We start from the raw sequence: 56,000 nt of genomic DNA, 5'->3' as shown, positions 1-56,000 counted from the left end.
GGTTTCGCGGCGCTGGCCACCACCAGCAGCGGGTTCGCCGCCACCGCAGGCCTCGTCGACGGTGCGATGGGTGCGGTGGACACGCTCGAGCACGCCGCCGCGGTGGCGGTGTGCGTGGACATCCCGGTGAACGCCGACCTCGAGGACGGGTGGGGCGACGACCCGGGGGAGGTTGCCACCACCGTCGCGGAGGCCGTCGAGGCGGGCCTGGCCGGCTGCTCGATCGAGGACTACAGCGCGGGCGCCGACCCCGAGATCCACGACATCGGTCTCGCCGCCGAGCGGATCGCGGCCGCGGCGGAGGCCGCGAAGGAGGGCCGCGGGCTGGTGCTCACGGCCCGGTCCGAGAACTTCATCCGCGGCAACCCGGACCTCGGGGACACGATCGAACGCCTGCAGGCCTACCAGGAGGCGGGCGCCGAGGTGCTGTACGCGCCGGGCCTGGTGGAGCTGGCCGACATCCGCAGCGTGGTCTCGTCGGTGGACCGGCCGGTGAACGTGCTCCTGATGCCGGGGATGGCACCGATCGAGGAGCTGGCAGCCGCCGGCGTGGCCCGCATCTCGGTGGGGGGCACGTTCAGCTGGGTCGCGTTCGGTGCGCTCGCCAGGGCCGCCCGCGAGCTGAAGGAACAGGGCACGTACGGGTTCTTCGAGCTCGCGCGGGAAGGCCGGGAGTTGACCACTCGAGCATTCCGTCTGCACTAGAACGCGTTAGAGGTTGCTAGATCCACCCGGCCGGATCGGCGCGTCAGGGTGACGCGCATCACTCTCGGGTGACATCGCGTTGTGGGTCCGTCGCCGCTCGCTCCGCCCCGCTTACGCTGACCGTCGCCTCGGCGATCTTGCTCGATCGGTCGCCGGGGCCGACCCGTCCCTCCCGCAGAACGGATGACGCCTGTGCGACTCGCGCCGCTCCTGACCGTCGTCGCCGCAGTGGTCGGGTTGACCGGGGCGCTGGCGCCGCCGGCCGCAGCCGCCGGACCGGCGCTCCCGGCGCAGGCCGAGCAGCCGTGGCGGCTCTCCGGCGACCTCACCGCCCACGACCCGGCGTTGGTCGCGGGGGGCGGAGGGGACGACTGGTACGTCTTCGCCACCGGTGAGGAGAACAAGGGCGCCGGCAACATCCAGATCCGCTCGTCGCCCGACGGGCACAAGTGGACCTACGAGGGCACGGTCTGGGACGAGATCCCGAAGTGGGTCAAGGACGCGGTGCCGGGCGTGAAGAACCTCTGGGCTCCGGAGGTCTACCAGGCCAACGGCATGTACTACATGTACTACGCGGCTTCCACCTGGGGACACAACCGTTCGGCGATCGGACTCGCCACGAACGAGACGCTCGACCCGTCCGACCCGGCCTACGAGTGGGTGGACCGCGGCGAGGTCATCAGCTCCCAGCCGGACGACGACTACAACGCGATCGACCCCGGGATCATCGAGGACGGGTCGGGCACGCCGTGGATGGCGTTCGGCTCCTACTGGAGCGGCATCCGGATGGTGAAGCTGGACTGGCCGTCCGGCAAGCTCGCCGACCCCGACGCGAAGCCGCTGCACATCGCCGACCGCAAGGCGGCGCCCAACGCCATCGAGGCCCCGTACTTCGTCAAGAACGACGGCTACTACTACCTGTTCACGTCCTGGGGGCAGTGCTGCCAGGGCTCCGACAGCGACTACAAGATCATGGTCGGGCGGTCGAAGAAGGTGACCGGCCCCTACGTCGACCGGGACGGTCGCAAGCTCCTCGAAGGCGGCGGCACCACCGTGCTCACCGCGGCGGGCAACCGGGTGGGCCCGGGCGGGCAGTCCGCGTCCGACGACATCATGGCCTACCACTACTACGACAAGTCGGCGAACGGGGCGACGAAGCTCGCCCTGCAGCCGATCGTGTGGGACGACGACGGCTGGCCGCTGCTCACCGACCCCACCTGATCGACTCGCCGGGCTGCTCGGCCTTCGCCGACCCCGCCACCCCGCTCGTCTCCCGACGGCGAACCCGCCGTATCCGTGGCGCTGCTCGCGTCTCCTAACTCGGTGACCGCCACTGATCCGCAGGATCGTCGCGTCCGGGACGGGTGGCGCAGGGCAAGGGGGCGCGGAGGGGGCCGATGGCAATCGGGGTGCACGGCCTGCTGGAACGCGAACCCGCTCTCGCCGCGCTCGACGAGCTCGGCGCGACCCCGGGGCACGCCGGCGGCTGCGCGAGCTCGGGGTGCGCACCATCCCCCGCGGTCCGCAGGCGGCCACCCGCGCCCACCCGGCGGGGCTCACCAGCCGCCAGGCCGACGTGCTCGACCTGCTCGCAGAAGGCCTCACCAACGCCGAGATCGCGGAACGGCTGGTGGTCTCGGTCCGCACCGTCGACCACCACGTCTCGACGATCCTCGGCAACCTCGGTGTCCCGTCGCGCCGGCACGCGTCGCGGCTGGCCCGAACCCTCGCCAGCGCCTGACCGGACGGGCCCGGCATCGGGTCTACTGGTGGCGTGACGACCGTCCTGCGGTGCCCGGTGGTCGTGGGCCGGGCGGGCGAGCTGGCGCAGGTGCGCCGCCTCGTGGCCGCCGCCGCGTCCGGTCGCGGGGGCGCGCTGGCCGTCGTCGGCGAGGCGGGCGTCGGCAAGACCCGCCTGCTCGACGACGCGGCGTCCGCGGCGACCGGCGCCGGGATGCTGGTGCTCAGCGGCCGCGCGGTGCAGGGCGGGGGCAGCTACCGGGCGATCGCGGAGGCCGTCGTCGGGCGGCTGGACGCGCAGGCGGTCCGCGAGTCCGCGGCCGTCCGCCCCTACCGGGCCGCGCTGGACGCACTCGTCACCGGCCGGGCAGGGGTGGCCGACGGCGCCGATCCCGCGGTCGTGCTCGGCGAGGGGGTGCTGCGGGCCGTGTGCGCCCTCGCCGCCGGGCACGCCGGCTGCCTGTTGCGGCTCGAGGACCTGCACTGGGCCGACGAGGACACGCTCGCCGTCGTCGAGTACCTCGCGGCGGCCGTCCGCGACCGCCCCGTGCTCGTCGCCGTGTCGAGCCGGGACGAGCCGGCGGAAGCAGCGGCCACCGCGCGGCTGCGTGCCGCACCCGGGATCACCGCCGTGCACCTGCGCCGGTTGGACGAGCCCGACGTCGCGGCGCTCGCCGCCGCGTGCCGGGGCGGGCGGCCGCTGCCGCCGGAGACGGTGCGGGACCTGCTCGCGCGGTCGGACGGCCTGCCGTTCCTCGTGGAGGAGCTGCTCGCCGAGCCCGGGCGGGAGGTGCCACCGAGCCTCGCGGCGCTGGTCGCCGCCCGCCTCGACGCCCTCGCCGCCCCGGGCCGGGTGGTCGTGCAGGCCGCGGCCGTTCTCGGCCCCGACCCGGACTGGCGGCTGCTCGACGAGGTGACCGGCATCGCGGACGCCGACGTCGTGACCGCGCTGCGCCGGGCCGTCGACGTCGGGCTGGTGGTGCGGGCTGCCGGCGGCGGCCTGCGCTGGCCGCACGCGCTCGCCCGTGACGCCGTCCTCGGCACGCTGCTTCCCCCGGAGCGGGCAGCGCTCGCGGCCCGGGCCGCGCAGCTGCTCGCCGAGCGCGCGGGCCCGGACGACGAGCCCCGCGCCGCGGAGCTGTTCGCCGAGGCGGGCCGACCCCATGAGGCCGCGCGCGTGCTGCTGCAGCTGGCCCGCCGGGCCGCCGGCCGCGGCGCGCTGCACTCGGCGGACGCGCTGCTCGCGAGGGCCGCGGCGGCCTCCGGGCTCGGCGCGGAGATCATCCGGGAACGGGTGAGCGTGCTGACCCTGATGGGGCGCGCCGACGAGGCGCTCGCGCTGGGCGACGCCCACCTCGACGAGCTGACCGGCGACGAGCACGCCGAGCTGTGCCTGCGGCTCGCCCGCACGGCGGTGACGGCCGCTCGCTGGGCCGCCGCGCGGGACTACGTCGAGCGGGCCGGTCGGCCGGACGACCCCCGCTCCGCGGTGCTTCGTGCCGACGCCGCGTTCGGAGCCGGTGCGGGGGAGGAGGCCGCCGCGCTCGCGGCCGAGGCCGTGTCCCGCGCCGAGCGGGCCGGCGCGCCGGCGGCGCTCTGCGAGGCGCTGGGGGTCGCGGCGCGCACCACCTGGCAGACCGATCTCGCCGCCAGCCGGGCGGCCTACCGGCGGGCCGCGCAGGTGGCCGCGGAGCACGGGCTCACGCCGTGGCGGGTCACCGCGCTCTTCGGCGTCGGCATGCTCGAAGTACTGGAGGACGACGACGCCCCGACGCTGCGGCGGGCCCGTGAGCTCGCCACCGAGACGGGCATGCTCGCCCAGCTCGCGTCGATCGACATCATCGAGTCCGACCTGGTGCTGCACACCCGCGGCCCGGTCGCCGCCGGGGAGCTCGCACGTCGCGCCGCGGACGCCGCAGGCCGGCTGCGCCTTCCCCAGCTGCGGGCGCAGGCGCTGGAGCAGGTGGCGGCGTATCTGGCCGCGGCGGGCGATGCCGCCGGGGCGGTCGGCGTCCTCGCGTCGATCGACCCGGCGCACCACGGGACGAACCCGCACTGGACGAACCCGTTCCGCGGGTTCGCGACCGCGATGGGCGCCCTGCTGGAGCACGACCTCCCGCGGGCCGCCGCGGCCATGGACCCGACGGTGCCGCTGGTGCGCAAGGACCGCGGGATCGTGCTGCTCGCCCCGGTCGGGTTCTGGGTCCTGCTGCGCACCGCGGCGGGCGACCGCGACGCCGAGGCGCGCGCCCAGCTCGTCGCGGAGCCGGGCGGCTTGTCGCGCACCATCCGGGCGGGCCTGGAGTACGCCGAGGCCGTGGTGGCGGGCCGGTCCGGCCGCCCGGAGGACGCGGTCGCGCACCTGCGGGCCGCCGACGCGGCCCTCGCCGCCCGGCCGTGGTGGCGCAGGCTGCTGCGGCTCGTTGTCATGGGCTGCGCGGTCGCCGACGGCTGGGGCGACCCGGTCGCGGAGCTGCGCGCCGACCTCGCGGCACACCGGCAGGCAGGCGACGCCCACCTCGAACGGGCCTGCCAGGACCTGCTCCGTCGCGCCGGCGCGCCCACCCGCCGCCGCGGCCACACCGCCGTCCCGCCCCGCCTCGCCGCCCTCGGCGTGACGGGCCGCGAGGCCGAGGTTCTCGCACTGGTCGCGCGGGGGCTCACCAACGCCGAGGTCGCGCAGCGGCTCGTCCTGTCCCGCCGCACCGTCGAGACCCACGTCGCCAGCCTGCTCGCGAAGACCGGCGCGGCGACCCGTCGCGGCCTGCGGGGGTGGGCCGACCCCGCGTCGTGAGGATCAGCGCCAGTCACGCAACGTGCTTGCCGGCGAGCGACGTCCCCACCCCGCGGTGCCCCAGAGTCGTCTCCACCGCTCCCGCGAGTGCGGCGCCGCGGTCGCGGCACCGGCCGTCGTGGCGCCAGGCGACGATCCCGTCGGGCCGCACCAGCACGGCCGAGTGCGGCTCCAGCCGGTACGCGGCGCGCAGGGCGCGGTTCGGGTCGGGCAGGTCCTGCCCGGCCACGAGCACGTCGATCGGGACGCCCCGCGGCGTGGCGTGGCGCCACCCTTCCCCGCGGTGGCCGGTGAGCACCGTCAGCCGGTCCTCGAAGAGGTCGAGCACGCTCACCCGGCGTCCGCGCCACCGCACCCACACGTGCGGCGCCCGCTCGCCGGGCCGCGCCGTGCGGGAGTGGCCTTGCGCGGGTGCGGCGCCGTCGTCGGCGACGACGGGGGAGCGGTAGGTGCGTCCGAGGTCGGTCGGCAGGCCGTCGTCCGGCTCCCGCTCCTCGCGGAGCGATCGCGCGGCGAGGGCCCTGCCGAGCGGCTCGCGTTCGGCCGCGTAGCTGTCGAGGAGGGCGTCAGCGGCCAGGCCGCGGACGACCCACGCGAGGCGCCAGCCGAGCTCGTGGCCGTCGTGGATCGCGGTGTTCATGCCGATCCCGCCCTGGGGCGTCATCCGGTGCGCGGCGTCGCCGACGAGGAACGCGGGTCCGGACCGGACCGTTGCCGCCACGTCCGCGGCCATCGCGAACGCGCCGGTCGCGAGGAGCTCCGGCTGCAAGCCGGGCAGGCCAGTTGCGGTCCGCAGCAGTTCCGTCCAGCGGGCGGGGGTGTAGTCGGCGGCGCTCTCCCCGTGCTCGGGGAACCACCGGCGGGTGGCGGTCCAGCGGCCGGCGCCGACCGGGAGCAGCACGCACTCCGCGTCGGGGTGCTTCACGAACGAGATGCCGGGCAGCCGCCGCCCGAGCAGCGCGGCCAGGTCGGGGCGGAAGAGCACGTTGACGAACTCGCCGAGCGACCCGAGGTGCTCCCATCCGATGCCCAGCGCGGTGCGCACGGCGCTGCGGGCGCCGTCCGCGCCGACGACGAACCGCGCGCGGACGGACCCTGCGGGTCCGAGCTCGGCGTGCACCCCGTCCGGGGTGGTACGCAGCTCCGCCAGCTCGGTGCCGAACCGGACCTCGCCGCCCAGCCTGCGGATCTCGGCGGCGAGGACGGGCTCGATGTGGTCCTGCGAGCAGAGCGCCGGGTAGGTGGGGCTGACCGCGAGCGCCTCGCGCATCGACGGGTAGCTGAACGGGAACAGCTCGTCGGGCTCGGCGGAGAGGGTGCGCGTGATGGCGACGCGGGGGTCGCAGTCGATGGCGCCTTCGCGGACCGCGCGGGCGACACCCCAGAACCGGAAGAGCTCCATCGTCCGCGTGCTGACCCCGGTGGCGCGGGGGACGGTGGAGGTGCCGCCCCGCCGTTCGACGACGAGAACGCGGGCGCCGTGGCGCAGGGCGGTGATCGCGGTCGCGAGACCGGCCGGGCCGGCGCCGACGACGAGCACGTCGGTGGTGGTGGGCATGCCGAGAAGGGTGCGGCCCACGGGCGGTCCGCAAATCGGTAGCGGCTACCGAGGTTTCGGTATCCGCTACCGATCCGGCCCGTCCCTTCCGGGCGGAGGCTGCGTCCCATGACTTCCACCATCTCCATCGACCCGTCGAACGCCGCGCAGCTGCAGGCGTGGGACGGCACCGAGGGCGACTACTGGGCCGCCAACGCCGCCCGCTTCGAGCGGTCGCTCGCCGGCTACGACGACCCGCTGTTCGCCGCGGCGGCCGTCCGGCCGGGCCACCACGTGCTCGACGTCGGCTGCGGCACCGGCTCCACCACCCGGGAGGCCGCGCGGCGGGCGCATCCCGGCACCGCGACCGGCATCGACCTGTCCACCGCCATGATCGCGGTCGCCCGCGCCCGCGCCGGGGGCGCCCGCTACCTGCAGGGCGACGCGCAGGTGTTCCCGTGGCCGGCTGCCGCCTTCGACGTGGTGATCAGCCGTACCGGCGCGATGTTCTTCGGCGACCCGGACGCCGCGTTCGCGAACCTGGCCCGCGCGACCCGTCCCGGTGGCCGTTTGGTGCTGCTCGTCTGGCAGGCCCTCGAGCACAACCCGTGGCTGGTCACGATCATGACCGCGCTCGCGGCCGGACGTGATCTGCCCCGGCCGCCGGACGGCGCCCCGGGCCCGTTCGCGCTGGCCGACCCGGACCGGGTGCGCCGCCTCCTGACCGGTGCCGGGTACTCCCGCGTCGAGCTCGCGGACGTGCGGGCACCCCTGAACTTCGGCCCCGACCCGGACGCGGCCGCCGCCCTGCTCGCCGGGCTCATGGACTGGCTGATCGCCGAGCTCGACCCGCCCGCTCGCGCCCGTGCGCTCACCACCCTGCGCACGGCGTTGGCCGCGCGGCGGACCGAGCGCGGTGTGGAGCTGGGCTCGGCGGCCTGGCTGGTGACGGCGACCCGGCCGTGACCCCGGACCAGCCGGTAGCGTGACGGGCCCCCGAAGACGGGAGATCCGTGGTGCTCGTGCTCACCGGCGCCCAGGTGGAGGAGCTGCTCGACCTCGACGAGCTGATCGACGCCCTCGCCGCGGCCATGGCCGACCTCAGTGCCGGGCGGGCGTCGGCACCGGACCGCATCGCGGCCGTCGTCCCCGAGCGCGACGGCATCCTCGCGACGATGCCGGGCTACGTGCCGTCGGCCGGGGCGCTGACGGCCAAGCTGGTGACGCTCTACCCCCGCAACGCGGGCACGGACCTGCCCACCCACCAGGCCGTGATCCTCGCCTGCGACCCCGACACCGGCCGCCCGGCCGCGCTGCTGGACGGCACCGTGATCACCGCGGCCCGCACCGGAGCGGCCTCGGCGCTGTCGGCGCGGCTGCTCGCCCGTCCCGGCGCCGAGGTGCTCGCGATCCTCGGTACCGGCGTGCAGGCGCGGTCGCACGCGCGGGCGATGTGCCGGGTCCGGCCGATCCGCGAGATCCGGGTGGCCGGGCGCGAGCCGGCCAGGTCGGCCGCCCTGGCCGCCGAGCTCGCCGAGGAGCTCGCGGTGCCCGCCGTCGGGGCCGCGTCCTACGCCGAGGCGCTCGACGGCGCCGACATCGCCTGCGCCACCACGCACCCGGCGCAGCCTGCGGAACCGGTGGTCCGGTGGGAGTGGCTCACGCCGGGCGTGCACGTCACATCGGTCGGGTTCGGCGGCCGCGAGGTCGACGACGAGACGGTGGCCGGCGCGCTGGTCTGCGTCGAGTCCCGGCGCGCCGCGCTGGCCCCGTACCCCTCGGAGGCCGCCGACCTGCACGAACCGATCCGCGCCGGCCTCATCACGGCCGACCACCTGCACGCCGAGCTCGGTGAGCTGGTCGCCGGCACGCGGCCCGGCCGCACCGCCGACGACCAGGTCACCCTCTACAAGTCCGTCGGCGTCGCCGTGCAGGACGCCGCAGCGACGGCTCTGGTGCTGCGGGCCGCCCGCGCCCGCGGGATCGGGACGGACGTTCCGCTGTGAGACCGGTCATCCTCCGGCCTCGGCCAGCATGCGTCGACGGAGGCCCCTTGAGGTATCGGCAAGAGCATCCGGAACACCCGCGGGATCGGCTTCGTTGCACCGCCCATGGCAACAATCGAGCTGACCACCGAGAACTTCAACGACGTGGTGGGTGCCGACGGCACCGTGCTCGTCGACTTCTGGGCGTCCTGGTGCGGGCCGTGCCGCCAGTTCGCTCCGGTGTTCGAGCAGGCGTCGGAGACCCACAAGGACATCACCTTCGGCAAGGTCGACACCGAGGCGCAGGTCCCGCTCGCGGAGGCGTTCGGGATCTCGTCGATCCCGACGCTGATGGCGGTGCGGGACGGGGTCGTGCTCTACGCGCAGCCCGGGGCGCTGCCCGCCGCGGCGCTGGAGGACCTCATCGGCCAGGTCCGCGCCGTCGACATGGACGAGGTGCGGCGCGAGGTCGCCCAGCAGGATGCGGCCCAGCAGGAAACGGCCCAGCAGGACTGACGCGTCACGCCGGCACGTGCAGCAGGTAGCTGCTCGTGTCCTCGTCCCACTCCATGCCGATCAGGTTGCGGGCGCGGGCGGCCTTGGCGAAGGACAGGAACGTGTTGAAGCCGTAGCGCTTCTCGCTGAAGTCCGGTCGCCGCTTGCGCAGCTGGTCCTTGAGCCCGCTGAGCTGGGGCCGCGACCCGGACGCCTGGAGCTGCCGGACGACGTCGACGAGCAGTGCGAACGCCTCGTCGACCTCAGAGCCGTCCTCGGGGAAGCTCACCTCGGGGTCGCCCTGCGCCGACCCGGCCCGTAGCTGGAGGACGTGCTCGCTCTCCAGGTGGCGCAGTAGCTCGCCGAACCCGCGGAAGCCGTGGTCGGCCTCGTCGAACGTGGGGTCCTTGCGCAGGACGGCGCGCTTGAGCCGGGAGGCGAGCACCGGTCCGTCGGCGTGGCGCTGCAGGCCGGCGAGGGTGCGGGTGACGAGCTGTGCCGGGTCCCCGTCATCGGTCTGCGCCGACTCCTCGGCCGCCGTGGGCCCTTCGGCGGGAGCGGCCTCCTCGACCAGCGGCTCGAGGGCCGCCACCTGCGGACGGGACCGGGCGCGGCCGCGGCGGACCGGCTGCCCCGGCTCGACACCGGGCAGGCGGTCGTAGAACAGGAACTCGTCGCAGGCGGGCGGCAGCAGCGCCGACGTCGAGGACTGCACGCCGATCCCGATCACCCGCTTGTCCAGCTCGCGCAGCTTGTGGACCAGCGGCGTGAAGTCGGAGTCGCCGGTGCCGATCGCGAACGTGGTGATGAACCCGCGTGCGAAGGCGAGCTCGATCGCGTCGACCGCCATCTTGATGTCGGCGGCGTTCTTGCGGGAGCCACCGACGCGCTGCGGGATCTCGATCAGCTCCACCTGCGCCCTGGTCAGCAGCCTGCGGTCCTCGTCGAAGGCGGACCAGTCGGCGTAGGCCCGCCGCGCGACCACCCGCCCGCGTTCGGCGAGCGCGTCGGCCACCGGGCCGAAGTCGAACGGGACCACCCCGAGCCCGTCGCGCGCCCCGATCGCCAGGTTCTCGTAGTCGAGGAACAGGGCGATGCGTTCGTCGTCGTTGATCACCGTGGCGGCTCCGGGGCTCGGGGTGGCGTGCTCGGTCAGCTTGGCAGGAGCAGGTCCGCCGCGCGCTCACCGGCCGCGAGCGCGTGCGGGTTGCCCCGGTCGTGCGACTCGCGCGCCACCTCTACGAACTTGATCGCGTGCTCGTCGCGGGTGGCGACGGCCCGGTCGACGACCTCGTCGACGTCGAGCGGGGTGGGCTCGGCGACGCCCGCGTCCCGCGGACGGTACGCGCTGGTGATCGCGGCCGAGACCGCCCACGCCGTCTCGTACGTCGCGCGCCACAGCTGCACCGGGAGCGCGGGGAGCACGAGGGCGGCGGCGCGGGGTGCGGTGGCCGCGTGCACGAGCATCACCGGGTTGCCGTGCGCCCAGCGGCCGTAGCCGGTGACGGCCGCGTCGACCAGCGCGTCGAGCGCCTCGGGAACGGCCGCCGCCTCCTGCACGGGGCGGAGCCTGCCGAGCGAGACCGGCCACGCGGGCGTCTCGCCGAGCCGCGCGATCCGGGTGCGCGCGCCTCCTGCGGCGTCCACCGCGGGCAGCGCGGCGAGCGCGCTCGCGACGTCGGCCGTGCCGGCGGGCGGCCGCTGGCCGGGCAGCGGCTGCCAGCGCGCGGCCCAGTAGCCAAGGGCCGCCGCGAGCTCGTCGAGCCGCTGCGGCGTCTCCCGCTCTCGCAGCGCGCGCACCGCGTGCCCGGTGCGGATCAACCCGTGCGTCGAGGCGGCGACCGCCCCCGGGAGCAGCCGCGGCCACCAGCGGGTCAGCACGTCGGTCCACGGTTCCCGGTGCACCTGGGCGGTGAACAGGGCGCACCAGTCACCGAGGCGCACCGGGTCGCCGAGCGGTTCGCGCCACTCCTCCTCGCGGATCGGCCAGCGGGCCGCTGGCTCGGCGTCCAGCCGCTGCGCGTACTCCTCGACCCAGCGCTCGACCTCCGCGCCGCGGCCGAGGCGGATCAGGGCGTCCGCCGCCATCGGGCCGTGGTTGCTCAGCCATCCGACGAACTCCGGGCCGGTGCGGTGCAGCCGCTGGTAGGTCTCGTCCAACACATCGCTCATCCGAGCAGTGAGCACGTTGAAGCCGGGTGGAGGTCAAGCCTCCCGTTTGCGCTGGTCCTTGAGCCGCTGCAGCTTGCCAACCGATCGTTCGAGCGTCTCGGGGTCCACGACCTCGCAGCCGACGCTCACCCCGACCGTGTCCTTGACGGCGGTGACGAGGCTCTCGGCCGCGGCCGTGCGCCGCTCCGGCGGGCAGTCCGGCCGGGCCTCGACGCGCACGGTGAGGGCGTCGAGGCGGCCCTCGGTGGTGAGGACGAGCTGGAAGTGCGGCGCGAGCCCCTGCGTGCGCAGGACGATCTCCTCGATCTGGGTGGGGAAGACGTTCACCCCGCGCAGGATGATCATGTCGTCGCTGCGGCCGGTGATCTTCTGCATCCGCCGCATCGCAGGCCGCGCGGTGCCCGGCAGCAGCCGGGTGAGGTCGCGGGTGCGGTAGCGGATGATCGGCAGCGCCTCCTTGGTGAGCGAGGTGAACAGCAGCTCGCCCTCCTCGCCCTCCCGCATCGGCACGCCGTCGATGGGGTCGATCACCTCGGGGTAGAAGGCGTCCTCCCAGATGTGCAGCCCGTCCTTGGTCTCCACGCACTCCTGGGAGACGCCGGGGCCCATCACCTCCGACAACCCGTAGATGTCGACGGCGTGCATGTCCGTGCGGTTCTCGATCTCGACGCGCATCTGCTCGGTCCACGGCTCCGCGCCGAAGATCCCGACCCGCAGCGAGGAGGAGGCCGGGTCGATGCCCTGCTTCTCGAACTCGTCGATGATCGTGAGCATGTACGAGGGCGTGACCATGATGATCTCGGGCCGGAAGTCCTGGATCAGCTGGACCTGCCGCGGGGTCATGCCGCCGGACACCGGGATGACCGTGGCCCCCAGCTTCTCCGCCCCGTAGTGCGCGCCGAGGCCGCCGGTGAACAGGCCGTACCCGTACGCCACGTGCACCTTGTGGCCGGGCCGCCCGCCCGCCGCGCGGATCGAGCGGGCCATGAGGGTGGCCCAGTTGTCGATGTCGCGCTCGGTGTAGCCCACCACGGTGGGCTTGCCGGTGGTGCCCGAAGAGGCGTGGATGCGGCGCACCTGGTCCTGGGGCACCGCGAACATCCCGAACGGGTAGTTGTCGCGCAGGTCGGCCTTCGACGTGGTGGGGAACTTCGCGAGGTCGCCGAGCTCCTTGCAGTCGTCGGGGTGCACCCCGGCCGCGTCGAACTTCGCCCGGTAGAACGGCACGTTGTCGTAGGCGTGCCGCAGCGTCCAGTGCAGCCGTTCCAGCTGCAGGGCCCGCAGCTCGTCCACGGACATGCGCTCGGCGGGGTCCAGCAGCTCCGTCGGAGGTGCCTCTCCGAGACGCCGTTCGATCGTCGTCACCGCTACGCCTCCTTCTGTGCCGACTTCTTCGCCACCAGCGTCAGCACGTCGTACCGCGCCACCGACTCGCCGTCCTGGCGCGTGACGTCGGCGTCCCACCGCACCTCGCCGTACGCGGCCGTGTCGCGCGGCGTGAGCTGCTTGCAGGTCATGGTGACCGTCAGCTCGTCGCCGAACTTGACGGGCGTGAGGAAGCGCAGGCCGTCGACGCCGAAGTTGGCCAGCACCGGGCCCGGGTCGGGGTCCACGAACAGGCCTGCTGCGAGCGACACCACGAGGTAGCCGTGCGCCACCCGCTCGCCGAAGAGCGGGTTGGCCGCTGCGGCCTCCGCGTCCATGTGCGCGTAGAAGTTGTCGCCGGTGAACTCGGCGAAGTGCTCCACGTCCTCCTGCGTCACCCGGCGCGGGCCGCCGACGACCGTGTCGCCCACCCGCAGCTCCTCCAGGTGCTTGCGGAACGGGTGGACGTCGGTGACGGTCCGCTGCGAGCCGGCGACCCAGCGGCCGGTGATCGCGGTGAGCGTGTCCGGGTCGGCCTGCACCGCCGTGCGCTGCATGTGGTGCAGCACGCCGCGGATGCCGCCCATCTCCTCGCCGCCGCCCGCGCGGCCGGGGCCGCCGTGCACCAGCGCCGGGAGCGGGGAGCCGTGCCCGGTGGACTCCTTCGCGTCCTTCTCGTTCAGCACCAGCAGGCGCCCGTGCCAGGGGGCGACGCCGAGCACCACCTGCCGCGCGAACGCGGGATCGGCGGTGACCACCGAGCCGACGAGGCTGCCCTGCCCGCGCGCCGCGTAGTCGATGAGCTGCTCGGTGCTGGTGTAGGGCAGCACCGTCGAGACCGGTCCGAACGCCTCGACCTCGTGCGGCTCGGCCCGGTCGGGGTCGCCCACCAGCAGGATGGGGGAGACGAACGCGCCGCGCTCCGCGTCGGCGTCGACCACGTCGACCTCCTCCGGGTCGCCGAAGACGATCCGCCCGGCGTCGGCGAGTGCCTTGACGCTGCGGCGCACCTCCTCCCGCTGCTCGAGGCTTGCCAGCGCACCCATGCGCACGCCCTCGCTCGCCGGGTTGCCGATCGTGGTGCGGGCCAGCCGCGCCGACACCGCCTCGACCACGGCGTCCACGTGCTGTTCCGGCACGAACGCGCGGCGGATCGCGGTGCACTTCTGGCCCGCCTTGACCGTCATCTCGCCGACGACGGCCTTCACGTACAGGTCGAACTCCGGTGTGCCGGGCGTGGCGTCGGGGCCGAGCACGGAGAGGTTGAGCGAGTCGGCCTCGGCGGTGAACCGCACGGCGCGCTGCACGACGGTGAGGTGCGTGCGCAGCTTCGCGGCGGTCGACGCGGAGCCGGTGAACGAGACGAGGTCCTGCTCGGTGAGGTGGTCGAACAGGTCCCCGATGCCGCCTGCCACGAACTGCAGCGAGCCCTCGGGCAGCAGCCCGGACCCGACGATCAGCTCCACCAGCTCGGCGGTGAGGAACGCGGTGGGGCTGGCCGGCTTCACCAGCGACGGCACGCCGGCGAGGAACGCGGGCGCGAGCTTCTCCAGCGGCCCCCACACCGGGAAGTTGAACGCGTTGACCTGCACCGCGACCCCGTGCAGCGGCGTGCAGAGGTGCTGGCCGACGAACGTGCCGCCGCGGCCGAGCGGCTCCACGGCGCCGTCGACGTAGAACGTGTCGTTGGGCAGTTCGCGGCGGCCCTTCGAGGCGTACGCGAGCAGCACGCCGATGCCGCCGTCGACGTCGAACTTGGAGTCGCCGAGGGTGGCGCCGGTCCGGGCCGAGACGGCGTAGAGCTGGTCGCGGTGCTCGCGCAGGTGCTGGCCGAGCGCCTTGAGCAGGGCCGCGCGCTGGTGGAAGGTCAGCTCCCGCAGCGCGGGCCCGCCGACGCGCCTGCCGTGCTCCAGTGCGCCTGCGAAGTCGACGCCGGCCGACGAGATGCGGGCCACCTCGGCCCCGGTGACCGCGTCGTGGAGCGGCCTGCCCTCCTCGGTCGGGCGGTGCCAGCCGCCGCTCACGTAGCTGCGCAGGACGGGCGCCATCGACGGGCCTCCGTTGGTCTCGCTCAACCGACCGTTCGTTCGGGGGCCGACGCTAGCACCATCCGTGCGCGCATCCCAGATCCCGATTCCGATGAACGGCGCGCTCGTCGGTACCTATCCGACGAACGCGCCGTTCGTCGGAACGCGAGGGGCGACCGATCGTTCGGTTGGCCGTTACGCTGGCGCGATGACCGATGATCCGGCCGTGGGTCTCTCGCGCGACGGCGCCGTCGCCGTGCTCACGCTCCAGCGGCCCGCGCGCTACAACGCGCTCACCCGGGAGCTGAAGGACGCGCTGCTCGCCGCGCTCGCCGACCTCGCCGCCGCCGACGACGTGCGGGCCCTCGTGCTGACCGGTGCGGGCAAGGCGTTCTGCGTGGGGCAGGACCTCGGCGAGCACGCCGAGGCATTGCGCCGGGACCCGGCCACCGCGTTCGACACGGTCGCCGAGCACTACAACCCGATCGTCCGCGGCCTCACCGAGCTGCCGTTCCCGGTGGTCGCCGCGATCAACGGGCCGTGCGTCGGCGCGGGACTGGGCTTCGCGCTCGCCTGCGACCTGCGCATCGCCGCAGCCGGGGCCTCCTTCTCGACCGCGTTCACCGGGATCGGGCTCACGGCCGACTCCGGGCTGTCGGCAGGCCTCGCACACGCGGTCGGCGTCTCGCGGGCCCTCGAACTGCTGCTGCTCGGCGAGAGCTTCACCGCCGAGGACGCGCAGGCATGGGGCCTGGTGCGCACGGTCGTGCCGGCCGACGAGGTGCTCGGCACCGCGCTGGAGCTGGCCGGGCGGCTCGCGGCCGGCCCGACGCGGGCGTACGCCGAGGTCCGCAAGGCGGTGCGGTACGGAGCGACCGCGCACCTGGACGACGTGCTCGCCGCGGAGGCACGCGCGCAGGCGCGGCTGGCCGCCACGTCCGACCACGTGAACGCGGTGGCCGCCTTCCTGGAGAAGCGGCGCCCCACCTTCGAGGGCCGGTGACTGGCGTGAGCACGCAGACGGGCGGGCGGGTGCGCCGGCCCAGCCACGGTCCGGGATCGCTACTCGAGGTGGCGGTGCGGGAGTTCCTCACCCGCGGCTACGACGCCACCTCGATGGAGGACCTCTCGCGCGCGGCCGGGATCACGAAGTCGTCGTTCTACCACCACTTCAGCGGCAAGGAAGCGCTGCTGCGGGCGGCCCTCGAACGCGCGCTGGACGGGCTGTTCGCGGTGCTGGAGGAGGAGGGCTCGCGGTCCGGGACCCCGCTGCAACGGCTGCAGCACATCGTCCGCGGCCAGGTGGCCGTGCTCGTCGCCGAGCTGCCCTACGTCACCGTGCTGCTGCGGGTGCGCGGCAACACCGAATCCGAGCGGTGGGCCCTCGAGCGTCGCCGCGAGTTCGACGCCCGGGTCGCGGCGATCGTGCAGGAGGCCGTCGACGCGGGAGAGCTGCGGAACGAGGTCGAGCCCGCCGTCGCGGCCCGGCTGCTGTCCGGCCTCGTGAACTCCGTCGTCGAGTGGGTCCGTCCCGACCGCGGCCCGGACCACCTGCCGGAGCTGGTCGCGCGCGCGGCCTTCGAGGGCATCCTGCCGGCCGCGCACGACCGATAAACCGGTCGAACGCGGGCGGCCCCGTGGCTACGGTCCCGCCCGTGGATCCCGCCGTCGAGCTGCGCGCCCGCCCCGCCGTCGACGACGCGGAGCTCTCCGCCCTGCACGCCGCCGCGTTCGGCGGAACGCCGAACCTCCAGCGGTGGGGCGACCGGCTGGCCCGCCACAGCCTCACCTGGGTCGGCGCCTACGACGACGGCCGCATGATCGGCTTCGCGAACGTCGCGTGGGACGGCGGGGTGCACGCCTTCCTGCTGGACGTGGTCGTCGAGCCCGGGCGGCAGCGCGACGGCATGGGGACGGCCCTCGTCGCCGAGGCGGCCCGGCTCACCGCCGATGCCGGGTGCGAGTGGCTGCACGTCGACTTCGTGCCCGAGCACGCCGCCTTCTACCTCGAGCACTGCGGCTTCACCCGGACCGACGCAGGGGTCGTCCGGCTCGGGAGCTGAGGACCCGCCTTGCGCGTCCGGCATCGGTGCGCCACCATGAACCGAACGAACATTCGGTACGGAGGCGGCTCATGGACGAGACGGCACTGGCGGCGCACTTCGACGCGACGATCGCCGCCGACCAGCGGATCGAGCCGCGCGACTGGATGCCCGAGGCGTACCGGAAGACGCTGATCCGCCAGATCGCGCAGCACGCCCACTCCGAGATCATCGGGATGCAGCCGGAGGGCAACTGGATCCGGCGCGCCCCCAGCCTGCGGCGCAAGGCCATCCTGCTGGCCAAGGTGCAGGACGAGGCCGGGCACGGCATGTACCTCTACGCCGCCGCCGAAACCCTGGGCGTCGACCGCGAGGAGCTCACCGAGAAGCTGATCAGCGGGAAGCAGAAGTACTCCTCGATCTTCAACTACCCCACGCTCTCCTACGCCGACGTCGGCGTGATCGGCTGGCTCGTCGACGGGGCCGCGATCTGCAACCAGGTGCCGCTGTGCCGCTGCTCCTTCGGGCCCTACGCGCGGGCCATGGTGCGGATCTGCAAGGAGGAGTCGTTCCACCAGCGGCAGGGCTACGAGCTGCTGCTCGCGATGGTCAACGGCACCGACGCGCAGCGGGAGATGGTGCAGGAGTCGACCAACCGGTTCTGGTGGCCGTCGCTGATGATGTTCGGCCCCCCGGACGGCGACTCGCCCAACACCCAGCAGTCGATGACGTGGGGCGTCAAGCGGCACACCAACGACGAGCTGCGACAGCGCTTCGTCGACATGACGGTGCCGCAGGCCGAGGCGCTCGGCGTCACGTTGCCCGATCCGGGCCTGCGCTGGAACGCCGAGCGCGGGCACTACGACTTCACCGAGCCGGACTGGGCCGAGTTCAAGTCCGTGATCTCGGGCTCGGGGCCGTGCAACGCGCAGCGGCTGGCGCAGCGCAGGCGGGCGCACGAGGAGGGCGCGTGGGTCCGCGAGGCCGCACAGGCCTACGCGGAGAAGCACGCCCGGACGGAGGCGGTCGCGTGAACGGGGACTACACGGCCGAGGGCGGCCACGGTGCCGTCCCCACCGAAGGCGTCGACACCGGCTCCGGCACGTCGCGCCGCGGCTGGCCGCTGTACGAGGTGTTCGTGCGCGGGAAGCGCGGGCTCAACCACGTGCACGTCGGCTCGCTGCACGCCCCCGACGCCGAGATGGCGCTCCACAACGCCCGCGACCTGTACACCCGCCGCAACGAGGGTGTCTCGATCTGGGTCGTGAAGGCCTCCGACATCACGGCGTCGAGCCCGGACGAGAAGGACCCGTTCTTCTCACCGTCCGCCGACAAGGTCTACCGGCACCCGACGTTCTACGCGATCCCCGAGGACGTGCCGCACCTGTGAACACCGATCATGACGCCACCAACGCCTACCAGTCGCTCGTCGAGACGCTGGGGCACGACGACCCGCGCTGGGCGTTCGGCACCGGCGTGGAGGACGTCGAGGCCGAGATCACCTCGCCGGTCCCGGACGGCGTCGATGCGGCCGACCTCGCCGCCTACTGCCTGATGCTCGGCGACGATGCCCTGATCTGCAGCCACCGGCTCAGCGAGTGGGTGACGAACGCGCCGGAGCTGGAGGAGGAGGTCGCGCTCGCCAACATCGCGCTCGACCTGCTCGGTCAGGCCCGGGTGCTGCTCGCCCGCGCCGGCCGCGTCGAAGGCCGCGAGCGGGACGAGGACGCCCTCGCCTACCTGCGTACCGAGCCCGAGTTCCGCAACGTCGCGCTCGCCGAGCTGCCCGACGAGCGCGACTTCGCCCGCGCGATCGCCCGGCTGCTGCTGTTCTCGACCTGGCGGCTCGCGCTGCTGCAGCGGCTGCTCGGCTCCCGCGACCCGGTGGTCGCGGCGGTGGCCGGGAAGGGCGTCAAGGAGCTGGCCTACCACCGCGACCACGCCGCCCGCTGGACGCTGCGCCTCGGCGACGGCACGCCCGAGTCGCACCGGCGGATGCAGGCCGCGCTCGACGCGGTGTGGCCGTACGCCGAGGAGCTGTACCGCACGTCCGAGGTCGAGCGCCGGCTCGCCGACGCGGGGGTGGCCGTGGACCCGGCACGGACCCGGGAGGAGGTGGACGCCGTGCTCGACGAGGTGCTGACCCGTGCCACCCTCACCCGGCCTGCGGTCCCGCCCGCGGGGCCGATCAACGGGCAGGGCGGCCGGCAGGGGTTGCACACCGAGTACCTCGGCCAGGTCCTCGCCGAGCTGCAGAGCCTGGCCCGGCAGCACCCGGGGGCCACGTGGTGACCGACGCGCGCGAGATCGTCTCCCAGGTGGTCGATCCCGAGATGCCGATGCTGACCCTCGACGACCTCGGGGTCATCCGCGGCGTCGACACCGACGGCGACGGCGTCACCGTGACGATCACACCGACCTACTCCGGCTGTCCCGCGCTGGAGGTGATGCGCGACGACCTGCGCACCCGGCTCGCCGCGGCCGGGTTCGCCCGCGTCGAGGTGCGCACCGTGCTCTCACCGCCGTGGAGCACGGACTGGATCTCCGAGGACGGCCGCCGCAAGCTGGCCGAGCACGGCGTGGCCCCGCCCGATCGCGTGGGTCCCCGGGGTGTCGGCCCGGTGCCGTTGACGCTCACGGCCCCGGCCACGGTGGTGCGTTGCCCGCGCTGCGGGTCGCCCTCCACGGAGGAGTTCTCCCGGTTCGGCCCCACCTCGTGCACGGCCCTGCGGCGCTGCACCGCGTGCCGCGAGCCGTTCGAGCACATGAAGGAGCACTGATGGCCGCGCCCCAGGTCGACGTGCCGGCCCCGCGCACCACCGGCTTCCACCGGCTCCGCGTCGCCGACGTCGAGCGGCTGTGCGACGACGCGGTGGCCGTCACCTTCGACGTGCCCGCCGACCTGCAGGACGTATTCGCGTTCCGCCCCGGCCAGTACCTCACGTTGCGGCTGCAGCACGACGGGACGGAGGAGCGCCGGTCGTACTCGATCTGCGCGCCGGCCGGGGCGTTGCCGAAGGTCGGTGTGCGGCGCGTCGACGGAGGGCTGTTCTCGGAGTGGCTGGTCGACCGCGTCACGCCCGGCGACGCGATCGACGTGGCCCCGCCCGCCGGCTCGTTCACCCCGGACCTGGCGCCGGGCACGCACCACGGGCTGGTCGCGGCCGGGTCCGGGATCACGCCGGTGCTGTCGATCGCGGCGTCGGTGCTGGCCGCCCACCCGGACACCCGCGTCACGTTGCTCTACGGCAACCGGCGCACCGACACCGTGATGTTCACCGAGGAGCTCGCCGACCTCAAGAACGCCCACGGCCCGCGGCTGCACCTGCTGCACGTGCTGTCCAGGGAGCCGATGGAGGCCGAGATCGTCACCGGCAGGCTCGACGCCGCGAAGCTGCGCCTCCTCCTCGGCGCGCTCGTCGACGTGGCCGACGTGGACCACTGGTGGCTGTGCGGGCCACTCGGCATGACCGAGGACGCCGTCACCGTGCTCACCGAGCTCGGGGTGGACCGCAAGCGGGTGCACCGCGAGCTGTTCTACGTCGACGAGCCGCCGCCGGAGCTGCACCGGCCCGACCCGGCGATCGAGGGCGCCACCAGCGAGGTCACGGTCCTGCTGAACGGCCGCTCCACCACCATGACGCTGCCTCGTGCCGAGAGCGTGCTCGACGCTGCCCAGAAGGTGCGCGGCGACCTGCCGTTCGCGTGCAAGGGCGGGGTCTGCGGCACCTGCCGGGCGAAGGTGACCGAGGGCGCGGTCACGATGCGCCGCAACTTCGCGCTCGAGGACGAGGAGGTCGAGGCGGGTTTCGTCCTCACCTGCCAGTCCCGCCCCGAGACCGACGCGGTGACGGTCGACTTCGACACCTGACGCGCACCGCCGAGCGCGGGTCAGTGCGGGTGTTCCGCAGGCGTCCGGGTGGGCAGGCCCCGGAGCAGTGTGTCGAGGAAGAGGTCGAACCGGGGGGCGACCGGGCCGAGGTCGTGGCCTGCCTGCTGGGCCCCGAGCCACTGGACGACGCCCAGCCCGAAGACGTACCAGCTCTGCGCGGCCATCTCCGGGGACGCGCCTGCCGCCCGGAACGCCGCGATCACCCGGTCCCCCAGGAGCGTGAACGAGCGGGCGTTGTGGCGGTGGGGCGCGGCGACGTGCGCGGCGTACCCGGGTACCGCGAGGAACTCGTCGTGCATCGCCCACGCGAGCCGGGCCAGCCAGTCCCGCCAGTCCGCCGGGGTGGGGTCCGAGGTCGGGAGGATGCGCTCGACCATCACCTCGCTGATCAGGTCGAAGAGCTCGTCGCGGTCGGCCACCCAGCGGTAGAGCGCCGAGTGGGAGACGCCTAGCCGGGCCGCGAGCTCGCGCATCGTGAGGCTCGCGAGGTCGCCCTGCAGCGCGGCGGCGACGATCAGCTCGCGGGACAGCCGCGCCGGCCGTCCCGGTCTGCCCGCTGTCTCCACCACCGGTGGATCGTAGTCACCCCTATTAGAGACCAATGGTCACAAATCGTGTTAGGGTCGCCTCACCTGAAACGGGAGGTGGATGGATGGCCCTGCTCATGGTGGACGCGTCCGGTGCGACACCGGCCTCCGCGCACTCGGTCGTCTTCGACGCGCTCATGGCCGCGGTGGAGCGGCGGGAGACCTTCGCCGCGGTGGTCCGCATGCCGGAGACACCGCCGCGGGGACGCCGCATCGCGGGAGCCGCCGAGCGGGTGCGGCTGCTCAAGCGCCTGCGGCCCGGGCTGGTCGAGCGCTGTCGCGGTCTCGCGTTCGTCATGTCGGAGGAGGCACAGCGGAACAACGCCAAGGCCCTCCGCTCCGGCGCGGTGATCTGGGGCTGTCCCACCATGGCAACCGACGACCCCGGGCAGGCGCGCTCCTGGGCGCTGGCCCGGCTCGGGGAAATCTGATGTGGGTCCTCGCCGGAGTCGCCACCGCCGTGGCCGTGCTCGTCCGCCGGGCGAGGCGGAATGGTGCCTCGCCCGTCGTGCTCGGCACCCTGTTCCTCGCCGCGCTCGTCGTGGCCATGGCGCAGACGATCGTCGTGGCCGTGCTGCCCGTCCTCGGCCGGCAGCTGGGCGTCTCGGCGGCCGCCGAGACCTGGTTGCTGACCGGCTGCATGCTGGCCGCCGCGGTGGCGACACCGGTGGCCGGGCGACTCGGCGACCTCCACGGCCATCGCCGCGTCCTGCTCGCGAGCCTCGCGGTGCTCGTGGCGGGCAGCGTGCTCGCCGCGGTGGCCGACCACGCCGGCTCGTTCGCGGGCCTGCTGCTGGGACGGGTGGTCCAGGGGCTGTCCGCCGGGGTGTTCCCCGTCGCCTTCGGTCTGGCTCGCCGGATCGTCGCGCCGAGCGGGCTGCCCGGGGTCGTCGCCGGTCTGAGCGCGATGTTCGGGGTCGGCGGCGCCGTCGGCATGGTGCTGGCCGGACCGCTGGTCGAGGTGCTCGGCACACCGTCGCTGTCCTGGCTCTGCGTGGCGCTCGGACTCCTCGCGTTGGCCGGGGCGTTCGTCATCGGCGAGCCGGAGGTGCGGGCGGCGGCGGGCAAGCTCGACGTCGGGGGTGCGCTGCTGCTCTCCGCGGCGCTGGTCGCCGTGCTGCTCGTGGTGAGCCAGGGGCGGACGTGGGGCTGGGGCTCCGCGGCCACGATCGGCACCGCCGTGGCTGCGCTCGGCTCCGCGATCGCGTTCGTGCTCGTCGAGCTGCGGGTCGCGGCCCCCACCGTCGACCTGCGAATGCTGCGGCGCCGCCCCGTCGTGACCGTCAACCTCGCGACGCTCGTCGTCAGCATCGGGATGTTCGCGGCGGTCACGCTGATCCCCCGGTTCGCGCAGGTGCCGCCCGCCGCGGGCTACGGGCTCGGTGCCACCGCCGCCGGCATCGGTCTGCTGATCGCGCCGATGGCGGTGATCATGGTGATCGCGGCGCCGCTCGGCGCGCGACTGACGGCACGGGTGGGCGGGCGAACCACCTTCCAGGTCGGCGCCGTCCTGGCCGCGGCCGCGCTCGTGGCGCTGGCCGTCGCGCACGACGCCGCCTGGGAGCTCGCCACCGCCGGCGCGGCGCTCGGGCTGGCGTACGGGCTCGCCTTCGCCGCGCTCGGCACCCTCGTCGTCGGTGCGGTCCGTCCCGAGGAGACCGGCGCGGCGACCGGGATCAACACGATCCTGCGGACCGTCGGGGGAGCGGTCGGGGCGCAGGTGGCGGCCACGATCGTCACCCCGGCGGCGGGGCCGCCCACGGACGGCGGCTTCACGCTCGCCTTCCTCGTGGCGGCGGTCGCCGCGCTGCTGGCGGCGATCACCGCGCGCGCGATTCCCCGACCGACGCGGACGCGCCCCAGCGCTCCCCACGCGCGGTGAGGTCGGCTCAGTACCGGGGCTGGAGGCCCGGCGCCCGGCGCTGGGTCCACGCGCCGGCCGCGAGCAGCGCGCCGATGGTCAGCAGGACGAGCGTTCCGCCGTCGAAACCACTCACCATCCCGATCAGGACGGCCCACGCGGCAAGGCCGCCTCCCAGCCATGCGGGCACGCGTTCGCCGCGCCGGTTCAGCCAGGTCACGAGCGAGCCGAGCAGGAGCAACGGCACGCCGAAGCTGCCCACGGTGAACCAGAACGCCTCGGCCGCGGCGAGCTGGTCGGCCGATGGCTCCAGCGAGACCGTGTTGAAGAAACCGTCGTCGACCATCTGCGCCCAGACGTCCTGGCGCATCAGAGTGGCGACCACGGTGTGGAAGACGCCGCCGCAGATCGCGAGGAGCCCTCCCCATGCGGCGGGGTTGCGCAACCAGGCGCGGGACGTCGTCGTTTCGGACTGCGTGTTGATGATCGGCATGTGCACCATGCTGCGTGCCGCGCCCGCGCGGATCGTCGGCCGCAGGTCGTCGCCCGCTCCGGCGAAATGATGAGATCGGGCTAGCTCGGACGGACGAGCCCGTTCTCGTAGGCGAAGATCACCGCCTGCACGCGGTCGCGGATCTCGAGCTTGGCCAGTAGGTGGCCGACGTGCGTCTTGACGGTGGCCTCGGAGAGGAAGAGCCGCCGTGCCGTCTCGGCGTTGGAGTGTCCTCGGGCGATCTCCATCAGGACGTCGCGTTCGCGTGCGGTGAGCCGTTCCAGCAGCGGAGACGCGTTGCGTGCCGCGGTTCGGGCGGTCGCGAGGTGCTCCAGCATGCGGCGGGTCGTCGAGGGTGCGAGCACGGCGTCGCCTGCGTGGACGGCGCGGATCGCGTGGAGCACCTCGTCGGCCGACGCGTCCTTGAGCAGGAACCCGCTCGCGCCCGCGCGCAGTCCGTCGAAGGCGTACTCGTCGAGGTCGAACGTCGTCAGCAGGATCACCTTGGGCGCGTTCTCGCGGGCAGTGACCGAAACGGTGGCCTCGACGCCGTTCATCCGCGGCATCTGCACGTCCATCAGCACGACGTCGACCTGCGTCTCGGCGAGCCGCGCGACCGCCTCGGCACCGTCGGCGGCCTGCACGACGATCCGGATGTCGTCGGTCGCGTCGACCACCATGGCCAGCCCGACCCGGACCAGTTCCTGGTCGTCGACCAGCGCAACTCTGATCGTCATCTCGAACGCACCCCTTCGGCGACGCGGAACTCCGCACGCACCCTGAAACCGCCGCCGGCGGGACCGGCCTCGAACGTACCGCCCGCGGCCTGCACCCGGTCCTCGACACCGCGCAGGCCGACACCGGCCCCGGGGACCGGGGGCCGCTCGCCGCCGTCGTCCCCGCCGTCGTCCTCGACGGTCACCACCGACGCGTGCGGTTCGTGCGCGATCGTGACGGTGACCGTGGGGTGGGCGCCCGCGTGCTTGACGCTGTTGGTCAGTGCCTCCTGGATCAGGCGGTACGCCGCCGTGGCCGCACCCGTCGTCATGCCATCGGCCGAACCGCGCTCGACCAGGCGCACGTCGACACCGGTCGCGCGTACCCGGTCCACCAACGCCGGTACCGCGGCGAGCGAGGGCTGCACGGCCTCCGGGGGAGGGGCCTCCCGCAGCACCTGCAGCGTGCCGCGCATGTCGGCCAGTGCCTCCCGGGCGGTGTCGGCGATGACGGACAACGCCTGGGTCGCGCGATCCGGTGACCTGGCGGCGATGGCGGAGCCGCCCTCGGCCTGCCGCACGATCACCGCCAACGAGTGCGCGACGATGTCGTGCATGTCGCGGGCGATGCGCCTGCGTTCGTCGGCCGCGGCGCGCTCGGCGGCTTCGGCGGCCTCCTCGGCCAGTCGCCGCCGCCGGTCGTGGTGGGACCGGCCCACCGCCCACGTGCCGGCCACGGCCGCGACCAGCGCGAGCAGAGCCAGCAGCAGCGTGAGCCAGCCCGCGGGCAGTGCGCCGTACCCAGTGGCCGTTCTCGCGGTGCACAACAAGCTTCCGGTGACCCCGATCCCGAGGGCGAGCAGGCTCTCGCGCCAGGGGCGCTGCGCGGCGACGGCGTACACGAGCACCAGGTAGACCGCCGACGACGGGAGGAAGAACAGCGGGATCTCCATGTCGCCGCTCGCCCCGGCCAGACCCAGCCCGTCGGGCCGGACCACCGTGTTGGGCAGCGCAACGGTCACCAGCATCGCCAGACTGGCGAGGAAGAACGCGGCTCGGGTGGCGATCCGCCGCAGCGCGACGGTGCCGAGCACCACGGATCCGCAGATCCCGGCCACCCACAGCACCCAGGCGGGGGACCGGGCCACCTCGAGGATGGCGAGCGAAGGCGGCCCGATGACCGCGGTGATGGCCAGTGCGAGAAGGGTGTCCGGCACGACGGGGTGTGCCCGGATCCACCGATCGGTGCGGTCGGTCCAGGTCACGGCGCTGATCGTAGGCAGAGCCATCCGGTGCGGCCGACGGGACCGGCGGGGGAGCGGTGGGCGCGCAGGACACGTCAACTGAGTCGCGGTGGACGTCGCAGCGGATCGTCACCCGGACCCGTGCCCACTACCTTCGCCCGCGCCGATCGATCGGGGCGCCGCCTGCAGGCCGGAGAAGACGGTCGCGATGAGGCGTCGCCCCTGGCCGACGCCTTCTTCGTTGTTCGCGACGCGCCAGAGGAAGCTCATGACCATGATGATGTCGGCGGGGTCGTGTCCGGGGGCGATCGTGCCTTCGGCCACGCAGGCGTCGACGAGCTTCCGCACTGCCGCGGTGGTCGGTGCCCAGGAGGCACCGATCACGTCCTGGGCTGCTGCGCTGTGCAATGCGTCGCCGAGGCCGTGCTTGATCCGGATGTAGGCGGAGAGCGTCTCGAACCACTCGATGAAGGCGGCTTTCGCGGATGAGTGGCGCGCGAGCACTTCGTCGGCGGTGGCGGTCAAGCGCTCGATGTCGTGCTGGTACGCGGCGAGGATCAGATCCTCGCGGGTGGGGAAGTGGCGGTAGAGCGTTCCGGCACCGACGCCGGCGTGTTTGGCGACCTCGCTCAGCGGCACGAGGGGGTTCTGCGCGAACAGCTCGTGGGCGGCCTCGATGATCGCGACACGGTTGCGTGCGGCGGCCTTGCGCTGCGTGCCGTACGTGCTCGGCGTCTCCTCGTGCATGGCTCGATGATGCCCTCCCGTTGACTCGCGGAGGATCCTCCGCTAGTTTGGAATTACGGAGGATCCTCCGCATGTTCATCCCTCGCAGGAGGCATCCCATGCGTTATGTGAAGCTCGGCAGCACCGGCCTCGACGTCTCGCCCATCGCGATCGGCGCGATGACCTACGGCGAGCCCGAACGCGGTCATCCCGTCTGGTCGCTTGGCGAGGAGCGCGCTCGACCTCTCATCAAGCACGCCCTCGAGGCGGGCATCAACTTCTTCGACACGGCGAACATGTACTCGAACGGGTCCAGCGAGGAGATCCTGGGGCGCGCGCTGAACGACTTCGCGGATCGCGACGAGGTGGTGATCGCCACCAAGCTGCGCCACCCGATGCGCCCTGGTCCCAACGGCAGGGGACTGTCGCGCAAGGCGATCATGACCGAGGTCGACCACTCGTTGCGGCGGCTCGGCACCGACTACATCGACCTCTACCAGGTGCACCGCAACGACCACGCGACGCCGCTGGAGGAGACGCTCGAGGCGCTCAGCGACCTGGTCAAGGCAGGCAAGGTGCGCTACCTGGGCGCGTCCTCGATGCCCGCGTGGGAGTTCGCAAAAGCCCTGCATCTGCAGCGCGAGCACGGCTGGGCGCGCTTCGTTTCGATGCAGGACCACTACAACCTGCTGCACCGCGAGGAGGAGCGCGAGATGATCCCGCTGTGCCTGGACGAGGGCGTCGGCACGATCATCTGGAGCCCACTGGCGCGGGGCCGCCTGGCTCGGGCCTGGGACGACGCGAGGTCGACGGCCCGTTCCGCGACGGACGGCGCGTACGCCGACCAGCTCTACTCGCCCACGGAAGAGGCGTCGAACCGCGCGATCGTGGATGCGGTCGGGCGCGTCGCGGACGCGCACGGCGTGAGTCGCGCGCAGGTCGCCCTGGCGTGGCTGCGCCGCCGACCTGTGGTGACCGCCCCGCTGGTGGGGGCAGGGTCGGTGCAGCAGATCGATGATGCCGTGGCGTCGCTGGACGTGGTGCTCACCGACGACGAGGTGCGCGCGCTCGAGGCGCCGTACACACCGCGGTACGACTGGCAGGGCATCTCCGACGAGGCCGAGCTGGACGCGATCCGAGCCCGCGTGCCCGGTATGGCGCTGACGTAGTGTGCGCGCTCACCGGTGCAGCAGCTGGTGCGCGGCCTGCAGCGCGGGCACCCACATCTCCTCGTTGGGGACGGGGGCACCGCGCACCTGGAGCCGGTTGGTGGCGAGCACGACGCTCGCCCCGTGCTCGGGCAGGACGGCGAGGGTGGTGCCGGTGAAGCCGGGGTGCCCGTACGCGGTGGCCGTGCAGTCTTCCACGGTGGTCGTCCACCAGCGGTAGCCGCGCGACTGGCCCGGATCCGGCCCCGGCTGCAGGTACGCGCCGACCGCGGGCCACGGCCCCTCGCCGACGGCGGACGCGCACAGCGCGGTGCCGAGCCGCAGCAGGTCCTCGACCGTCGAGAACAACCCGGCGTGCCCGGACACCCCGCGGAAGGTGTGGAAGGCGTTGCCGTCGGCCACCTCGCCCGCGATCACGTGGTGGCGCCAGCCGTCGAAGTCGGTGGGGGAGCGGGGCACCGGGTAGGGCTCGCCGACGGCGAGCATCCGCTGCTCGATGGCGTCGCCGGTGCCGCTCGCGGCGACGTCCGTGCCGACCGGCGCGGCGTACGCCGTGCGCGTCATGCCTGCCGGGTCGAGCACCAACTGGCGGAGGGCGTCCGGCAGCCGGGTGCCGGACGCGACCTCGACCACCTGTCCGAGCAGCATGAACCCGAGATCCGAGTAGTGCCGACCGCTGCCGGTGGCGTAGCGCAGCGGTAGTGAGCGCGCGAGCCGGGCGCCCTCGTCGGGACCGGTGGCGTCGCAGTACGTCGGCCACCACTCCCACAGCCCGCCGCGATGCAGCAGCAGGTCGTCGATCGAGACCGGGGGAGCGTCGGGGAGGTAGCGGCGCACCGGGTCGGTGAGGTCGACGCCGAGGGCGGCGAGTGCGGTCGTCGTGAACGCCTTCGTGACCGACGCGAGGTCGTGGCTGGTCGCGGCGGTCATCGGCAGCGGCGAGGCGACCCCGAGCACCTGCCGGTGCCCGGTGACGGCGAGCGCGTCGAGCCCGGGCGCGCGCACGGCGAGGCAGGCCCCCGGCGCATCCGCCCGGGCCACGAGCCCTTCCACGACCTCCTGGAGGGTCATCGCAGCGCCTCGGCACGGGCCGCGACGTGGCAGGCCGCGTGGTGACCCGTGCGGATCTCGGTGAGGGGCGGCAGCTCGGCGCGGCACACGTCCTCCACCCGCGGGCAGCGGGGGTGGAAGGGGCACCCGGCAGGCGGCCGGACGGGGTCGGGCACCTCGCCCACCACGGTCGGGGTGAGCGGCTGCGCGATCGACGGGTCGGGCACGGGCACGGCGGCCCGCAACCCCGCGGTGTAGGGGTGCAGCGGGTCGGCGAGGACGTCCCGCCAGCCGCCCTCCTCGACGACCCGCCCGAAGTACATGACGGCGACGCGGTCGCTGATCTGGCGCACCATCGCCATGTCGTGGCTGATGAACACCTGCGCGAGGCCCAGCTCGGCGCGCAGGTGCGCGAGCAGGTTCATCACCTCGGCCCGCACCGACACGTCGAGCGCGGACACCGGCTCGTCGAGCAGCAGCACGCGCGGCTCGGGTGCCAGGGCGCGGGCGATCCCGACGCGCTGGCGCTGACCGCCCGACATCTCGTGCGGCAGCCGCTGCGCGAACTCGGCCGGGAGGCCGACGATGCCGAGGAGCTCCTCGACCCGGCCCGGGCGGCGGAGGCGGTGCACGGCCAGCACCTCGTCGAGCGCCGCACCGACCGGCTGGCGCGGGTCGAGGGAGGAGAACGGGTCCTGGAACACCATCTGGATGTGGCGGCGGTGCGCCCGCAGCCGTCGGCCGCGCAGCGCGGTGAGGTCCACGCCGTCGAGCAGGACCCGGCCCCGCGTCGGCTCCTCCAGCCGCACCAGCACCCGGGCGAGGGTCGACTTGCCGCAGCCGGACTCGCCGACGATGCCGAGCATCTGGCCCGGCTCGAGGGCGAAGGACACCCCGTTCAGCGCGTGCACGAGCCCGTCGCTGCCGCGCACGGGATAGCGCTTGACCAGGTCGTGGGCCTCCAGCAGCGGCATCAGGTCCACTCCTCGACGGGCACCCAGCACGCCGCCCGGCCGGCTCCGCGGTCCAGCAGCGGCGGCCGTTCCGCACAGACGTCGCGGGCCTGGAGGCAGCGCGGGCGGAACGGGCAGCCCTCGACGCGCTCGCCGGGCAACGGCGGCCGGCCGGGGATCTGCGCGAGCGGCGGCCGGGCGTCGTCGGCGGGGTTGGGCAGCGACGCGAGCAGCCGTGCGGTGTACGGGTGCTGCGGCGCAGCGAAGATGTCGCGGACCGGGGCGTCCTCGACGACGTGCCCGCCGTACATCACGACCACCCGCTCGACGAGCCGCGCGACCACGCCGAGGTCGTGGGTGACCCAGATCGTGGTCATGCCCAGCTCGCGCTGCAGCTCGGCGACGAGCCCGAGGATCTGCTGCTGGATGGTGACGTCCAGGGCGGTGGTCGGCTCATCGGCGATCAGCAGGGTGGGGCGCAGCGCGAGCGCCATCGCGATCACGACCCGCTGCCGCATGCCGCCGGAGAACTCGTGCGGGTACGCCCGCACCGTGCGGGCCGGGTCCGGGATGCCGACGCGCCCGAACAGCTCCAGGGTGCGTTTCCGGGCGGCGTCGGCGTCCACGCCGTGCGCGCGCATGACCTCGGCGACCTGCTCTCCCACCCGGATCAGCGGGTGCAGCGAGGTCATGGGGTCCTGGTAGACCATCGCGATCTCGCGCCCGCGCAGCGCCCGCATCTCCGCCTCGGAGAGCGTCGCGAGGTCGCGCCCGGTGAACCGGACGCTGCCGCGCGTGATCCGCAGCGGGTCGCCGAGCAGCCGCATCAGGGCGAGCATCGTCACCGACTTGCCGGATCCGCTCTCGCCGACCACCCCGACGGTCTCGCCAGGGCGCAGCACCAGGTCGACGCCGTGCACGATCTCGAGGGGCCGCCGCCCGCCGGCACCGACGGCGAGGTCCCGCACCTCCAGCACGGGCGTGCTCATGCCCGGCCCGCCTCGGCGACCGTCAGGCTCAGGGCCTTCGGTGCCTCTGCGGGCGGTGGCAGCCGCAGCGGGCCGGAGCCCGGGGTGATCGTGCCGAGGATGCGGGCCTCGCGGGCGCCGGTGCAGCTCGGCAGCGTCGCAGGCAGCCCGTGCAGCGTCAGCCAGCCGATCAGCGCGAACGCGATCGCCTCCTTCGCGTCCCGCGGTGCTCCCAGGTCGCCCGACGGGACGAACCGGACGTCGGGCAGCTCTGCGCGGAGCATGGCCATCAGCGTCGGGTTGGCCGCTCCGCCGCCGGACACGACGATGCTGTCGACGCCCGCGCCGCGCACGGCGTCGGCCACCGTGCGCGCGGTGAGCGCGGTGAGCGTCGCGATCAGGTCCTGCGGCTCGATCGGGCGGGCGAGGGCGGCGTCGAGGTAGCCGTCGTGGAACAGCTCCTTGCCGGTGCTCTTCGGGGGCGGCAGCCGGTAGTAGGGCTCGGCGAGGAGCTCGGTCAGCAACTGCTCGTCCACGCGCCCGCGCGCGGCGAGGGCGCCGTCGACGTCGTAGCCGGCCGGATGGGCGCCGGTCCGCAGCACCGCGGCGTCGATCAGGGCGTTGGCCGGCCCGGTGTCCCAGGCCAGTCGCCCCGGAAGGGTGACGTTGGCGATCCCGCCCAGGTTGAGTGCGGCCGGGTGGCCGGGCAGCCCGGCGAGCAGGAGGGTGTCGAGGTAGAAGACGAGCGGGGCGCCCTGCCCGCCTGCGGTGATGTCGCGGATCCGCACGTCGGACACGACCGGCACGCCGAGGCGCTCGGCGATCCACGCGGGCTGCCCGACCTGCAGCGTGCCGAGGGCCCGGGTGCCGTCCACGCCGTGTTGATCGACCCAGTGGTAGACGGTCTGGCCGTGCGAGCAGGCCGCGTCGACGGGAGGCGCGGCGGCTGTGATCATCCCAGCCGCGTCGGCGAAGGCCTGCCCGATGAGCGTGTCGAGCGCGCACACCTCGGCGAGCGTGGTGGCCGCAGGCGGCAGCGCGGCGCGGATTCGGGCCCGCAGCTCGGGGCCGTACGGCGTGCTGGTCGCGGCGGTGACCTGCCCGTGCAGCACGTCCCCGTCGAGGGTGAAGTCGACGACGGCCGCGTCGATGCCGTCGTGCGAGGTGCCGGAGATCAGCCCGAGGACCTTCACCGCTCCTCCAGGACGTCCCGCAGCCGGCCGCCGGTCGCCGCGAGCCGGGCGATCGCATCCTCCGCGTCCAGCCCGCGCTCGAGGTGGAGGATCGCGAGCTTCACCCGCATCCCCGACGCAGCCAGGGCCTCCTCGGCCCGCTCCCGCGACGCGCCGGTGACGGTGCGGACCATGCGGATCGCCCGCTCGCGCAGCTTCGCGTTGGTGGCGCTGACGTCGACCATGAGGTTCCCGTAGGTCTTGCCCAGCTGCACCATCGTGATCGTCGAGAACATGTTGAGCACCAGCTTCTGGGCGGTGCCCGCCTTGAGCCGGGTGGAGCCGGCCACCACCTCGGGCCCGACCACGACCTCGATCCCGTGCTCCGCGGCGGCGGACAGCGCGGTTCCCGCGTTGCACGAGACCCCGACGGTGAGCGCGCCACGCGCGCGGGCCTCCCCGATCGCCGCGAGGACGTACGGCGTGCGCCCGCTCGCGGTGATGCCGACGACCGAGTCGGCAGGCCCCACCCCTTCTGCCGCGACCGCCGCCCGCCCGGCCTCCGCGTCGTCCTCCACGCCTTCCTGCGCGGTGAACATGGCCGCGTCGCCCCCGGCGATCAGGCCGCGGACCAGCTCCGGAGGGGTGCTGAACGTCGGCGGGCACTCGGAGGCGTCCAGCACGCCGAGGCGGCCCGGCGTTCCCGCACCGACGTAGAGGAGCCGCCCGCCGCCACGCATCCGCCGGCTCACGGCCTCGATGGCCGGCACGATCTGCGGCAGCGCGGCCCGCACGGCGGCGGGCACGGAGGCGTCGGCCTCGTTCATGAGCGTGGCCAGCTCCGCGACGGAGGCCCGGTCGATGGTGGCGTACCTCGGATCGACCCGCTCGGTCTCCAACCCGTCGAGGCCGGCCGGAGTGTCAGCAAAGCCACTTTCATGCCACGAGGCGTCAGCAAAGCCACTTTGCTGACACCCGTCGGGGCCGGTCACCGGGTCCCTCCGTTCCGTGGGTCGAGGGCGTCGCGCAGTCCGTCGCCCAGCAGGTTGAGCCCGACGACCAGCGCGACGATCACGGCGCCGGGGGCGGCCATCGTCCACCAGGCGACGTTCACGAGCACCCGTGCTTCGAGGACCATCGCGCCGAGCGACGGGGCGGGTGGCGGGGTGCCGAGCCCGAGGAACGACAGCGACGCCTCGGTGAGCACGGCCCACGACAGCGACAGCGTGACCTGCACGATCACGATCGGCGCGATGTTCGGCAGCACGTGCCGGACGAGCGTGCGCAGCGGGGAGAACCCGAGCACGGTCGTGGCGCGCACGAAGTCGGCCTCCCGCAGCGACAGCACCGGGCCGCGGGCCACCCGCACGAAGATCGGCGTGTAGACGATCGCGATGGCGACAGCCACCGTCAGCCAGGTCCGGGTGAATGCCGAGGCGAGAGCCAGCGCGAGCAGGAGCGGCGGGAACGCGAAGAGCACGTTGGTGACGCCGAGGACCGAGCGGTCCGACCAGCCGCGGAAGAAGCCGGCGGCGACCCCGGCCGCCGTGCCGGCCACCCCGGCGATCGCCACCGCGACCACGGCGATCTGCAGCGACGCGGCCGCCCCGGCCACGGAGCGGGCGAGGACGTCGCGCCCGAACTGGTCGGTCCCGAACCAGTGCGCCCCCGACGGCCCGGCGAGCCGCTCGGCGGGCGCCTGGGCCAGCGGGTCGTGGGGCAGCAGCCCCAGCTGCGCGGCGAGCGCCGCGAGCACCACCACCCCGACCAGCACGGCGCCGACCGCTCCGCTGCGGCTCGCGAGGGTGCGCCGCAGCAGCCCGCGCCGTGCGTCCGCGACGGGCAGGGCCGATGTGACGAGCGTGCTCACGACGCCCGCACCCGCGGGTCGATCAGCCGGTACAGCAGGTCCGTGGCGAGGTTGACCAGCACGAAGGTCAGCGCGATGACGAGCACCGTGCTCTGCACGACGGCGTACTCCTTCTGCTGGATCCCGAGCAGCACCTGCCGGCCGATCCCCGGCACCGAGAAGATCTGCTCGACGACCACGGCTCCGCCGAGGAGGTAGCCGAACTGCAGGCCGGTCATCGTCACGATCGGGACGAGCGCGCCGGGAAGTACGTGCCGCAGCACCAGCCGCCGCGGGCCGACGCCCTTGCCACGGGCTGTGCGCACGTAGTCCTGCGAGTGGACCTCCAGCAGCGCCGACCGCGCCGTCCGCATGATCGGGGCCGCGAGCCCGAACCCGAGTACGAGTGCCGGCATGAGCAGCTGTTGCAGGTGCAGCCACGGGTCGGTGGTGATCGGCGTGAACTGCTCGGCGTTGGGGTTGTAGCCGAGGAACCGGGCCGAGAGCGCGAGCAGTGCCGATCCCAGCAGGAACGCCGGCACCGACAGCCCGGCGAGCCCGACCGCCTGGCCGACCGCGTCGCGAGCCGAGTTCGGGCGTGACGCCGAGAGCATCGCGGCGGCGACGCCGAGGGTCAGGCCGATGACCAGCGAGAGCACCGCGAGCTCCAGGGTGATCGGCAGCGCAGACGCGGTCATCGCGAGCACCGGCTCGCCGCTGCGTTGCGACGCGCCGAGGTTGCCCGTGGCGACGGCGCCGAGCCAGGACAGGAACTGGACCGGCAGCGCCTGGTCCAGCCCGTAGTAGGCCTCCAACGCGGCGCGCTGGGCCGGGGTGAGGGCGGCGGCCTCGGTGCCGAGGCTCGCCGTGACCTGGTCACCCGGGATCGCGCGGAGCATGACGAAGACCAGCACCGCGACGCCGATGAGGGTGGCGAGCGCCTCCAGGACGCGGCGGACCAGGGGATGGCGAGCGATCATGACCCGCCGACGGAGGTCTCGCGCAGGTATTTCAGCGAGCCGTTGGCCATCGGCCGGAAGCCGGTGACGTCGGCGCCGGTGGCGGTGTAGGTGAAGCTGGTGAAGAGCCAGATCCAGGCCGCGTTGTTCTCCAGCTCGGCCGACACCTGCTGGTAGATCGCTTTGCGGGCCTCCGGGTCGGCGGTGGCCTTGCCCTGTGCGAAGAGCGCGTCCAGCTGGGGGGAGGAGTAGCCGGCGACCTTGTTGAGGTTGCCGGTGCTGGTGAAATAGCGCCCGTACATGCCGTCGGGGTCGGGGCGGCCGCCGTTGAGCGCCACCGCGGTCTGGAAGTCGGCCGCCACCCAGCGGTCGACGTAGGCGCCGGACTCCAGCACGTCCAGGTTCAGCGTGATGCCCGCTTCGGCCAGCTGCGCCTGGATGTTGGTGGCCTCGTTGACGGACGTGGCGTACTCGCCCTGCGACACGATCGCCGAGAGCGTGAGGCCGCCGGCGTGCCCGGCCGCGGCCAGGTGTCGCTTCGCCGCCTCGACGTCGCGCTGGGGGCAGGGGCGCGCGGCGGGGTCGGACCGGTAGGCGGGTGAGGTGATCGGTCCGGTCACCTCCCCCTCGCCGAGCGCTGCCGTGTCGAGCACCTGCTGGCGGTCGATCGCGCACTGGAGCGCCAGCCGCACGTCGAGGCTGTCGAGCGGCGCCTGGCGGGTGTTCAGCTGCAGGACGTGGTACGAGAGCTGCGGCGTGTCGGTAACGCTGAGGCCGGACCCCTCCGCGCTCTGCGCGACGAGCGGGTCGTCGAACACGGCGAAGCCGACGTTGCCGGACTGCATCGCCGACACGATCGACGTCTCGTCCGGGATCACCCGGAACTCCAGCGACGGGAGCCGGGGTGGCCCGTCCCAGAACCGCTGGTTGGGGGCCAGCACGATCGACTGGTTCGGCGTGCGCTGGGTGAGCGTGAACGGGCCGGTGCCGTTCGGGGTGGCCTGGAGGCCCTGCTCGGTGGCGTCGCTGGGCAGCATCGCGAGGTTCACCGAGGCCAGCGCGGCGAGGATGCCGGCGTCCGGGCCGGACAGCGTGAGCACGACGGTCCTCGGGTCGGGCGCGTCCACGGCGGTGACCGATGCGAGGCTCGCGGCCGCGACGGCGCCGGTCGCCTCTTCGCGGATGCGGTCGAGGGATGCCTTCGCGTCCGCGGAGTCGAACGCGCTCCCGTCGGCGAACGCGACGTTCTCGCGCAGCGTCATCGTGATCGTCCGGCCGTCCCCGGACACCTGCCACGACTCGGCGAGCCCCGGCACCACCTCGAGGTTCGCGTCCAGCTCGGTGAGCGTGCCGTAGAGCTGTTCGAGGACGTGCACGGCCTGGAACTGGGTGGCCTTCCAGGGGAAGAGGGTGTCCGGGTCGGAGGTCGAGCCGACCACGAGACCCCTCTGGGCGGTGCCGCCGGCCGGTGCACCACCGCCTCCTGAACAGGCGGTGAGCAGTACCGCCGCGGCCACCACGACCGCACCCGTGCGACGCATGGCCGCTACCGGATCACAGGCCCCGCGCGTGGGTCAAGACTTTCCGCACCCGTCGATCAGGATGTAACAAAGTTTCGCAGCCGTGGATACTGCGGTCGTGAGCGTCCTCGTGCGGATCCGCGCCGTCGCGCCGTCGCTTCGCCCGGCGCAGCGCCGCGTCGCCGATGCGGTGCTGCGCGACCCGGCCGGCACCGCCGAACTGCCGATCGGGCGGCTCGCGCAGGACTGCGCCACCTCGGTGGCCACCGTCATGCGGTTCTGCCGGTCGGCCGGGTTCCAGGGCTACCCCGAGCTGCGGCTGGCGCTCGCGCGCGAGACCGGCCGGGAGTCCGCGGCCGACGGTGCCGTGCTCTCGCCGGACATCGACCGCGACGACTCGCTCGCCGACATCGTCGCGAAGATCGCCTTCAGTGACGCGGCGGCCGTGCAGGACACCGCCGCCAACCTCGACCTCGACGCGCTCGCCGCGGCCGTCGACGCCGTGGCGACGGCCCGGCGGATCGACGTCTACGGCATCGGGGCGAGCGGTTTCGTGGGGCAGGACCTGCACCAGAAGCTGCACCGCATCGGCCTGCTCGCGTTCGCGTGGCCGGACCCGCACGCGGCCCTGACCTCGGCCGCCCTGCTGGACGCCGGCTGCGTCGCGATCGGCATCTCGCACACCGGCTCCACGCTCGACACCGTGGACGCCCTGCGCACGGCCCGCGAGTCCGGCGCGCGCACGATCGCCATCACCAACTTCGTGCCCTCCCCGCTCGCCGAGCACGCCGACCTGGTGCTCACCACCGCCGCCCGCGAGACGACCTTCCGTTCCGGCGCGATGGCCAGCCGGATCGCCCAGCTCGCCGTGATCGACTGCCTCTTCGTCGCCGTGGCGCAGCGCTCCTACGACCGGACGACGACCGCGCTGGGACGCACGTACAACGCGGTGCGGTCCCGCCGGATCAACGCCCATTAGTGTTGCGCTGGGAACAGAAAACCTATACTGGCCGTTGTAAGTGATGGCCCCCGGTGGGACCCGGGGGGACTACTGGTCGAAGGAGGCGATGACGAATGCTGATGCGCACCGACCCGTTCCGCGAGCTGGACCGGCTGACCCAGCAGGTCTTCGGCCGGCCGGGCACGTGGTCGCTGGGTACGTGGTCCCGGCCGTCACCGGTGCCGATGGAGGCGTACCGCCGTGGCGACGAGTTCGTGGTGCAGCTCGACCTTCCCGGCGTTGACCCGGAGTCGATCGACCTGCACGTCGAGCAGGACACGCTGACGGTGAAGGCCGAGCGGCGGCCCGCCGTGACCGGTGACGACGTGCAGACGGTCGTGGCGGAGCGCCCGTACGGGGTGTTCTCGCGCCAGCTGTTCCTCGGCGACGGCCTCGACGCCGACCGCATCGAGGCGCACTACGACGCCGGTGTGCTGACGGTGACGATCCCCGTGGCCGAGGAGGCACGGCCCCGCCGGATCCAGGTCAGCGCCGGCAGCACCCCACAGCTCACCAGCTGATCCGGTCCGCACTTCCCGGTGGGGTCCTGCGCGCCCAGGGCCTCACCACGCACGAGGAGGGATATCCATGGCTCTTCCGGTGCTGCGCCGGCATCGCGCGCCGCGGCAGCGCGACGCGTCCGGCGTGAGCACGACCACCTACGACAGGTCTCCCTGGGCGGAGATCAGCGAGCTGCACGACCGCATGGGCAAGCTCATGTCCGAGCTGGTCGGGCAGACGTTCGGGGAGGGGTTCCCGGCGGGCGTCGGCTGGCGGCCCGCCGCCGACGTCGAGGAGACCGCTGACGACTACCTCGTCGAGCTCGAGCTCCCCGGGGTGAAGCGGGACGACGTCATCGTCGAGTTCGGCGGCGCCGAGCTCACCGTCAGGGGGCAGGTGAAGGAACGCGAACGCGTTGGCTTCCTGAGGTCCCGCACCCGCCAGGTGGGCCGCTTCGAGTACCGGGTGAACCTCGCGGCGGAGGTGGACGAGGACAACGTCACGGCGTCGCTCGTCGACGGTGTGCTGACCGTGCGCGTCCCGAAGACCGAGCGGGCCCGGCAACGCAAGATCCCGATCAACAGCGGCTGACCGCGGAGGTGAGGTATGGCTGGGCGGGACTTCTACGAGGTGCTCGGGGTGGCCCGCACAGCCCGCCAGGAGGAGATCCAGCGCGCCTACCGCACGCTCGCCCGCCACCACCATCCCGACCTCAACGCGGAACCGGACGCGGCCGCCCGCTTCGGGGAGGTCACGCAGGCCTACGAGGTGCTGTCCGACCCGGAGCGGCGGGCCCGGTACGACCGCGCCGCGAGGCGGCGTGCGGTCGCCGGCGGATCCGGTCGCGGTCGGCGGGTCCACGTGCGCACGGGGGCGCCCCGGGCGAGCGACTCCGGCGGGTCTCGCGATGACCCGTTCCGGAGCTTCTTCGAGCAGGTGCGTCCACGTTCCCCGCACCCCTCCTACCGCGTGTCGGGCCGCGACATCATCGTCGAGGTGCCGGTCACGCCGTGGGAGGCGGCGCTCGGTGCGTCGATCCCCGTGCCCACACCTGCGGGAACGGCCCGAGTCGATCTGCCGGCCGGCTCGTCGAGTGGGCAACGGTTGCGTCTGCGCGGGTACGGGCTGCGGGGCCCGGGCGGCCCGCCGGGTGATCTCTACGCCGAGATCAGGATCGTCGTCCCGCCGTCGCTCACACCCGTCCAGCGGGAGCTCTTCGCCCGGTTGGCCGCCGAGTCGACCTTCGACCTCCGTCGGTGATCGGTCGGCCGGGTCAGGGCAGCCGAGATGTTCTGTGACACAGATGTTCTGTGTCGCATAGGATCGGAGCATGACCGTCTACGGCCACCCGCTGCTCTTCGGGTCCTTCCTCACCCCGACCGCGGCCGACCCCGAGCACGTGGTCGGGCTGGCGCAGCGCTGCGAGCGGCTGGGGCTGGACCTGGTGACCGTGCAGGACCACCCCTACCAGCCGCGCTTCCTCGACACCTGGACGCTGCTCTCCTACGTTGCGGCCCGCACCCGCACCGTCCGGCTGGCGGCGAACGTCACCAACCTGCCGCTGCGCCCGCCCGCTGTGCTCGCGCGGAGCGTGGCGAGCCTCGACCTGCTCTCGGGCGGCCGCGTGGAGCTGGGCCTCGGCGCCGGCGCGTTCTGGGAGGCCATCGAGGCGATGGGCGGTCGGCGGCTGCCCGGCGGGCAGGGCGTGCGCGCGCTGGAGGAGGCCATCGACGTCATCCGCCAGGTCTGGGACGTCGACGCGCGCGGCGGCGTGCGCGTGGAGGGGGAGTTCCACCGCGTGGTCGGCGCCAAGCGCGGCCCGGCGCCCGCGCACGACGTCGGCATCTGGCTCGGCGCGTACAAGCCGCGCATGCTCGCCCTCACCGGCCGGGTGGCCGACGGCTGGCTGCCGTCGCTCGGCTACCTGCAGCCCGGCGACCTCGCGGCCGGCAACGCGATCATCGACGATGCCGCGCGGGAGGCGGGCCGGTCACCGCGGGACATCAGGAGGCTGCTCAACGTCGGTCCGGCCCAGTCCGCCGATGAGCTCGCCGGCCTGGCCCTCGACCACGGGATCAGCACGTTCATCCTCGCCGCCGACGACCCCGGCGAGCTGCAGCGCTTCGCCGAGGAGGTCGCACCTGCCGTGCGCGAGCTGGTGTCGGCCGAAGGTGCCCCGCCGGCGCAGGCCCCGGTGGCGCCTACCGGCGGCTTCACCGTCGTGCCCACCCCGGACGACGGGGTGCGCCGCAGCGCGACGCGGGTGTGGGACGAGTCGGAGCGGCCGACCGGTCCCGCGCCGGACCCCCACCGCACCTACGCCCAGCACGAGCTGGCCGCGGCCCAGCACCTCGTCGACGTGCACGACCACCTGCGCTCCGAGCTCGCGCGCGTGCGCGACCTCGTCGACCAGGTCGTCGCCGGTGCCGTGGACGCGGGCACGGCGCGCTCGCACATCTCCACCATGACGCTGCGGCAGAACAACTGGACGGTGGGCACCTACTGCGAGTCCTACTGCCGCGTGCTCACGATGCACCACACCCTCGAGGACCAGGCGATGTTCCCGCGGCTGCGCCGGGGCGACCCGCGGCTCGCCCCGGTGGTCGACCGGCTCCAGCAGGAGCACCAGGCGATCCACACCGTCCTGGAGCTGGTCGACCGCGCGCTGGTCGCGTTCGTAGCGGGCCACGACACGCACGCGTTGCACGCCGCGGTCGACCTGCTCACCGACACGTTGCTGTCGCACCTGGCCTACGAGGAGCGCGAGCTGGTGGAGCCGATCGCGCGGCTCGGGATCGGGTGAGCCGAGTGGGCGTATCAGCCGGGCCGGGGTGCCAGCAGCACCGGGCAGGGCGCGTGCTGCACGGCGCTGCCGCCCACCAACCCGACGCGGGCCGGGATGCGGTGGCGCGGGCCGCCGAGCACGAGCAGGTCGGCATCGAGGCCCTCGCCCACCAGCTCGTGCGGGTGCATCCGCAGGAGGCGGGGGATCACGGTGAGCTCCGGGGCGTCCGTCGCGAGCTGCGCGACGGCCGTGTCGAGGACGTCGTGCCCGCGGGCCAGCGCGTCGGTGAGCCCGACGCTGCGCTCCCCGAAGGAGAGCGGCACGCAGAGGACGGGCACGACGGCGGCGTCGAGCACCGCGGCGGCCAACGCCGCCTCCGTGAGGACCGCGGCGTCGGTCGGGAGGTCGTGGATCGCGGCGACCACGCGCCCCTTCGGCGTGCGGTCGTCACCCGGTGGGCCCATGACGAGGACGCTGCGGCCGGCGAGCGCGGCGACCGTGAGCAGGCGGTCCTCCGGGCTGCCGGGTGCTGGCTCGATCCGCACCTGCCGACCGGCCCGTCGGCACACTCGCGCCACCCACGCCGGCAGGTCGGGCTCGTGCGTCATGACGACGAGCGCCTCGGCGGGTCGATGCGGGGCGGTGGGCGGTGCGAGCGCGGACGTGCGCTGGCTCATCCAGGGGCTCCCTCTCGGAGACGGGCTCGGTGTGGGACGGTGCCCCCCTTGTTCCCGTTCGGCCAGACTACCGGCCGGTGTTCACCCGGAAGGGGGCAGCTCTATGCGGTGAGCTGGCGGACGTAGGCGAGGTCGTCGGCGAGCCGTTCACGAAGCGGAACCTCGGTGGAGAAGTCCTCGAGGGACACCCAGCCCTCGTACCCGACGCCGGTGAGGGCGTCGAACAGCCGCTGCAGCGGAGCGGCCCCGGTGCGCATGGGCGCCCACTCCCAGCTCCACGGCGGCGAGGCGCTCGGTGCGGGCTGCAGCACCGCGTTCTTGACGTGCACGTGGGCGAGGTGCTCGCCGAGGATCTCCAGGCTCCACGGGTCGAACTCGTAGCCCTCGCGGACCATGTTCCCGACGTCGTGGATCACGCCGACGGCGCGCGGGTCGACGCCGTCGAGGAAGCGCGCGGCGGCCGACGCGCTGGACACGAGCGACTGGTGGTGCAGCTCGAGCAGCGCCTGCACCCCGTGCCGCAGCGCGAGGTCGGCGACGGCCCGGAACTCCTCGCGGCGCCGCGCGAACGTCTCCCGGTAGCCCTCGGGGCCGGGCGCGCCGACCTGCACGCGCATCCGCGGTGTCCCCAGCGCAGCCGCCCCGCGCATGAGGCGCTCCACCGTCTCGAGGTCGTCGCAGCGCGCGTAGGGGCCGACGGCGGGGATGTCGAGACCCGCGGCGCTCGTCAGCTCCCTGATCCGCGGCGCGTCCTGCTCGAAGGTCGACGCCGGCAGCGTGCAGCGGTTGCCGCGCCAGAAGCCGGGCGGGCCGTCGGTGCCCGGGTCGTCGGCCACCCGCCACTCGATCCCGTCGAACCCCAGCGCCGCCACCTCGGCAACGGCCTCCTCGGGGGTCCACTCGGGCAGGCTCACGGTGCAGACAGCGATGCGCACGAGCCCGAGTCTCGCACCGCGCCGATCAGGGGCGGAGCGGCGCGAGAGATCGATCACAGCGCGGCGGCGGGATCCGGTACGAGATCGGTCCAGCTGCGCTGTGCGCCGCGGGCCAGGTGGGCCTCGAACGACTCGGGGCCGAGCGCGTCCCGCAGCCGGCCGCTGATCCGTTCGACGTCACCCCGCTCGGCCGGCGGCAGCGGCGCGCCGACCCCCGCCCGCAGCGCCCCCGCCGCCCCGAGCAGCTCGGCGGCGCGTTCCGGCTCGTGCTCGCCCTGCGCACCGGCGAGCCCTTCGAGGGCCAGCGCGATCGCGCGCGGGTCGCCGATCCGCTGGGCCGCGGCGAGGCCGTCCAGGTGCGTCCGCCGGGCCGCGGCGAGGTCGCCGCGCTGCTCCGCCACGAAGCCGAGCTCGGCGAGCACGAGCGCGAGCCCCGGCTCGCCGTCCACGCTCCGGAGCCAGTCGACCCAGCGCCGGAGGTGGCGCTCGGCGTCGTCGAGCCGGCCCGCCCTGCGCGCGGAGAGCGCGAGCCCGATCTCGGCGAACTCCTCGGCCACCGGATGCCCGCCCTGCGTCGCCATCCGCCGGGCGCGCTCGTGCAGGACGTCGGCCTCCGCGAGGTCGCCCGCCAGCAGCGCGATGCGACCCAGGCCGGAGAGCCGCATCGCCGCCTCGTCGCGCAGCTGCAGGTCCTCGGCCATCCGCAGGCCCTCCCGGTGCAGCCGCGCGGCGCGCGCGTAGTCGCCCGCGATCTCCGCGAGCTCGGCCAGGGTGGTGGTGGCCCGCAACCGGCCCCACCGGTCGCCGAGCTCCTGGAAGAGCCGGTCGCTGCGTTCCGCGTCGCGGGCCGCGTCGTCGAGCGCTCCCGCGGCGCGGGCGACGGTGGCCCGCACGGCGAGCGCGGCGGCGGTGGCCCACCTGTCGGCCCCGGCCTGCTCGACCGCCTCATCGACCAGCCGCGCCGTGGTACCGAGCGCACCGCGCCCGCGGTGGGCGAAGGCCAGGAACCAGCGGGCCCGTGCGCGCTCGCCGGCATCGGCGAGCCCGTCGGCGGCCGCGAGCGCCGCCGCGAGCCCGTCGACCGACTCGCTCAGCATCGTGAACCCGGCCTGCCAGACGATCACCCGCGCCCGCGCGTCGTCGTCCCGGCAACGGTCCGCCGCGCCCGACGCGAGCGCGCAGTACCCCAGCGCCTCGGTCCACCGCCCGAGCAGGCACCAGTACCAGCCGAGCGCGTCGACCAGCCGAAGGGCGGCCCCGACCTCCCCACTGGTCGTGGCCGTGTCGAGGGCGACGCGCAGGTCCGCCGATGCGCCGTCCAGCACCCGCAGCCAGCGGGCCTGCTCGGGGCCGCGCAGGCGAACGGCCGCCCGCTCCGCCAGCGCGACGTGGTGGTCGAGGTGGCGCTGCCGCGTGGCGGCCACCTCGCCCGCCTCCGCCAGCCGGTCGAGCGCGTAGTCCCGCACGGACTCCAGCAGCCGGTAGCGCGTCGGCTCGCCCGCGCCGCCCGGGAGCACCGAGACCAGGGACCGGTCGACGAGGCCTGCGAGCACGTCGACGACGTCCCCGCCGGTGTCGGGACCGGCGAGCGCGACGACCGCGTCGAGCGACGCGGCGCCTGCCTGCACCGCGATCCGGCGCAGCACCGCGCGTTCGGCCTCGTCGAGGAGGCCCCAGCTCCAGTCGATCGTGGCGCGCAGCGTCCGGTGGCGGGCCGGGGCGCTGCGGGGACCTGCGCCGAGCAGGCCGAACCGGTCGGCGTCACCGTCGAGCCGGTCGGCGAGCTCGTGCACCCCGAACAGCCGTACCCGGGTGGCCGCCAGCTCGAGCGCGAGCGGTAGCCCGTCGAGCCGCCGGCAGATGCGCGCCACCGACGCGGCGGTGGAGTCGTCGAGGACGAAGTCCGGTGCCGCCGCCGCGGCCCGCGCTGCGAACAGCTGAACGGCGCCGGACGCCCGCTGCTGCGCGGGCGAGGCATCCGCGGGTGGCAGCGCGAGCGGGGGGACCGGCCACACCACCTCGCCGGCCACCCGGAGCGGCTCGCGGCTCGTCGCGAGCACCCGCAGCGCCGGCGCGGCCCGCAGCAACGTCTCCACCAGCTCCGCGACGGCGCCTGCCAGGTGCTCGCAGTTGTCGAGGACGAGCAGCGTGCGCCGGGTGCGCAGCGCGTCGGCCACCCGCCGCACCGGGTCCGGCGGGGACCGCGGGTCGTCGCGCAGGCCGAGGGCCGTGGCGACGGGGGTGGCGACGGGGCCGGCCGCGTCGACCCCGCCCAGCTCGACGAGCCACGGGCCGTCACCGTCCGGTTCGCGCAGCCGGGCGGCCACCTCCAGGGCCAGGCGGGTCTTGCCGACCCCGCCCGGCCCGGTGAGCGTCACCAGCCGGGCGTCCGCCGACCGGGCCTGCACTGCGGCCACCGCGTCCTCCCGGCCGACGACCGCGGTGAGCGGCTCCGGCAGGTTCGACCGGGGGAGCGGGTCCGTCTCGGGAACCGGCTCCTCGGCCGGGTCGTGGCGCAGGATCGCCTCGTGCAGCGCGACGAGCTCGCGGCCGGGCGCGAGCCCCAGCTCGTCGGCCAGCCGCTCGCGGAGGTCGTGGAAGCCGGCGAGGGCCTCGGTCTGGCGCCCGGACCGGTGCAGCGCGCGCAGGTGGGCGGCGCGCAGCCGTTCCCGCAGCGGGTGCCGGGCGACGAGCTCGCCCAGCTCGGCGGCCAGCGCGCCGTGCTCGCCGAGCGCGAGCCGGGCCTCCGCGAGCGACTCGACCGCGTCGAGCCGCTCCTCCTCCCAGCGCGCGGCTGCCGCCGCCGCGAACTCCTCGTCGGCGAAGTCGGCGAGTGCGGGGCCCCGCCAGAGCGCGAGCGCGTCGGCCAGCAGCCCCGCGCGCACCCGGGCGTCCTCGGCCGCGGCGGCCTCCCCGGTGAGCCGCCGGAACCGCGCGACGTCGAGCGCGTCGTCCCCGGCCCGCAGCAGGTACCCGGGCGGCTGGAAGACCACCAGGTCCCGGCCGAGCACCCGCCGCAGCTGCGAGACCCGGGTCTGCAGTGCACCGAGCGGGTCGCGCGGCGCCCGCTCGCCCCAGAGATCGTCGATCAGGCGGTCGACGCCGACCGGGCGTCCGGCGTGCACCAGCAGGTCGGCCAGCAGCGCGCGCACCTTCAGCTCCGGGATGCGGACCGGCTCCCCGTCCGCGGTCCACACCGCGAGCGGGCCGAGCACCCCGAAACGCACCCGCGGCAGCGTAGTGGGCCGATCCGCAGCGGACCCGGAGCGGATCTGGAGCGGGGCCCGGCATCGTCGGTGGCGGCACGGTCCGAATCGACATGGAGACCCACATGACCAGCGCGAACGTCCCGGAGACCACCCGGGAGATCCACCTCGCCGCCCGCCCCGTCGGGGTGCCGCGGCTCGACGACCTCGTGCTCGCCGATGCGAAGCTGCCCGAGCTCGCGGACGGCCAGATCCTGGTCCGCAACACGTGGATGTCGGTCGATCCGTACATGCGCGGCCGGATGGACGACCGGCCGTCGCCCGTGCTCCCGCCGTTCGCGATCGGGGAGCCGCTGGAGGGTTCGGCGGTCGGGGAGGTCGTCGCGTCCCGATCCGGCGCGATCCCGGTCGGCGCCACCGTGTCGCACTTCGTGGGCTGGCGCGAGCACGTGGTGCTCGACGCCGCTGCGGCCGTCGTCGTCGACACGGCGATCGCGCCGGCCCAGGCCTACCTGGGGCCGCTCGGCCCCACCGGCCTCACGGCGTACGCGGCCGTCACCGACGTCGCCCCGGTGCGCCCGGGCGACGTCGTGTTCGTCTCCAGCGCGGCCGGTGCCGTCGGCAGCGTCGCAGGCCAGCTCGCCCGCAAGGCCGGTGCCGCGCGCGTGATCGGGTCCGCGGGCGGTCCCGACAAGGCCGCCGCGCTCGTCGACGTCTTCGGGTTCGACGCGGCGATCGACCACCGGGCGGGTCCCGTGGGCGAGCAGCTCGCCCGGGTCGCACCCGAGGGCATCGACGTCTACGTCGACAACGTGGGGGGCGAGCACCTGGCCGCCGCCCTCGACGCGCTGCACGTCGGCGGCCGCGTCGCGCTCGTGGGGCAGATCAGCGGCTACAACGCGGTGGAGCCGCCCCCGGGCCCGTCGAACCTCCTGCAGGCCGTGCTGAAGCAGATCACGCTGAGGGGGATGCAGGTCGGCACCTACCTCCCCCTGATGGGGACGTACACCGAGCGGGCGGCCCGCTGGCTCGCCGACGGCAGCCTGCGGACCAGGGAGACCGTGTACGAGGGCCTGGAGCAGGCCCCCGAGGCGCTGCTCGGGGTGCTCACCGGGGCGGGCGTCGGCAAGGTCCTCGTCCGCCTGGGTGGCTGAGAGTCCCGGTCTATTGCGCGCGCCACCCGCGCGAGCGATGATCGACGACACCGACCGGAGGCACGTGGTCGCACAGCGTCAGGTTCTGGCAGGTCGTGGGGCGGCCTGCGGGAGAGGAGGCGTCATGTCGGCCGATCAGGAGTACTCCGGTGACTACGGCTACGACCTCGCACACGAGGTGCACGCCGGCCTGCACTCCATCCCGCGCGCGCGGGGTGTCTCACCGCTCACGGTGAGTGCGGCGCCCTTCGTCGCAGACCCGCACGGTGACCTCGGCTACGACTCGGCACACGAGGGCGGCAGCTGATCTGCAGCTGATCGGTCAGGCGCTCCAACGGCTCTGGCCCTCGGCCGCGAGCCGGTAGCGCAGCTGCTGCTCGCTGGCCTCGTCGAACTCCTGCGGGGTGAGGTAGAGGGTGCGCGTCCCGTCGCTGACGCGGACGATGTCGCCCCGTTCGCCCTCGGGTGCGGGTTGGCCGAGGGGGTTCTGCAACAGCCGCGTCACCTCGAGGTGTGGGCCGTTCACGAGCGTGGCTCGGCGTCGGGTGGCGTATTGGTGAACAACACATTGCCATTCTGCACCGAGCAGGCGAACTCCAGGTCGCTCCTTCGCTCGCGCTGGGGATGCACGTCACCCCGACGCCGCCGGGCGTCACCCGTTCCGGCTAACGTCGCTTCCGGTTCGCCGAGGGGGAGTGGACATGAGTGGCACCGACTGCGACTTCGTGATCATCGGTGGCGGCCCGGCCGGCTGCATCCTGGCCAACCGCCTGACGGCCGACCCGTCCGTGCGGGTGCTGCTGCTGGAGGCGGGCGGGCCGGACCACTGGTGGGACCTGCGGATCCAGCTGCCGGTCGCGATGGGCTTCCCCGTCGGCAGCCGCAGCTTCGACTGGCGCTACGAGTCGGAGCCGGAGCCCGGTCTCGGAGCGCGGCGGCTGCACCATCCCCGCGGGAAGGTGCTCGGCGGCTCCAGCAGCATCAACGGGATGATCTACCAGCGCGGCAACCGGGCGGACTACGACCGGTGGGCGGCGGAGACCGGCAGCAAGACCTGGGACTACGCCCACTGCGAGCCGTACTTCCGCAAGCTGGAGGGCAACGTGGGCGAGCCGCGGGGCACCGGCCGGGGGCGCAACGGCCCGCAGGCGTTGCACCGCGGCCCCGCGGAAGGTCCCATCTTCGACGCCTTCTTCGAGGCGGCGCACCAGGCGGGCTACAAGGTCGTACCCGACCTCAACGACGACGTGCAGGAGGCCTTCTCCCCGCTGGACCAGGCGGTCCGGGGCGGCAGGCGCGCGTCGGCCGCCGCCTCGTACCTGCACCCGGTCGAGCACCGGCCGAACCTCGAGGTCCGCTGCCACGCGATCGTCAGCAAGGTCCTCTTCGAGGGGACGCGAGCGGTGGGCGTCCGCTACCGGGACCGGGACGGGGAGACCCACGACGTCCGCGCCTCCGAGACGATCCTGTCCGCGGGCGCGATCGGCACCCCGCAGATCCTGCAGCTGTCCGGCGTGGGCGACGGCGAGCACCTGCGCGGGCTGGGCATCCGGGTGGTGCACCACCTGCCGGGGGTGGGCGAGTCGCTGCAGGACCACCTCGCGGTGCACATCCAGCACCGCTGCAGCCAGCCGGTGTCGATGTCGGGGATCCGCAGAAAGGCGAAGTGGCCGGGGGTGGTCCTCGACGCGGTCCTGTTCGGCAAGGGGCCGGGCGCGCGCAACCCGATGCAGGCGGGCGGGTTCGTCTCCAGCGACTTCGCCGAGGGCGAGCCGGACCTGATGTTCCTGCTGGCGCCCCTGGCCATGCGCAGCGCCGAGGGGTCCATGGAGGTCTCCGCCCACGGCTACCAGATGCACGTGGGCGTGATGCAGTCGAAGGCGCGCGGCTCGGTGCGGATCGCCTCGCCGATCCCGGTCGTCCACCCGAAGATCGTGCTGAACTTCCTGTCCGACCCGAAGGACCGCAACCGGTGGGTCAACGGCATCGAGCGGGCGCGTCACCTGCTCGGGCAGCCGGCGTTCCGGCACCTGGACGGCGGCGAGACCCTCCCCGGCCCGTTCGTCCGCGGCGGCGAGGAGGTCATGGCGTGGGTGCGGCGCACCGCGCGCGTGGGCCTGCACCTGGCTTGCAGCGCGCCGATGGGCCGCGGCGAGGCGGCGGTCGTCGACCCGGACACGCTGCGGGTGCACGGCGTGGACGGGCTGAGGGTGGTGGATGCGTCGGTCATGCCGTCGCTGACCAACGCCCACACGCTCGCGCCCACGATGATGATCGCCGAGAAGGCGGCCGACATGATCATCGGCAACGGGCCGCTCCCGCCGCTCCCGCCGAAGCGCCTACGGCTCGTGGAGCTTCCCCAGCGGTTGGACGCGCGGCCGGCCTCGCCGTCCAGGACCTCGCTCCTCGCCGACACGTGGTGACGAGACGTAAGCGCTTCCGTTCTTGACACTTGCTGCAATGGTTTGCAGGCTGTGCTGAGCCGGCGGAACGGGAGCAGCATGGCGGTCACGATCCACGAGGTGGCGAAGGGTGCCGACGTCTCGGTGTCCACCGTGTCCCGGGCGTTCACGATGCCGGACATGGTGAACGCCGCGACGCGTCGCAAGGTCCTGCAGGTGGCCGAGGAGCTCGGCTACCAGCCCAACCGTGCGGCGCGCGGCCTCGTCACCGGCAAGACCGGCAACATCGGGGTGGTCGTGCCCGACGTCGCCAACCCGTTCTTCTCCGCAATGCTCAAGGGCTGCACCGCGCGGGCGCGCGAGGTGCGGCACGTGGTCTTCCTCGCCGACGCCGCGGAGGACCCGCGCGTGGAGGCCGAGGTCGTGGGCGCGATGGCCAAGCAGGTCGACGGTGTCGTGCTCTGCTCGCCCCGCATGCACCCCTCCCAGCTGGAGCGGCTGGTCGGCTCCACCCCGCTGGTGCTGATCAACAGCGACGAGGCGGGCCTGCCCGCCGTGCTCATGGACTCCGCCGACGGGGCGCGCCAGGCGGTCGAACACCTCGCCGCGCTCGGCCACCGCCGCGTCGCCCACCTGGCCGGGCCGCCCGCCTCGTGGGCGGGGGAGGAGCGGTTGCGCGGCGTCCGCGCCGCAGCGCCCCAGTGCGACGTCGAGATCGTCGAGCTCGGCCCGTTCCCGCCCACGTTCCAGGGCGGTGTGCAGGCCGCCGATCTCGCGCTCGCCCGCGGTGTCACGGCGATCCTCGCCTTCAACGACCTGATGGCGGTCGGCGTGCTCAACCGGCTCGCGGCCCGCGGGGTGGCGGTGCCGGAGGACATCAGCGTGGTCGGCTACGACGACATCGAGATGTCGTCGATGACCACCGTGCCGCTCACCACCGTGCGCATGCCGATGGAGGCGGCCGGTCGGGCGGCCGTCGACCTGCTGCTCGACGGCCTCGACGCCGGGGACGAGCCGGACGTCACGCGCCGTTGGCTGCCCACGCAGCTCATCGTGCGGTCCACCACGGCGCCACCCGGTCGGGACGCCGGATCCCCTCGCGTGCTGGCAGGTCGGTGATGGCACGTCTCGCCCTCGGCGCGCTCCCGGACCTGCCCGCCGCGCAGCGCCCGCTCGTCGACCCGCGTGCCCTCGGCGTGGGCATCGTGCACCTGGGCATCGGCGCCTTCCACCGGGCCCACCAGGCGGTGTTCACCGAGGAAGCCGTCGCGGCCGCCGGCGGCGACTGGGGGATCTGCGGGGTCACCCAGCGCAGCCGCGGGGTGCTCGACCAGCTGCAGCCCCAGGACGGCCTCTACTCCGTGCTCGTCCGGGGCGAGGACACGTCGCTGCGGGTGGCGGGCGCCGTGCGCGACCTGCTCTTCGCGGCGGAGGAGGGGGAGCGGCTGCAGGCGCTGCTCGCCGCGCCGTCCACCCGGCTGGTCACGCTCACCGTCACCGAGAAGGGCTACCGGCACGACCCGGCCACCGGCAGGCTGCGCCGCACCGACCCCGACGTGGCCGCCGACCTCACCGGGGACGCGCTGCCGCGCACCGTCATCGGGCAGCTTGTACGCGGCCTGCAGGCCCGCCGGGCGGCCGACGCGGGCCCGATCACGCTGCTGTCCTGCGACAACCTGCCGGCCAACGGCGAGGTGCTGCGCGGGCTCGTGACGGACTTCTGCGAGGCACTCCCCGACGGCGGGTCCCTCGCGGCCTGGGTCGCCGAGTCGGTGGCGTTCCCGTCGTCGATGGTCGACCGGATCGTCCCGGCCACCACCGACGAGGACCGTGCCGAGGCCGCCCGCCTGCTCGGCTTCGAGGACCGCGGCGTCGTCGTCACGGAGCCGTTCCGGCAGTGGGTGGTGGAGGACCGCTTCGCCGCGGGCCGCCCGGCCTGGGAGCGCGCCGGTGCGGTGCTCACCGCGGACGTCGCCCCGTACGAGGCGATGAAGCTGCGGCTGCTCAACGGCAGCCACTCCACCCTCGCCTACCTCGGCGCGCTGGCCGGGCACGTGTACGTGGCCGACGCCATGGCCGACCCGGGCATCGCGGGCGTCGTCGCCCACCTCATGGCCGACGACGTGGAGCCGACCCTCGCGGTGCCGGACGGCTTCGACGTGGCCGCCTACCAGCGGGAGCTCATCGAGCGCTTCCACAACCCGGCGCTGCGCCACCGCACCGTCCAGATCGCGATGGACGGCACGCAGAAGCTCCCGCAACGCCTGCTCGGCACGATCCGCGACGCCCTCGCCCGCGGTGCCGAGCCCCGCTTCGCCTGCCTCGGCGTGGCGGCGTGGATGCGCTACGTCTGCACGGCCGACACCGTGGACGACCCGATGGCCGACCGCCTGAAAGAGCTCACCGCCGAGGCCGCGACGCCACAGGCGGCAGTGGACGCCCTGCTGTCCCTGCAGGAGGTCTTCGGGGAGGACCTACCGGCGAACGGAAGGTTCCGCGACCTGGTCACGGAGTCACTGGAGGCGTTGACGAAGGGCGGCGTAGCAGCGGCCACCGCCCCCTGAGTCGCACTTCGCACACCCACCCCTGACTCCGCACGAGGCGGGCCCTGTGCGGAGTTGGGGCTGGATGTGCGAAGTGGGGGAGATCGTCCGTTCGGGCCCACCGGCCGCTCCCGCCGGGGATGCTGCCGAGGTGGAACTGCCCGACCTCACCCTGCGGCCGCACCTGCTCGGCGCCGGTTTCTCGGACGACGAGTTGCGCCGGCTGGTGCGTACCGGCCGGCTCACCCCCGTGCGCCGCGGGGCCTACGTCCAGGGCGATCTGCCGGACGACCTCCTCGCGCGGCACACCCTGCAGATCGCGGCCGCCATGCGGGAGCTGGCCGGTGACGCGGTGGTCAGCCACATCTCGGCCGCCGTGCTGCACGGGCTGCGGATCTGGGGTGTCCCGCTCGGCCGGGTGCACGTGACGCGGCGCCGGGCAGGAGGTGGCCGTCGCGGCGCGCTGGTCCACGTGCACGTGGCCGCGCTGGACCCGGCGGAGATCACCATGATCGCCGGGCTCCCGGTCACATCGCCGGCCCGCACGGTCGCTGATCTCGCGCGGATGGTGCCCTTCGAGCAGGCGGTGGTGGTGGCCGACTCCGCGCTGTTCTACCAGCGCCCGGATCGGGTGGAGCTGGGCGACCTCGTCGACGTGCTGGAAGCCGTCCCGCGCCGGCCGGGCACCCGGGCCGCGCGGCGAGTGATCGAGTTCTCGAACGGTCTCAGCGAGAGCGTCGGGGAGTCACGCAGCCGGGTGGCGATCGCTGCCGCCGGCCTGCCCATACCGGTCCTCCAATGGGAGGTGCGCGCCTCGGCCACAGGTCGGTTCATCGGACGCGTGGATGTCGGCTGGCCCGAGCTGCGCACCGTCGGCGAGTTCGACGGGCTCGTCAAGTACGGGCGGACGCTGCGTCCTGGACAGGACATCGCGGAGGTGCTGGTCGAGGAGAAACTGCGGGAGGACGCCCTCCGCGACGAGGACCTGGCGGTCGTTCGCTGGATCTGGTCGGACCTGGCGAACTTCGCCCCCACAGCGAGCAGGCTCCGCTCGCGCTTCCGTCGGATCTGACCCACTCCGCACACCCGCTGCCGACTTCGCACAAGGCCGGCCTCATGCGAAGTAGCAGCTGGGTGTGCGAAGTCGTTCGATCAGCGGGGGGCGTAGGCCTCGCGCGGGATCGTCGTGCTCAGGTCCACCGCCGTCTCCACGGCCTCGTCCAGGCCCAGCTGGCCGTTCGTCACCAGTTGGGCGAGGTAGCCGCTGTCCACCCGTCTCGCCAGGTCGTGGCGGGCCGGGATCGAGGCGAAGGCCCTCGTGTCGTCCACGAAGCCCGCGGTGTTGTAGAAGCCGGCGGTCTCGGTGACGGCCTCGCGGAAGCGGCGCATGGCGTGCGGGCTGTCGAGGAACCACCACGGCACGCCCAGCCGCATCGACGGGTAGACGCCGGCCAGCGGGGCGAGCTCGCGGGAGTACGTGGTCTCGTCGATGGTGAAGACCACGCACCGGAACCCGGGGTCGGTGCCGAAGGCGGAGAGCATCGGGTGCAGCCCGCGGGTGAAGTCGACGGGCAGCGGGATGTCGAAGCCCCGGTCCGGTCCGAACGCGTCGTGGACCCCGCCGTGGTGGTTGCGCAGGACGCCCGGGTGGATCTGCATGACGAGGCCGTCGTCGCGGCTCATGCGCGCCATCTCGAACAGCATGTGCGCCGAGAACGCGTCGGCGGCGGCCTGCTCCACCGACCCGGCGAGCGCGGCCGCGTAGATCCGCTCGGCGTCGGCGCGGTCGAGGGGGGTGGTGTCGGCGGTGGTGTGGCCGTGGTCGGTGGCCAGGGCCCCGAGCCGCTTGAAGTGCTCGCGCCGCTGCTCGAGGGCGGCGAGGAAGCCGGCGTAGGTGTCGACGGCGGTGCCCGCGACGTCCCCGAGCTCCTCGACGTCGCGCTTCCACGTGGGCCGGTTCAGGTGCACGAGCGCGTCGGGGCGGAAGGTCGGCACGACGCGTCCGTCCCAGTCGGACGCGGCGATCGCGGCGTGCGCGTCGAGCGTGCTCGCCGGGGCGTCGGTGGTGGCGAGGATCTCCAGCTTGAAGCGGTCGAACAGGGCGCGGGGCCGGAACTCCGGACGCGCGATGCACGCGGCGATCTGGTCGTAGATCGCGTCGGCCGTCTCGTCGGACGGCTGCACGTTCACCCCGAACACGTCGTGCAGCTCCTGCTCCAGCCAGAACCGCGACGGCGTTCCGCGGAACAGGTGCCACCCGGAGCAGAACTTGCGCCAGATCGCCCGCCCGTCGGTCTCGACGGGGCCGCCGTCGCGGCGGGGCACGCCGAGCTCCTCCAGGCGTACGCCCTGGGAGACGAACATGCGGGTGACGTAGTGGTCGGGCACGACGAGCAGCTGCGCCGGGTCCCCGAACGGCTCGTCGTCGGCGAGCACGGACGCCTCGACGTGGCCGTGCATGCTGATCAGGGGCAGGTCGCGGACGGCGCCGAAGATCTCGCGCGCGACGGCCCGCACGGCGGGGTCGGTGGGCAGGACGCGGTCGTCGTCCAGCACCAGTGGTCGTACCGCCATGTCACAGCTCCAGGATCTCGTCGGCACGGACCGGGAGGCCGGTCTCGAAGGAACGGTTCGCCGCGAGGCCGGTGAGCAGCGACAGCGCGCCGTCGCGGTGGGTGGACGCCCGGCCGAGCGGGTCGTCGACGACCTTGCCACCGAAGATGTCGGCGAGCATCCGCTCGTCGCCGCCGCCGTGGCCACCGCTGGTGTCGGGGAGGTCCAGGTCCTCCGGCTTCTCCCAGTGCTTGCGCAGGGTGAGCCGGGCGCCGTGCTCGGGTTCGGGCCGCATCTCGGTGCCGGGCCTGCCGTGCAGGGCCTCGCCCTTGACCGTGCCCGCGGTGCCCGGGTCGACGAACGAGTTCTCCATGACGTCGAGCTCGAGGCGCCCCGCGCTGCCGTTGAACGCCACCCGGTAGCCCTCCCACGGCGAGTACGCGGTGAGGTGGTAGCTCATCGTGGCGCCGCTGCGGTAGCGCACGGCCACCGTCATGTCGTCCTCGATGGTGATGCCGGGGCCGAAGACGTTCTGGTCGCGGTGGTAGCCGTCCTCGTGTTCCGCGTCGAGGTAGAGCGCGGTCATCTTCTCGTTGCCTGCCAGGTGCAGCGCGAACGGGTCGTCGGCGGCTTCGGGGGAGCCGTGGGCGCGCGTGTAGGGCCGGGCGAGGCCGCGGCGCGCGCCGTTCTCGTCGCCGTAGAAGAACAGCCGCCCGAGCCCGTAGACGAGCTCGGGGGAGGAGGCGACCCACCAGTTGACGAGGTCGAAGTGGTGGGTGGCCTTGTGGACCATGAGGCCGCCCGAGTTGGCCTTGTCGCGGTGCCAGCGGCGGAAGTAGTCGGCCCCGTGACGGGTGTCGAGCAGCCACTCGAAGTGGACGGAGCCGATCTCGCCGATCGCACCGGAGGCGATCACCTCGCGAACGCGCGCGTGGAGGGGGTTGTAGCGGTAGTTGAAGGTGACCGTGACCTGGCGGCCCGTCTCCGCCTGGGCGTCGAGGATCCGCTTGCACCGCTCCGCGTCGATCGTCATGGGCTTCTCGGTGATCACGTCCCGGCCCGCGCGCAACGCGGCGACGATGTACTCGTCGTGGGTGCGGTCGATGGACGCGACGACGACGGTGTCGACGCGCTCGGCGTCGAGCATCCGCCCGAAGTCCTGCGCCTTGTAGGTCGGCACGGCCGGCTGGCCGCGCTCGACGACGGTGCGGTTGTGCACGTCCATCCGGGTCTGGTTGACGTCGCACATGGCGACGAGCTGCGCCGTGTCGGCGTGCGCCCCGGTGAGGGCGTCGACGAACATCTGGGCGCGGCCACCGAGGCCGACGATCGCGTAGCGGGGGCGCGGCGAGCTCGCGGCGCTGGGGGGCATGACTCTCCCGGTGCTGGGGCCGACTGCAAAGGGTTGCAGATCAGCGGATCGGCTGAGCGGGCAGCTCACGGCGTTGCCCGGCACCGCTGCCGAGGCGGCGGCAGACCAATGATGCAAACGGCTGAAAAAAACCGCAAGACGTTGTTGACGACGCGCCCCTGCTCTGAACTAATTGCGCGACGAGCGAGGCCCCGTGCTCGCCACCAGAGGCGTCGGCGAACCGGGCCAGTGTGATCGAAGGAGCTCTCATGGCCATCCTCGGGTCCGCCCGGACCATGCGCACGCTGTTCGCGGGCGCAGCCGTGCTCGCCGTCCTCGCCACCGCCGCGTGCGGCGGCGGTGGGTCGCGCGCGAGCGACCAGCAGGCGGGCGGTCCGCCCGAGCGCGAGCAGCCGGTACAGCTGGAGGTCACCTGGTGGGGCGGCCCGGCACGGGCCGAGCTCACGCAGAAGGTGCTCGACCTCTACACGCAGAAGCACCCGAACGTCACGTTCACCACGCAGTGGCAGGGCTACTCCGGCTACTACGACAAGGTCAACACCACCGCAGCGGGCCGCAACGCCGCGGACATCATCCAGATCGACAACCGGGTGCTGCGCGAGTACTCGAGCAAGGGTCTGCTCGCTGAGCTGGACCCGTGGGTCGGCAACACCCTGAAGGTCGACGGCATCGACGAGAAGCTGCTGGGCACCGGCAAGGTCGACGACAAGCTCTACGCCGTGCCGCTCGCCGCCAACACCCAGGCCATCGCCTACGACAGGACGGCGCTGGAGAAGGTGGGCATGCTCCCGCCGGAGAACGGCTGGGCCACCTGGGAGGAGTTCGACACCTGGGCGGCGGGGGTCACGCGG

General features: G+C 73.9%; 54 protein-coding genes (2 of these 54 cut by a window edge). 30 read left to right on the top strand and 24 right to left on the bottom strand.

The genetic code is table 11. The features are described from left to right. The 4 genes from FB388_RS17320 to FB388_RS17305 all read left to right on the top strand — a co-directional run. Positions 1-705 carry the 3' portion of an isocitrate lyase/PEP mutase family protein gene (locus FB388_RS17320; protein WP_246122126.1) on the top strand. Its footprint begins 126 nt before the window's first position, so 705 of the gene's 831 nt are visible here — the last part of the coding sequence; its start codon lies off the left edge, out of view; the stop codon is at positions 703-705. 183 nt (positions 706-888) lie between these two features. Then, a complete protein-coding gene (locus FB388_RS17315) occupies positions 889-1,926 on the top strand; it encodes an arabinan endo-1,5-alpha-L-arabinosidase (RefSeq protein WP_142102183.1) in 1,038 nt (345 codons plus the stop codon). Positions 1,927-2,206: 280 nt separating this feature from the next. Further along, positions 2,207-2,446 (top strand): helix-turn-helix domain-containing protein, encoded by a 240-nt coding sequence (locus tag FB388_RS40445; RefSeq protein ID WP_246122010.1) that lies wholly within the window; start codon positions 2,207-2,209, stop codon positions 2,444-2,446. 33 nt (positions 2,447-2,479) lie between these two features. Then, positions 2,480-5,239 carry an ATP-binding protein gene (locus tag FB388_RS17305; RefSeq protein WP_142102172.1) on the top strand — a complete coding sequence of 920 codons (2,760 nt, stop codon included), beginning with the start codon at positions 2,480-2,482 and terminating at the stop codon, positions 5,237-5,239. 13 nt (positions 5,240-5,252) lie between these two features. Here the strand turns inward: FB388_RS17305 and FB388_RS17300 are convergent, their stop codons facing one another. Beyond that, entirely contained in the window at positions 5,253-6,797 is a 1,545-nt protein-coding gene (locus tag FB388_RS17300; RefSeq protein ID WP_142102170.1) for an FAD-dependent monooxygenase, read from the bottom strand. Between the two features lie 108 nt (positions 6,798-6,905). On the opposite strand from FB388_RS17300, the gene FB388_RS17295 reads away from it, so the two are divergent. From FB388_RS17295 to trxA, 3 genes are all read left to right on the top strand, one after another. After that, positions 6,906-7,742 carry a class I SAM-dependent methyltransferase gene (locus FB388_RS17295; protein ID WP_142102168.1) on the top strand — a complete coding sequence of 279 codons (837 nt, stop codon included), beginning with the start codon at positions 6,906-6,908 and terminating at the stop codon, positions 7,740-7,742. Between the two features lie 47 nt (positions 7,743-7,789). Next, a complete protein-coding gene (locus FB388_RS17290) occupies positions 7,790-8,782 on the top strand; it encodes an ornithine cyclodeaminase family protein (protein WP_211361963.1) in 993 nt (330 codons plus the stop codon). Positions 8,783-8,887: 105 nt separating this feature from the next. After that, positions 8,888-9,277, top strand: a complete 390-nt coding sequence (gene trxA / locus FB388_RS17285) for a thioredoxin (RefSeq protein ID WP_142102166.1) — start codon at positions 8,888-8,890, stop codon at positions 9,275-9,277. 4 nt (positions 9,278-9,281) lie between these two features. Here the strand turns inward: trxA and FB388_RS17280 are convergent, their stop codons facing one another. The 4 genes from FB388_RS17280 to paaZ form a co-directional block, all read right to left on the bottom strand. Next, a complete protein-coding gene (locus FB388_RS17280; protein WP_211361962.1) occupies positions 9,282-10,373 on the bottom strand; it encodes a PIN domain-containing protein in 1,092 nt (363 codons plus the stop codon). A 35-nt stretch (positions 10,374-10,408) separates the two neighbouring features. Next, positions 10,409-11,428, bottom strand: coding sequence for a questin oxidase family protein (locus FB388_RS17275; RefSeq protein ID WP_211361961.1), 1,020 nt, complete (start codon positions 11,426-11,428; stop codon positions 10,409-10,411). 33 nt (positions 11,429-11,461) lie between these two features. Further along, positions 11,462-12,727, bottom strand: a complete 1,266-nt coding sequence (gene paaK / locus FB388_RS17270) for a phenylacetate--CoA ligase PaaK (protein ID WP_142103261.1) — start codon at positions 12,725-12,727, stop codon at positions 11,462-11,464. 68 nt (positions 12,728-12,795) lie between these two features. Continuing rightward, positions 12,796-14,841: a phenylacetic acid degradation bifunctional protein PaaZ gene (gene paaZ, locus FB388_RS17265; protein ID WP_142103259.1), complete on the bottom strand. Its 2,046-nt coding sequence runs from the start codon at positions 14,839-14,841 to the stop codon at positions 12,796-12,798. Positions 14,842-15,028: 187 nt separating this feature from the next. Between paaZ and FB388_RS17260 the strand changes: the two genes are divergently transcribed. The 8 genes from FB388_RS17260 to paaE all read left to right on the top strand — a co-directional run bounded on the left by FB388_RS17260 (position 15,029) and on the right by paaE (position 20,733). Further along, positions 15,029-15,823, top strand: coding sequence for an enoyl-CoA hydratase/isomerase family protein (locus FB388_RS17260; protein ID WP_142102164.1), 795 nt, complete (start codon positions 15,029-15,031; stop codon positions 15,821-15,823). 5 nt (positions 15,824-15,828) lie between these two features. Beyond that, positions 15,829-16,434 carry a TetR/AcrR family transcriptional regulator gene (locus tag FB388_RS17255; protein ID WP_142102162.1) on the top strand — a complete coding sequence of 202 codons (606 nt, stop codon included), beginning with the start codon at positions 15,829-15,831 and terminating at the stop codon, positions 16,432-16,434. Positions 16,435-16,475: 41 nt separating this feature from the next. Then, on the top strand, positions 16,476-16,883 hold the full coding sequence (locus FB388_RS17250) for a GNAT family N-acetyltransferase (RefSeq protein ID WP_142102160.1): 408 nt from the start codon (positions 16,476-16,478) through the stop codon (positions 16,881-16,883). Between the two features lie 71 nt (positions 16,884-16,954). After that, the gene (gene paaA / locus FB388_RS17245; protein WP_142102158.1) at positions 16,955-17,896 is read left to right on the top strand and encodes a 1,2-phenylacetyl-CoA epoxidase subunit PaaA; all 942 of its coding nucleotides are present in this window, start codon (positions 16,955-16,957) and stop codon (positions 17,894-17,896) included. Beyond that, positions 17,893-18,252, top strand: a complete 360-nt coding sequence (gene paaB, locus FB388_RS17240) for a 1,2-phenylacetyl-CoA epoxidase subunit PaaB (protein WP_142102156.1) — start codon at positions 17,893-17,895, stop codon at positions 18,250-18,252. The genes paaA and paaB overlap by 4 nt, the downstream gene beginning before the upstream one ends. Further along, complete coding sequence (gene paaC, locus FB388_RS17235; protein WP_142102153.1) at positions 18,249-19,154, top strand: 1,2-phenylacetyl-CoA epoxidase subunit PaaC; 906 nt, start codon at positions 18,249-18,251, stop codon at positions 19,152-19,154. Before paaB ends, paaC begins: the two co-directional genes overlap by 4 nt. Continuing rightward, positions 19,151-19,642 (top strand): 1,2-phenylacetyl-CoA epoxidase subunit PaaD, encoded by a 492-nt coding sequence (gene paaD / locus FB388_RS17230; RefSeq protein ID WP_142102151.1) that lies wholly within the window; start codon positions 19,151-19,153, stop codon positions 19,640-19,642. The genes paaC and paaD overlap by 4 nt, the downstream gene beginning before the upstream one ends. Next, positions 19,642-20,733, top strand: a complete 1,092-nt coding sequence (gene paaE, locus FB388_RS17225; RefSeq protein WP_142102149.1) for a 1,2-phenylacetyl-CoA epoxidase subunit PaaE — start codon at positions 19,642-19,644, stop codon at positions 20,731-20,733. Before paaD ends, paaE begins: the two co-directional genes overlap by 1 nt. Before the next feature lie 20 nt (positions 20,734-20,753). Here the strand turns inward: paaE and FB388_RS17220 are convergent, their stop codons facing one another. Further along, on the bottom strand, positions 20,754-21,323 hold the full coding sequence (locus FB388_RS17220; RefSeq protein WP_246122007.1) for a TetR/AcrR family transcriptional regulator: 570 nt from the start codon (positions 21,321-21,323) through the stop codon (positions 20,754-20,756). An 83-nt stretch (positions 21,324-21,406) separates the two neighbouring features. On the opposite strand from FB388_RS17220, the gene FB388_RS17215 reads away from it, so the two are divergent. Beyond that, positions 21,407-21,772 (top strand): hypothetical protein, encoded by a 366-nt coding sequence (locus tag FB388_RS17215; protein ID WP_211361960.1) that lies wholly within the window; start codon positions 21,407-21,409, stop codon positions 21,770-21,772. Further along, complete coding sequence (locus tag FB388_RS17210; protein ID WP_142102147.1) at positions 21,772-23,223, top strand: MFS transporter; 1,452 nt, start codon at positions 21,772-21,774, stop codon at positions 23,221-23,223. Before FB388_RS17215 ends, FB388_RS17210 begins: the two co-directional genes overlap by 1 nt. 7 nt (positions 23,224-23,230) lie before the next feature. Here FB388_RS17210 and FB388_RS17205 read toward each other — a convergent pair whose 3' ends face one another. From FB388_RS17205 to FB388_RS17190, 4 genes are all read right to left on the bottom strand, one after another. Further along, positions 23,231-23,695 (bottom strand): DUF6463 family protein, encoded by a 465-nt coding sequence (locus tag FB388_RS17205; protein WP_142102144.1) that lies wholly within the window; start codon positions 23,693-23,695, stop codon positions 23,231-23,233. A gap of 80 nt (positions 23,696-23,775) precedes the next feature. Then, entirely contained in the window at positions 23,776-24,432 is a 657-nt protein-coding gene (locus FB388_RS17200) for a response regulator (RefSeq protein ID WP_142102142.1), read from the bottom strand. Further along, complete coding sequence (locus FB388_RS17195) at positions 24,429-25,676, bottom strand: sensor histidine kinase (protein WP_142102140.1); 1,248 nt, start codon at positions 25,674-25,676, stop codon at positions 24,429-24,431. The genes FB388_RS17200 and FB388_RS17195 overlap by 4 nt, the downstream gene beginning before the upstream one ends. A 108-nt stretch (positions 25,677-25,784) precedes the next feature. Beyond that, positions 25,785-26,402: a TetR/AcrR family transcriptional regulator gene (locus FB388_RS17190; RefSeq protein ID WP_142102138.1), complete on the bottom strand. Its 618-nt coding sequence runs from the start codon at positions 26,400-26,402 to the stop codon at positions 25,785-25,787. A gap of 98 nt (positions 26,403-26,500) precedes the next feature. Between FB388_RS17190 and FB388_RS17185 the strand changes: the two genes are divergently transcribed. Beyond that, on the top strand, positions 26,501-27,550 hold the full coding sequence (locus FB388_RS17185) for an aldo/keto reductase (protein WP_142102136.1): 1,050 nt from the start codon (positions 26,501-26,503) through the stop codon (positions 27,548-27,550). A gap of 9 nt (positions 27,551-27,559) precedes the next feature. Here the strand turns inward: FB388_RS17185 and FB388_RS17180 are convergent, their stop codons facing one another. The 8 genes from FB388_RS17180 to FB388_RS17145 all read right to left on the bottom strand — a co-directional run bounded on the left by FB388_RS17180 (position 27,560) and on the right by FB388_RS17145 (position 36,042). Further along, on the bottom strand, positions 27,560-28,621 hold the full coding sequence (locus FB388_RS17180) for a serine hydrolase domain-containing protein (RefSeq protein WP_142102134.1): 1,062 nt from the start codon (positions 28,619-28,621) through the stop codon (positions 27,560-27,562). After that, a complete protein-coding gene (locus FB388_RS17175) occupies positions 28,618-29,574 on the bottom strand; it encodes an ABC transporter ATP-binding protein (protein ID WP_142102132.1) in 957 nt (318 codons plus the stop codon). The genes FB388_RS17180 and FB388_RS17175 overlap by 4 nt, the downstream gene beginning before the upstream one ends. Then, complete coding sequence (locus tag FB388_RS17170; protein WP_142102129.1) at positions 29,574-30,542, bottom strand: ABC transporter ATP-binding protein; 969 nt, start codon at positions 30,540-30,542, stop codon at positions 29,574-29,576. The genes FB388_RS17175 and FB388_RS17170 overlap by 1 nt, the downstream gene beginning before the upstream one ends. Further along, positions 30,539-31,714, bottom strand: a complete 1,176-nt coding sequence (locus FB388_RS17165; RefSeq protein ID WP_142102127.1) for an anhydro-N-acetylmuramic acid kinase — start codon at positions 31,712-31,714, stop codon at positions 30,539-30,541. Before FB388_RS17165 ends, FB388_RS17170 begins: the two co-directional genes overlap by 4 nt. Next, positions 31,711-32,592 carry an N-acetylmuramic acid 6-phosphate etherase gene (gene murQ, locus FB388_RS17160; RefSeq protein ID WP_142102125.1) on the bottom strand — a complete coding sequence of 294 codons (882 nt, stop codon included), beginning with the start codon at positions 32,590-32,592 and terminating at the stop codon, positions 31,711-31,713. Before murQ ends, FB388_RS17165 begins: the two co-directional genes overlap by 4 nt. A gap of 89 nt (positions 32,593-32,681) precedes the next feature. Further along, positions 32,682-33,563, bottom strand: a complete 882-nt coding sequence (locus FB388_RS17155) for an ABC transporter permease (RefSeq protein WP_211361959.1) — start codon at positions 33,561-33,563, stop codon at positions 32,682-32,684. Then, entirely contained in the window at positions 33,560-34,522 is a 963-nt protein-coding gene (locus FB388_RS17150; RefSeq protein ID WP_142102123.1) for an ABC transporter permease, read from the bottom strand. The genes FB388_RS17155 and FB388_RS17150 overlap by 4 nt, the downstream gene beginning before the upstream one ends. After that, the gene (locus tag FB388_RS17145) at positions 34,519-36,042 is read right to left on the bottom strand and encodes an ABC transporter substrate-binding protein (RefSeq protein WP_142102121.1); all 1,524 of its coding nucleotides are present in this window, start codon (positions 36,040-36,042) and stop codon (positions 34,519-34,521) included. The genes FB388_RS17150 and FB388_RS17145 overlap by 4 nt, the downstream gene beginning before the upstream one ends. Positions 36,043-36,139: 97 nt before the next feature. Between FB388_RS17145 and FB388_RS17140 the strand changes: the two genes are divergently transcribed. The 5 genes from FB388_RS17140 to FB388_RS17120 all read left to right on the top strand — a co-directional run bounded on the left by FB388_RS17140 (position 36,140) and on the right by FB388_RS17120 (position 40,325). Continuing rightward, positions 36,140-37,000 carry a MurR/RpiR family transcriptional regulator gene (locus FB388_RS17140; protein ID WP_246122005.1) on the top strand — a complete coding sequence of 287 codons (861 nt, stop codon included), beginning with the start codon at positions 36,140-36,142 and terminating at the stop codon, positions 36,998-37,000. 95 nt (positions 37,001-37,095) lie between these two features. Further along, positions 37,096-37,542, top strand: coding sequence for an Hsp20/alpha crystallin family protein (locus FB388_RS17135; RefSeq protein ID WP_142102117.1), 447 nt, complete (start codon positions 37,096-37,098; stop codon positions 37,540-37,542). Between the two features lie 67 nt (positions 37,543-37,609). Beyond that, a complete protein-coding gene (locus tag FB388_RS17130) occupies positions 37,610-38,113 on the top strand; it encodes an Hsp20/alpha crystallin family protein (RefSeq protein WP_142102115.1) in 504 nt (167 codons plus the stop codon). Between the two features lie 15 nt (positions 38,114-38,128). Beyond that, positions 38,129-38,782, top strand: coding sequence for a DnaJ domain-containing protein (locus FB388_RS17125; protein WP_142102113.1), 654 nt, complete (start codon positions 38,129-38,131; stop codon positions 38,780-38,782). A 70-nt stretch (positions 38,783-38,852) separates the two neighbouring features. Beyond that, the gene (locus FB388_RS17120; RefSeq protein WP_142102112.1) at positions 38,853-40,325 is read left to right on the top strand and encodes an LLM class flavin-dependent oxidoreductase; all 1,473 of its coding nucleotides are present in this window, start codon (positions 38,853-38,855) and stop codon (positions 40,323-40,325) included. Positions 40,326-40,339: 14 nt separating this feature from the next. Here the strand turns inward: FB388_RS17120 and FB388_RS17115 are convergent, their stop codons facing one another. From FB388_RS17115 to FB388_RS17105, 3 genes are all read right to left on the bottom strand, one after another. Further along, the gene (locus FB388_RS17115) at positions 40,340-40,984 is read right to left on the bottom strand and encodes a hypothetical protein (protein WP_142102109.1); all 645 of its coding nucleotides are present in this window, start codon (positions 40,982-40,984) and stop codon (positions 40,340-40,342) included. Positions 40,985-41,085: 101 nt separating this feature from the next. After that, a complete protein-coding gene (locus tag FB388_RS17110; protein WP_142102107.1) occupies positions 41,086-41,919 on the bottom strand; it encodes a sugar phosphate isomerase/epimerase family protein in 834 nt (277 codons plus the stop codon). A gap of 53 nt (positions 41,920-41,972) precedes the next feature. Then, a complete protein-coding gene (locus FB388_RS17105; RefSeq protein ID WP_142102105.1) occupies positions 41,973-45,146 on the bottom strand; it encodes an ATP-binding protein in 3,174 nt (1,057 codons plus the stop codon). 104 nt (positions 45,147-45,250) lie between these two features. Between FB388_RS17105 and FB388_RS17100 the strand changes: the two genes are divergently transcribed. Together FB388_RS17100 and FB388_RS17095 are read left to right on the top strand one after the other, a co-directional pair. Beyond that, a complete protein-coding gene (locus FB388_RS17100) occupies positions 45,251-46,279 on the top strand; it encodes an NADP-dependent oxidoreductase (RefSeq protein ID WP_142102103.1) in 1,029 nt (342 codons plus the stop codon). A gap of 124 nt (positions 46,280-46,403) precedes the next feature. Continuing rightward, a complete protein-coding gene (locus FB388_RS17095; RefSeq protein WP_142102101.1) occupies positions 46,404-46,586 on the top strand; it encodes a hypothetical protein in 183 nt (60 codons plus the stop codon). A 15-nt stretch (positions 46,587-46,601) separates the two neighbouring features. On the opposite strand, the gene FB388_RS17090 is transcribed toward FB388_RS17095, so the two are convergent. Continuing rightward, the gene (locus tag FB388_RS17090; RefSeq protein ID WP_142102099.1) at positions 46,602-46,805 is read right to left on the bottom strand and encodes a hypothetical protein; all 204 of its coding nucleotides are present in this window, start codon (positions 46,803-46,805) and stop codon (positions 46,602-46,604) included. A 175-nt stretch (positions 46,806-46,980) separates the two neighbouring features. Here FB388_RS17090 and FB388_RS17085 point away from each other — a divergent pair, with 175 nt between their 5' ends. The 4 genes from FB388_RS17085 (at position 46,981) to FB388_RS17065 (ending at position 52,296) form a co-directional block, all read left to right on the top strand. Next, a complete protein-coding gene (locus FB388_RS17085) occupies positions 46,981-48,702 on the top strand; it encodes a choline dehydrogenase (protein ID WP_142102097.1) in 1,722 nt (573 codons plus the stop codon). A gap of 78 nt (positions 48,703-48,780) precedes the next feature. Next, positions 48,781-49,800 (top strand): LacI family DNA-binding transcriptional regulator, encoded by a 1,020-nt coding sequence (locus FB388_RS17080; protein ID WP_142102095.1) that lies wholly within the window; start codon positions 48,781-48,783, stop codon positions 49,798-49,800. After that, complete coding sequence (locus FB388_RS17075; RefSeq protein WP_142102093.1) at positions 49,800-51,245, top strand: mannitol dehydrogenase family protein; 1,446 nt, start codon at positions 49,800-49,802, stop codon at positions 51,243-51,245. Before FB388_RS17080 ends, FB388_RS17075 begins: the two co-directional genes overlap by 1 nt. Before the next feature lie 130 nt (positions 51,246-51,375). Next, on the top strand, positions 51,376-52,296 hold the full coding sequence (locus tag FB388_RS17065) for a type IV toxin-antitoxin system AbiEi family antitoxin domain-containing protein (protein ID WP_170225647.1): 921 nt from the start codon (positions 51,376-51,378) through the stop codon (positions 52,294-52,296). A gap of 80 nt (positions 52,297-52,376) precedes the next feature. On the opposite strand, the gene uxaC is transcribed toward FB388_RS17065, so the two are convergent. Both uxaC and FB388_RS17055 read right to left on the bottom strand, forming a co-directional pair. Beyond that, positions 52,377-53,798, bottom strand: a complete 1,422-nt coding sequence (gene uxaC, locus FB388_RS17060) for a glucuronate isomerase (RefSeq protein WP_142102087.1) — start codon at positions 53,796-53,798, stop codon at positions 52,377-52,379. Position 53,799: 1 nt separating this feature from the next. Further along, positions 53,800-55,149 carry a Gfo/Idh/MocA family oxidoreductase gene (locus FB388_RS17055; protein ID WP_142102085.1) on the bottom strand — a complete coding sequence of 450 codons (1,350 nt, stop codon included), beginning with the start codon at positions 55,147-55,149 and terminating at the stop codon, positions 53,800-53,802. A 248-nt stretch (positions 55,150-55,397) separates the two neighbouring features. On the opposite strand from FB388_RS17055, the gene FB388_RS17050 reads away from it, so the two are divergent. Beyond that, positions 55,398-56,000 carry the beginning of an ABC transporter substrate-binding protein gene (locus FB388_RS17050; RefSeq protein ID WP_142102083.1) on the top strand. Its footprint extends 732 nt past the window's final position, so only the first 603 of its 1,335 coding nucleotides appear in the window; it begins with the start codon at positions 55,398-55,400; its stop codon lies beyond the right edge, outside the window.

Origin of the sequence: Pseudonocardia cypriaca, from assembly GCF_006717045.1 — a bacterium.
Lineage (GTDB): Bacteria > Actinomycetota > Actinomycetes > Mycobacteriales > Pseudonocardiaceae > Pseudonocardia > Pseudonocardia cypriaca.
The sequence above is the reverse complement of the archived record's forward strand: the minus strand, read 5'-3'. Positions and strand labels throughout refer to the sequence as shown.

Bases quoted from the DNA above. Each gene is read 5' to 3' on its own strand.
- FB388_RS17180 (WP_142102134.1), bottom strand. From the start codon at position 28,621: ATGACCCTCCAGGAGGTCGTGGAAGGGCTCGTGGCCCGGGCGGATGCG.
- FB388_RS17300 (WP_142102170.1), bottom strand. From the start codon at position 6,797: ATGCCCACCACCACCGACGTGCTCGTCGTCGGCGCCGGCCCGGCCGGT.
- paaE (WP_142102149.1), top strand. From the start codon at position 19,642: ATGGCCGCGCCCCAGGTCGACGTGCCGGCCCCGCGCACCACCGGCTTC.
- paaZ (WP_142103259.1), bottom strand. From the start codon at position 14,841: ATGGCGCCCGTCCTGCGCAGCTACGTGAGCGGCGGCTGGCACCGCCCG.
- trxA (WP_142102166.1), top strand. From the start codon at position 8,888: ATGGCAACAATCGAGCTGACCACCGAGAACTTCAACGACGTGGTGGGT.
- FB388_RS17075 (WP_142102093.1), top strand. From the start codon at position 49,800: ATGGCACGTCTCGCCCTCGGCGCGCTCCCGGACCTGCCCGCCGCGCAG.
- FB388_RS17135 (WP_142102117.1), top strand. From the start codon at position 37,096: ATGCTGATGCGCACCGACCCGTTCCGCGAGCTGGACCGGCTGACCCAG.
- FB388_RS17200 (WP_142102142.1), bottom strand. From the start codon at position 24,432: ATGACGATCAGAGTTGCGCTGGTCGACGACCAGGAACTGGTCCGGGTC.
- FB388_RS17260 (WP_142102164.1), top strand. From the start codon at position 15,029: ATGACCGATGATCCGGCCGTGGGTCTCTCGCGCGACGGCGCCGTCGCC.
- FB388_RS17125 (WP_142102113.1), top strand. From the start codon at position 38,129: ATGGCTGGGCGGGACTTCTACGAGGTGCTCGGGGTGGCCCGCACAGCC.
- FB388_RS17185 (WP_142102136.1), top strand. From the start codon at position 26,501: ATGCGTTATGTGAAGCTCGGCAGCACCGGCCTCGACGTCTCGCCCATC.
- FB388_RS17205 (WP_142102144.1), bottom strand. From the start codon at position 23,695: ATGCCGATCATCAACACGCAGTCCGAAACGACGACGTCCCGCGCCTGG.
- FB388_RS17055 (WP_142102085.1), bottom strand. From the start codon at position 55,149: ATGCCCCCCAGCGCCGCGAGCTCGCCGCGCCCCCGCTACGCGATCGTC.
- FB388_RS17315 (WP_142102183.1), top strand. From the start codon at position 889: ATGACGCCTGTGCGACTCGCGCCGCTCCTGACCGTCGTCGCCGCAGTG.
- uxaC (WP_142102087.1), bottom strand. From the start codon at position 53,798: ATGGCGGTACGACCACTGGTGCTGGACGACGACCGCGTCCTGCCCACC.
- FB388_RS17080 (WP_142102095.1), top strand. From the start codon at position 48,781: ATGGCGGTCACGATCCACGAGGTGGCGAAGGGTGCCGACGTCTCGGTG.
- FB388_RS17275 (WP_211361961.1), bottom strand. From the start codon at position 11,428: ATGAGCGATGTGTTGGACGAGACCTACCAGCGGCTGCACCGCACCGGC.
- FB388_RS17095 (WP_142102101.1), top strand. From the start codon at position 46,404: ATGTCGGCCGATCAGGAGTACTCCGGTGACTACGGCTACGACCTCGCA.
- paaA (WP_142102158.1), top strand. From the start codon at position 16,955: ATGGACGAGACGGCACTGGCGGCGCACTTCGACGCGACGATCGCCGCC.
- FB388_RS17100 (WP_142102103.1), top strand. From the start codon at position 45,251: ATGACCAGCGCGAACGTCCCGGAGACCACCCGGGAGATCCACCTCGCC.
- FB388_RS17215 (WP_211361960.1), top strand. From the start codon at position 21,407: ATGGCCCTGCTCATGGTGGACGCGTCCGGTGCGACACCGGCCTCCGCG.
- FB388_RS17210 (WP_142102147.1), top strand. From the start codon at position 21,772: ATGTGGGTCCTCGCCGGAGTCGCCACCGCCGTGGCCGTGCTCGTCCGC.
- FB388_RS17170 (WP_142102129.1), bottom strand. From the start codon at position 30,542: ATGAGCACGCCCGTGCTGGAGGTGCGGGACCTCGCCGTCGGTGCCGGC.
- FB388_RS17130 (WP_142102115.1), top strand. From the start codon at position 37,610: ATGGCTCTTCCGGTGCTGCGCCGGCATCGCGCGCCGCGGCAGCGCGAC.
- FB388_RS17115 (WP_142102109.1), bottom strand. From the start codon at position 40,984: ATGAGCCAGCGCACGTCCGCGCTCGCACCGCCCACCGCCCCGCATCGA.
- FB388_RS17120 (WP_142102112.1), top strand. From the start codon at position 38,853: ATGACCGTCTACGGCCACCCGCTGCTCTTCGGGTCCTTCCTCACCCCG.
- FB388_RS17190 (WP_142102138.1), bottom strand. From the start codon at position 26,402: ATGCACGAGGAGACGCCGAGCACGTACGGCACGCAGCGCAAGGCCGCC.
- FB388_RS17085 (WP_142102097.1), top strand. From the start codon at position 46,981: ATGAGTGGCACCGACTGCGACTTCGTGATCATCGGTGGCGGCCCGGCC.
- FB388_RS17150 (WP_142102123.1), bottom strand. From the start codon at position 34,522: ATGATCGCTCGCCATCCCCTGGTCCGCCGCGTCCTGGAGGCGCTCGCC.
- FB388_RS17145 (WP_142102121.1), bottom strand. From the start codon at position 36,042: ATGCGTCGCACGGGTGCGGTCGTGGTGGCCGCGGCGGTACTGCTCACC.
- FB388_RS17175 (WP_142102132.1), bottom strand. From the start codon at position 29,574: ATGCCGCTGCTGGAGGCCCACGACCTGGTCAAGCGCTATCCCGTGCGC.
- FB388_RS17295 (WP_142102168.1), top strand. From the start codon at position 6,906: ATGACTTCCACCATCTCCATCGACCCGTCGAACGCCGCGCAGCTGCAG.
- paaK (WP_142103261.1), bottom strand. From the start codon at position 12,727: ATGTCCGTGGACGAGCTGCGGGCCCTGCAGCTGGAACGGCTGCACTGG.